Source organism: Ruegeria lacuscaerulensis, assembly GCF_013033355.1.
GTDB classification, from domain to species: domain Bacteria; phylum Pseudomonadota; class Alphaproteobacteria; order Rhodobacterales; family Rhodobacteraceae; genus Ruegeria; species Ruegeria lacuscaerulensis_A.
On record NZ_WQDY01000004.1, the window covers coordinates 281,178 to 337,134 of the forward strand.

57 protein-coding genes and 1 pseudogene (2 of these 58 only partly in view) are annotated in these 55,957 nt (G+C 57.7%); 17 read left to right on the forward strand and 41 right to left on the reverse strand.

What is annotated here, in order from left to right:
- Positions 1-416 carry the 5' portion of an alpha/beta fold hydrolase gene (locus tag GOW48_RS10130; protein WP_331251786.1) on the reverse strand. It extends 391 nt beyond the left edge of the window, so only the first 416 of its 807 coding nucleotides appear in the window; its start codon is at positions 414-416; its stop codon lies beyond the left edge, outside the window.
- Positions 413-1,015 (reverse strand): 2-hydroxychromene-2-carboxylate isomerase, encoded by a 603-nt coding sequence (locus GOW48_RS10135; RefSeq protein WP_170353112.1) that lies wholly within the window; start codon positions 1,013-1,015, stop codon positions 413-415. The genes GOW48_RS10130 and GOW48_RS10135 overlap by 4 nt, the downstream gene beginning before the upstream one ends.
- A gap of 108 nt (positions 1,016-1,123) precedes the next feature.
- On the opposite strand from GOW48_RS10135, the gene GOW48_RS10140 reads away from it, so the two are divergent.
- Positions 1,124-2,143 carry a ribose-phosphate pyrophosphokinase gene (locus GOW48_RS10140; RefSeq protein WP_170753405.1) on the forward strand — a complete coding sequence of 340 codons (1,020 nt, stop codon included), beginning with the start codon at positions 1,124-1,126 and terminating at the stop codon, positions 2,141-2,143.
- 57 nt (positions 2,144-2,200) lie between these two features.
- A complete protein-coding gene (rpiB, locus tag GOW48_RS10145) occupies positions 2,201-2,650 on the forward strand; it encodes a ribose 5-phosphate isomerase B (protein ID WP_170352326.1) in 450 nt (149 codons plus the stop codon).
- Between the two features lie 16 nt (positions 2,651-2,666).
- Here the strand turns inward: rpiB and GOW48_RS10150 are convergent, their stop codons facing one another.
- The 7 genes from GOW48_RS10150 to GOW48_RS10180 form a co-directional block, all read right to left on the reverse strand.
- Complete coding sequence (locus tag GOW48_RS10150; RefSeq protein WP_170352325.1) at positions 2,667-3,017, reverse strand: H-type lectin domain-containing protein; 351 nt, start codon at positions 3,015-3,017, stop codon at positions 2,667-2,669.
- 118 nt (positions 3,018-3,135) lie between these two features.
- On the reverse strand, positions 3,136-3,546 hold the full coding sequence (locus tag GOW48_RS10155; protein ID WP_170753407.1) for a F0F1 ATP synthase subunit epsilon: 411 nt from the start codon (positions 3,544-3,546) through the stop codon (positions 3,136-3,138).
- A 12-nt stretch (positions 3,547-3,558) separates the two neighbouring features.
- Positions 3,559-4,983, reverse strand: a complete 1,425-nt coding sequence (gene atpD, locus GOW48_RS10160; RefSeq protein ID WP_170352323.1) for a F0F1 ATP synthase subunit beta — start codon at positions 4,981-4,983, stop codon at positions 3,559-3,561.
- 20 nt (positions 4,984-5,003) lie between these two features.
- Entirely contained in the window at positions 5,004-5,882 is an 879-nt protein-coding gene (locus GOW48_RS10165) for a F0F1 ATP synthase subunit gamma (protein ID WP_170753410.1), read from the reverse strand.
- Between the two features lie 15 nt (positions 5,883-5,897).
- Complete coding sequence (gene atpA / locus GOW48_RS10170) at positions 5,898-7,436, reverse strand: F0F1 ATP synthase subunit alpha (protein ID WP_170753412.1); 1,539 nt, start codon at positions 7,434-7,436, stop codon at positions 5,898-5,900.
- On the reverse strand, positions 7,437-7,997 hold the full coding sequence (locus tag GOW48_RS10175; protein ID WP_170753414.1) for a F0F1 ATP synthase subunit delta: 561 nt from the start codon (positions 7,995-7,997) through the stop codon (positions 7,437-7,439).
- 312 nt (positions 7,998-8,309) lie between these two features.
- Positions 8,310-9,044, reverse strand: a complete 735-nt coding sequence (locus GOW48_RS10180) for a methyltransferase domain-containing protein (protein WP_170352319.1) — start codon at positions 9,042-9,044, stop codon at positions 8,310-8,312.
- A gap of 62 nt (positions 9,045-9,106) precedes the next feature.
- Between GOW48_RS10180 and gloB the strand changes: the two genes are divergently transcribed.
- Positions 9,107-9,874 (forward strand): hydroxyacylglutathione hydrolase, encoded by a 768-nt coding sequence (gene gloB / locus GOW48_RS10185; RefSeq protein WP_170753416.1) that lies wholly within the window; start codon positions 9,107-9,109, stop codon positions 9,872-9,874.
- A gap of 175 nt (positions 9,875-10,049) precedes the next feature.
- A complete protein-coding gene (clpA, locus tag GOW48_RS10190; RefSeq protein ID WP_170352317.1) occupies positions 10,050-12,374 on the forward strand; it encodes an ATP-dependent Clp protease ATP-binding subunit ClpA in 2,325 nt (774 codons plus the stop codon).
- A gap of 51 nt (positions 12,375-12,425) precedes the next feature.
- Here the strand turns inward: clpA and GOW48_RS10195 are convergent, their stop codons facing one another.
- The 4 genes from GOW48_RS10195 to GOW48_RS10210 all read right to left on the reverse strand — a co-directional run bounded on the left by GOW48_RS10195 (position 12,426) and on the right by GOW48_RS10210 (position 16,639).
- Positions 12,426-13,061 (reverse strand): BUD32 family EKC/KEOPS complex subunit, encoded by a 636-nt coding sequence (locus GOW48_RS10195; RefSeq protein WP_170753418.1) that lies wholly within the window; start codon positions 13,059-13,061, stop codon positions 12,426-12,428.
- Positions 13,062-13,176: 115 nt separating this feature from the next.
- Positions 13,177-14,856, reverse strand: a complete 1,680-nt coding sequence (locus tag GOW48_RS10200) for a peptidoglycan -binding protein (RefSeq protein ID WP_170753420.1) — start codon at positions 14,854-14,856, stop codon at positions 13,177-13,179.
- A 3-nt stretch (positions 14,857-14,859) separates the two neighbouring features.
- On the reverse strand, positions 14,860-16,038 hold the full coding sequence (locus GOW48_RS10205; protein WP_170352315.1) for a biopolymer transporter ExbB: 1,179 nt from the start codon (positions 16,036-16,038) through the stop codon (positions 14,860-14,862).
- Between the two features lie 70 nt (positions 16,039-16,108).
- Complete coding sequence (locus GOW48_RS10210) at positions 16,109-16,639, reverse strand: gamma-glutamylcyclotransferase (RefSeq protein ID WP_170753422.1); 531 nt, start codon at positions 16,637-16,639, stop codon at positions 16,109-16,111.
- Positions 16,640-16,706: 67 nt separating this feature from the next.
- Here GOW48_RS10210 and GOW48_RS10215 point away from each other — a divergent pair, with 67 nt between their 5' ends.
- Together GOW48_RS10215 and GOW48_RS10220 are read left to right on the forward strand one after the other, a co-directional pair.
- Positions 16,707-17,708, forward strand: coding sequence for a DUF2125 domain-containing protein (locus tag GOW48_RS10215; protein ID WP_170753424.1), 1,002 nt, complete (start codon positions 16,707-16,709; stop codon positions 17,706-17,708).
- A 252-nt stretch (positions 17,709-17,960) separates the two neighbouring features.
- Positions 17,961-18,581, forward strand: coding sequence for an FkbM family methyltransferase (locus tag GOW48_RS10220; protein ID WP_170753426.1), 621 nt, complete (start codon positions 17,961-17,963; stop codon positions 18,579-18,581).
- Between the two features lie 6 nt (positions 18,582-18,587).
- On the opposite strand, the gene GOW48_RS10225 is transcribed toward GOW48_RS10220, so the two are convergent.
- The 4 genes from GOW48_RS10225 to GOW48_RS10240 all read right to left on the reverse strand — a co-directional run bounded on the left by GOW48_RS10225 (position 18,588) and on the right by GOW48_RS10240 (position 22,883).
- Complete coding sequence (locus GOW48_RS10225) at positions 18,588-19,403, reverse strand: extensin-like domain-containing protein (protein WP_170753428.1); 816 nt, start codon at positions 19,401-19,403, stop codon at positions 18,588-18,590.
- Entirely contained in the window at positions 19,400-20,320 is a 921-nt protein-coding gene (locus GOW48_RS10230) for a prephenate/arogenate dehydrogenase family protein (RefSeq protein WP_170753430.1), read from the reverse strand. Before GOW48_RS10230 ends, GOW48_RS10225 begins: the two co-directional genes overlap by 4 nt.
- The gene (hisC, locus tag GOW48_RS10235) at positions 20,317-21,402 is read right to left on the reverse strand and encodes a histidinol-phosphate transaminase (protein WP_170753432.1); all 1,086 of its coding nucleotides are present in this window, start codon (positions 21,400-21,402) and stop codon (positions 20,317-20,319) included. The genes GOW48_RS10230 and hisC overlap by 4 nt, the downstream gene beginning before the upstream one ends.
- A 65-nt stretch (positions 21,403-21,467) precedes the next feature.
- A complete protein-coding gene (locus tag GOW48_RS10240) occupies positions 21,468-22,883 on the reverse strand; it encodes an aminotransferase class V-fold PLP-dependent enzyme (protein ID WP_170753434.1) in 1,416 nt (471 codons plus the stop codon).
- Between the two features lie 102 nt (positions 22,884-22,985).
- Here GOW48_RS10240 and GOW48_RS10245 point away from each other — a divergent pair, with 102 nt between their 5' ends.
- Both GOW48_RS10245 and GOW48_RS10250 read left to right on the forward strand, forming a co-directional pair.
- Positions 22,986-23,447, forward strand: coding sequence for an Lrp/AsnC family transcriptional regulator (locus tag GOW48_RS10245; RefSeq protein ID WP_170352307.1), 462 nt, complete (start codon positions 22,986-22,988; stop codon positions 23,445-23,447).
- A 294-nt stretch (positions 23,448-23,741) separates the two neighbouring features.
- Positions 23,742-24,635: a hypothetical protein gene (locus tag GOW48_RS10250; RefSeq protein WP_170753436.1), complete on the forward strand. Its 894-nt coding sequence runs from the start codon at positions 23,742-23,744 to the stop codon at positions 24,633-24,635.
- Positions 24,636-24,723: 88 nt separating this feature from the next.
- On the opposite strand, the gene rpsD is transcribed toward GOW48_RS10250, so the two are convergent.
- The 7 genes from rpsD to GOW48_RS10285 form a co-directional block, all read right to left on the reverse strand.
- A complete protein-coding gene (gene rpsD, locus GOW48_RS10255; RefSeq protein WP_170352305.1) occupies positions 24,724-25,344 on the reverse strand; it encodes a 30S ribosomal protein S4 in 621 nt (206 codons plus the stop codon).
- A gap of 219 nt (positions 25,345-25,563) precedes the next feature.
- The gene (locus tag GOW48_RS10260) at positions 25,564-26,058 is read right to left on the reverse strand and encodes a hypothetical protein (RefSeq protein WP_170753438.1); all 495 of its coding nucleotides are present in this window, start codon (positions 26,056-26,058) and stop codon (positions 25,564-25,566) included.
- Between the two features lie 937 nt (positions 26,059-26,995).
- Positions 26,996-28,012 carry an alpha/beta fold hydrolase gene (locus GOW48_RS10265; protein ID WP_170753440.1) on the reverse strand — a complete coding sequence of 339 codons (1,017 nt, stop codon included), beginning with the start codon at positions 28,010-28,012 and terminating at the stop codon, positions 26,996-26,998.
- 15 nt (positions 28,013-28,027) lie between these two features.
- Entirely contained in the window at positions 28,028-29,467 is a 1,440-nt protein-coding gene (locus tag GOW48_RS10270; RefSeq protein WP_170753442.1) for a glutamine synthetase family protein, read from the reverse strand.
- Between the two features lie 101 nt (positions 29,468-29,568).
- Entirely contained in the window at positions 29,569-29,967 is a 399-nt protein-coding gene (locus GOW48_RS10275; RefSeq protein WP_170352301.1) for a cupin domain-containing protein, read from the reverse strand.
- 4 nt (positions 29,968-29,971) lie between these two features.
- Positions 29,972-30,406, reverse strand: a complete 435-nt coding sequence (gene gloA, locus GOW48_RS10280; protein WP_170352300.1) for a lactoylglutathione lyase — start codon at positions 30,404-30,406, stop codon at positions 29,972-29,974.
- 19 nt (positions 30,407-30,425) lie between these two features.
- Complete coding sequence (locus tag GOW48_RS10285; RefSeq protein WP_170753444.1) at positions 30,426-31,520, reverse strand: aromatic ring-hydroxylating oxygenase subunit alpha; 1,095 nt, start codon at positions 31,518-31,520, stop codon at positions 30,426-30,428.
- A gap of 521 nt (positions 31,521-32,041) precedes the next feature.
- Here GOW48_RS10285 and GOW48_RS10290 point away from each other — a divergent pair.
- The gene (locus tag GOW48_RS10290) at positions 32,042-32,488 is read left to right on the forward strand and encodes an Lrp/AsnC family transcriptional regulator (protein ID WP_170753446.1); all 447 of its coding nucleotides are present in this window, start codon (positions 32,042-32,044) and stop codon (positions 32,486-32,488) included.
- A gap of 368 nt (positions 32,489-32,856) precedes the next feature.
- Here GOW48_RS10290 and GOW48_RS22420 read toward each other — a convergent pair.
- The 9 genes and pseudogenes from GOW48_RS22420 to GOW48_RS10335 all read right to left on the reverse strand — a co-directional run.
- A pseudogene (locus GOW48_RS22420) lies at positions 32,857-33,255 on the reverse strand (transposase); the annotation flags it as partial.
- Between the two features lie 289 nt (positions 33,256-33,544).
- The gene (locus GOW48_RS10300) at positions 33,545-33,943 is read right to left on the reverse strand and encodes a cupin domain-containing protein (RefSeq protein WP_170753450.1); all 399 of its coding nucleotides are present in this window, start codon (positions 33,941-33,943) and stop codon (positions 33,545-33,547) included.
- Between the two features lie 52 nt (positions 33,944-33,995).
- Complete coding sequence (locus GOW48_RS10305) at positions 33,996-34,856, reverse strand: phosphoenolpyruvate hydrolase family protein (protein ID WP_170753452.1); 861 nt, start codon at positions 34,854-34,856, stop codon at positions 33,996-33,998.
- A gap of 1 nt (position 34,857) precedes the next feature.
- Positions 34,858-36,066 carry a Tm-1-like ATP-binding domain-containing protein gene (locus tag GOW48_RS10310; RefSeq protein WP_170753454.1) on the reverse strand — a complete coding sequence of 403 codons (1,209 nt, stop codon included), beginning with the start codon at positions 36,064-36,066 and terminating at the stop codon, positions 34,858-34,860.
- Between the two features lie 11 nt (positions 36,067-36,077).
- Entirely contained in the window at positions 36,078-36,794 is a 717-nt protein-coding gene (locus tag GOW48_RS10315) for an ABC transporter ATP-binding protein (RefSeq protein WP_170352295.1), read from the reverse strand.
- Positions 36,784-37,557, reverse strand: a complete 774-nt coding sequence (locus GOW48_RS10320) for an ABC transporter ATP-binding protein (protein ID WP_170753456.1) — start codon at positions 37,555-37,557, stop codon at positions 36,784-36,786. Before GOW48_RS10320 ends, GOW48_RS10315 begins: the two co-directional genes overlap by 11 nt.
- On the reverse strand, positions 37,548-38,786 hold the full coding sequence (locus GOW48_RS10325) for an ABC transporter substrate-binding protein (RefSeq protein WP_170753458.1): 1,239 nt from the start codon (positions 38,784-38,786) through the stop codon (positions 37,548-37,550). Before GOW48_RS10325 ends, GOW48_RS10320 begins: the two co-directional genes overlap by 10 nt.
- Positions 38,787-38,813: 27 nt before the next feature.
- Complete coding sequence (locus tag GOW48_RS10330; protein ID WP_170753460.1) at positions 38,814-39,782, reverse strand: branched-chain amino acid ABC transporter permease; 969 nt, start codon at positions 39,780-39,782, stop codon at positions 38,814-38,816.
- The gene (locus tag GOW48_RS10335) at positions 39,779-40,645 is read right to left on the reverse strand and encodes a branched-chain amino acid ABC transporter permease (protein ID WP_170753462.1); all 867 of its coding nucleotides are present in this window, start codon (positions 40,643-40,645) and stop codon (positions 39,779-39,781) included. Before GOW48_RS10335 ends, GOW48_RS10330 begins: the two co-directional genes overlap by 4 nt.
- A 150-nt stretch (positions 40,646-40,795) precedes the next feature.
- On the opposite strand from GOW48_RS10335, the gene GOW48_RS10340 reads away from it, so the two are divergent.
- Complete coding sequence (locus tag GOW48_RS10340) at positions 40,796-41,479, forward strand: phosphoenolpyruvate hydrolase family protein (RefSeq protein WP_170753464.1); 684 nt, start codon at positions 40,796-40,798, stop codon at positions 41,477-41,479.
- A complete protein-coding gene (locus GOW48_RS10345; protein WP_170753466.1) occupies positions 41,476-43,197 on the forward strand; it encodes a phosphoenolpyruvate hydrolase family protein in 1,722 nt (573 codons plus the stop codon). The genes GOW48_RS10340 and GOW48_RS10345 overlap by 4 nt, the downstream gene beginning before the upstream one ends.
- Positions 43,198-43,374: 177 nt before the next feature.
- Here the strand turns inward: GOW48_RS10345 and GOW48_RS10350 are convergent, their stop codons facing one another.
- The 4 genes from GOW48_RS10350 to GOW48_RS10365 form a co-directional block, all read right to left on the reverse strand.
- Complete coding sequence (locus GOW48_RS10350; RefSeq protein ID WP_414478915.1) at positions 43,375-43,614, reverse strand: hypothetical protein; 240 nt, start codon at positions 43,612-43,614, stop codon at positions 43,375-43,377.
- A 264-nt stretch (positions 43,615-43,878) separates the two neighbouring features.
- Positions 43,879-44,481, reverse strand: a complete 603-nt coding sequence (locus tag GOW48_RS10355) for an NAD(P)H-dependent oxidoreductase (protein WP_170753468.1) — start codon at positions 44,479-44,481, stop codon at positions 43,879-43,881.
- Positions 44,478-44,999 (reverse strand): nuclear transport factor 2 family protein, encoded by a 522-nt coding sequence (locus GOW48_RS10360; RefSeq protein WP_331251869.1) that lies wholly within the window; start codon positions 44,997-44,999, stop codon positions 44,478-44,480. Before GOW48_RS10360 ends, GOW48_RS10355 begins: the two co-directional genes overlap by 4 nt.
- Complete coding sequence (locus GOW48_RS10365) at positions 44,890-45,384, reverse strand: nuclear transport factor 2 family protein (RefSeq protein WP_170753473.1); 495 nt, start codon at positions 45,382-45,384, stop codon at positions 44,890-44,892. Before GOW48_RS10365 ends, GOW48_RS10360 begins: the two co-directional genes overlap by 110 nt.
- A gap of 141 nt (positions 45,385-45,525) precedes the next feature.
- Here GOW48_RS10365 and GOW48_RS10370 point away from each other — a divergent pair, with 141 nt between their 5' ends.
- The 5 genes from GOW48_RS10370 to GOW48_RS10390 all read left to right on the forward strand — a co-directional run bounded on the left by GOW48_RS10370 (position 45,526) and on the right by GOW48_RS10390 (position 49,703).
- Complete coding sequence (locus GOW48_RS10370; RefSeq protein WP_170753475.1) at positions 45,526-46,422, forward strand: LysR family transcriptional regulator; 897 nt, start codon at positions 45,526-45,528, stop codon at positions 46,420-46,422.
- A gap of 50 nt (positions 46,423-46,472) precedes the next feature.
- Positions 46,473-47,360 carry an AraC family transcriptional regulator gene (locus GOW48_RS10375; RefSeq protein ID WP_170753477.1) on the forward strand — a complete coding sequence of 296 codons (888 nt, stop codon included), beginning with the start codon at positions 46,473-46,475 and terminating at the stop codon, positions 47,358-47,360.
- A gap of 113 nt (positions 47,361-47,473) precedes the next feature.
- Positions 47,474-48,427 carry an alpha/beta hydrolase gene (locus GOW48_RS10380; protein WP_170753479.1) on the forward strand — a complete coding sequence of 318 codons (954 nt, stop codon included), beginning with the start codon at positions 47,474-47,476 and terminating at the stop codon, positions 48,425-48,427.
- Between the two features lie 60 nt (positions 48,428-48,487).
- On the forward strand, positions 48,488-48,997 hold the full coding sequence (locus GOW48_RS10385; RefSeq protein ID WP_170753481.1) for a nuclear transport factor 2 family protein: 510 nt from the start codon (positions 48,488-48,490) through the stop codon (positions 48,995-48,997).
- 10 nt (positions 48,998-49,007) lie between these two features.
- Entirely contained in the window at positions 49,008-49,703 is a 696-nt protein-coding gene (locus GOW48_RS10390) for an SDR family NAD(P)-dependent oxidoreductase (RefSeq protein ID WP_170753483.1), read from the forward strand.
- Between the two features lie 553 nt (positions 49,704-50,256).
- On the opposite strand, the gene GOW48_RS10400 is transcribed toward GOW48_RS10390, so the two are convergent.
- Positions 50,257-52,539, reverse strand: coding sequence for an adenosylcobalamin-dependent ribonucleoside-diphosphate reductase (locus GOW48_RS10400; RefSeq protein ID WP_170753487.1), 2,283 nt, complete (start codon positions 52,537-52,539; stop codon positions 50,257-50,259).
- A gap of 129 nt (positions 52,540-52,668) precedes the next feature.
- Here GOW48_RS10400 and GOW48_RS10405 point away from each other — a divergent pair, with 129 nt between their 5' ends.
- Entirely contained in the window at positions 52,669-53,100 is a 432-nt protein-coding gene (locus GOW48_RS10405; RefSeq protein ID WP_170753489.1) for a DUF1489 family protein, read from the forward strand.
- On the opposite strand, the gene hisG is transcribed toward GOW48_RS10405, so the two are convergent.
- The 3 genes in view from hisG to hisS are tightly spaced (at most 3 nt apart) and all read right to left on the reverse strand, a layout consistent with a single transcriptional unit that may run on beyond the window.
- The gene (gene hisG / locus GOW48_RS10410) at positions 53,097-53,786 is read right to left on the reverse strand and encodes an ATP phosphoribosyltransferase (RefSeq protein WP_170753491.1); all 690 of its coding nucleotides are present in this window, start codon (positions 53,784-53,786) and stop codon (positions 53,097-53,099) included. The genes GOW48_RS10405 and hisG overlap by 4 nt on opposite strands.
- A complete protein-coding gene (locus GOW48_RS10415; RefSeq protein ID WP_170753493.1) occupies positions 53,783-54,871 on the reverse strand; it encodes an ATP phosphoribosyltransferase regulatory subunit in 1,089 nt (362 codons plus the stop codon). Before GOW48_RS10415 ends, hisG begins: the two co-directional genes overlap by 4 nt.
- A gap of 3 nt (positions 54,872-54,874) precedes the next feature.
- A protein-coding gene (hisS, locus tag GOW48_RS10420; protein WP_170753495.1) for a histidine--tRNA ligase crosses the window boundary here: on the reverse strand, positions 54,875-55,957 show its 3' portion. Its footprint extends 405 nt past the window's final position; 1,083 of the gene's 1,488 nt are visible here — the last part of the coding sequence; its start codon lies off the right edge, out of view; the stop codon is at positions 54,875-54,877.

Here is a 55,957-nt window from a genome sequence, read left to right on the forward strand (position 1 = left end):
TTTGCATAAGGTTGCGCCTCTTGGTCATGCTGCGCCAGCAAATCAGGTGCGTCCTGCTTGGCAACGGCAAAGAATACCGGCTCGATCAGAACCGCACTGCGGACCAGATCTGGGTGTTCCATCGCCAGGCGCAGCGCGATCATCGCGCCAAAGGAATGACCGATGACATCCATCGGCTCTGTCAATTGCTCAACAGTCAGTTCGGTCAACAAATCGAACAGATCGCCCTGTTCGTTCCAATCGGGGCTCTTACCGTGTGAGGGCATATCGGGCGCGATAAATGTCGCGTCATCCCCCAACACGCCCACCAACCCTGCCCACGCCCCAGAGTGAGCAATCGTGCAATGCAGGGCCAGCACTTTGCGCTCGCCCTGCCCCAAGGTTCTGACGTGAACCGACGGCATCAGATCCTTCACCCTTTCATCTCGCTCAGGTGACGGTCCAGGTCCTCTAGCCGATCCTGTCCCCAGAACCGTTGACCATCCTCGGTGATATAGAACGGCGCCCCGAACGCGCCTTTGTCTACGGCCTCCTCAAGATTGGCGGCATAGGTATCGGCCCCGACCAGCAAGCCGCTATCGGCCAGAGAGGGATCGAACCCTGCGGAAGACAGGCATTCACGGATCACTTCGTCCTGCGCGACGTCTTTTTCTTCGGCCCAGCAGGCGCGAAGAATGGAATGAACCAGCTGTCCGACATCACCCGAGCCGTCCTTGGCGGCGGCTATCACAGCGTAAGAGGACGGTGCCATATTCGTGGGCCAATGAGCAGGTTTCAGGTTGAACTCCATCCCCAGATTCTTGGCTTGCCGCTGCAGTTCCTGCGCCCGGTATTCGATGCGCGAAATGTGCCGGTCCTTCGGTGGAGTTCCCCCGGTGCGTCCGAACAGCGCCATGATATCCAGCGGTTTGTAGTTGATCGTAGCGCCGTGCTTTGCCGCGACCTCCTCAAGCCGGGTTCCGGCCAAGTAGGTGAAGGGCGAAATTGTCGCAAAATAGTAGTCAATGGTGGCCATGTTCACTTTCTCCGCTGCGTTATCTTTGCGAGACGGTAAGGCCATGCTAAGCGGTGTCAACATCACGAATCTGTCACATTAGCCTTTGCTGCCCGGGGACCTCAGCCGATGCCGACACTCAACGAACCCAAGCTGATCGCTGGGAACGCCAATCTTCCGCTTGCCCAGACCATTGCCCGCCGCATGAGCCTGTATCGCGGCGTTGACCAGGGATTGGTTGACGCACGGGTCGAACGCTTTAACGACGGCGAGATTTTCGTCGAAGTGTTCGAGAATGTGCGCGGCGAGGATATGTTCATCGTCCAGCCCACCTCAAACCCAGCCAATGACAACCTGATGGAGCTGCTGATCATCGCCGACGCCCTGCGCCGTTCTTCCGCTCAGCGGATCACTGCCGTGATCCCCTATTTCGGCTACGCCCGTCAGGACCGTCGAACCAAGGCGCGGACGCCGATCTCGGCCAAACTGGTTGCCAACATGCTGACCGGCGCCGGGATCGAGCGGGTTCTGACCATGGACCTGCACGCCGCGCAGATTCAGGGGTTCTTTGATATCCCGGTGGACAACCTCTATGCCTCGCCGATCTTTGCGCTGGATGTGAAAAACCAGTTCAAGGACCAGATGGATGAGATCATGGTGGTCTCGCCCGATGTGGGCGGCGTGGCCCGCGCGCGCGAGTTGGCCAAACGGATCGAAGCGCCGCTGTCGATCGTCGACAAACGCCGCGAAAAGGCGGGTGAAGTGGCCGAAATGACTGTCATCGGCGACGTCAAAGACAAGATCTGCCTAATCGTGGACGACATGTGCGATACCGCCGGAACCCTTTGCAAGGCGGCGCAGGTGCTGCTGGACAACGGCGCGAAAGAAGTCCATTCCTACATCACCCACGGCGTCATGAGCGGCCCTGCAGTGGAACGTGTGACAAACTCAGTCATGAAGTCTCTGGTTCTGACCGACACGATCCAACCCACCAAAGAGGTCGCCAAAGCCAAGAATATCCGGATCGTGCCGACCGCGCCGATCTTTACACAGGCAATCCTGAACATCTGGAACGGCACCTCGGTATCGTCCTTGTTCGAGGACAAGACCCTGACCCCGATCTACGAATCCATGTACCACATGGACTGATTGACAAGGGTGGCGCGGCCACCCTTTTCGTACCAACCCAACAGGCAGGAGCGTCCCGTGACAGCCGCAAAACGTATTGTTCTTTCCAGCGACCATGCCGCCATCGATCTGCGTCAGGCCGTCGCCAAGCATGTCGCTGACCTCGGATGGGAGGTCGTGGACATCGGGCCGAAGACACCCGAGAGCACGCACTATCCAATCCACGGCAAAGCCGCAGCCGAGGCCGTCGCATCCGGCGATTGTCAGCTGGGCATTATTCTATGTGGCACCGGACAGGGCATCATGATGGCGGCAAACAAAGTGCCCGGCATACGCTGCGGCGTGTGTTCTGACGCATTCTCGGCCCGGATGATCCGTCAGCACAATGACGCCAACATGCTGTCCATCGGCGCGCGTGTTGTCGGTGAAGGGCAAGCGCTGGACATTGTCGCCGCGTTCCTTGGTGCCGAGTTCGAAGGTGGCCGTCACGCGACCCGCGTCGGAATGATCGAAGCATCAACTGACTGACCCTTGAACACGGGCATCAGGAGATGTCCCAATCATCCTCATGCGCAACCTCGCCGATCGCGGTCCACGTCACCCTAATCCGTGCGATTCGCGTGTCTGACCAAGTGCGGAACACTGCGTCAAATCCTTCGTTCGTAGTGTTTTCGGCCTTCACTTCGGCCCGCAACGCCGAGGTTGTGTCCACATCCCATAGGGATATACCGATCTGAACAACCGGCGCAGATCGGAACGGCTGGCGAAACGTCACAGCCGAGCGTCTCTCGCGCGTACCGTTGCCGGTCCACATGTCACCGCCGTTGGAAAATTCGGAAAACACCACGGTCTCGCCTTGGTCGATACCAATAGGATGGGTTCGAAACGTCTTCATTTTATTGTCTGTTCTTTATCAATTCCCGAAATCTAATTCGGCTTCATGATGAAATCACGACAAAAAAACGGCCCTACTGTCGCAGGGCCGTTTCTAATGATCCATTTGCAACAAGCCGTTACAGGCTCATATGCGTCCCAAGCGCTTCCATGTCGGCCAGCAGCTTGGCTGCATCGTCTACGATCGACTGATCGTCGCCAGACTTTGCGGCCTCGTGCGAAGCGCGGGCTTCCGCGATCAGGTCGTCCAGATGCGACCGGGTCACTTCGGCAACCGGGATAGCCTTTTCAGCCAGAACCGACAGGCCGTCGCCGTTGATCTGGGCAAACCCGCCGGTGACCAGGTATTCGCTGGCTCCTGCAGGTGCCTCAACCTTCAGCAGACCGGGGCGCAGCGTCGTGATGGTGGGGGCATGATCGGGCATCGCCGTCATGTCCCCATCCGCGCCGGGAAGCTGGACCGCGGTGGCCTCAAGCGAAGCAAGGCTCCGCTCGGGGCTGACGAGGTCGAATTGCATCGTGTTTGCCATCAGGGATACTCCTTAGGCGGCTTCTGCGGCCATCTTTTCCGCTTTGGCGATCACTTCGTCGATGCCGCCAACCATCAGGAAGGCCGCTTCGGGCAGGTGATCGTATTCGCCAGCGACAACAGCTTTGAACGACGCGATGGTCACGTCCAGAGGAACCTGAACGCCCGGCGAGCCGGTGAAAACCTGTGCAACGTCGAACGGCTGCGACATGAAGCGTTCGATCTTACGGGCACGGGCCACGGTCAGTTTGTCTTCTTCCGACAGTTCGTCCATGCCGAGGATGGCGATGATGTCCTGAAGCGACTTGTAGCGCTGGAGGATCTGCTGAACGTCGGTCGCAACCGCGTAGTGCTCTTCACCCACAATCGCGGGGTCCAGCAGACGCGAGGACGAGTCGAGCGGGTCAACAGCCGGGTAGATACCCTTTTCCGAGATCGCACGGTTCAGAACGGTGGTTGCGTCCAAGTGAGCAAACGATGTTGCCGGCGCGGGGTCGGTCAAGTCGTCCGCGGGAACGTAGATGGCCTGCACCGAGGTGATCGAGCCCGACTTGGTCGAGGTGATGCGTTCTTGCAGGGCGCCCATGTCGGTGGCCAGCGTCGGCTGGTAGCCCACCGCCGAAGGAATACGACCCAGCAGAGCCGAAACCTCGGAACCCGCCTGCGTAAAGCGGAAGATGTTGTCGACGAAGAACAGAACGTCGGTACCGGACTGGTCGCGGAACTGCTCGGCCAGTGTCAGGCCGGTCAGAGCAACACGCGCACGCGCTCCCGGAGGTTCGTTCATCTGACCGTAGACCAGGGCCACCTGCGATTCCGACAGGTTGTCTGGCTTGATGACGTTCGATTCGATCATTTCGTGATACAGGTCGTTGCCTTCACGGGTCCGTTCACCAACGCCCGCGAACACCGAGAAGCCCGAGTGCACTTTTGCGATGTTGTTGATCAGTTCCATGATCAGAACGGTTTTACCAACGCCGGCACCGCCGAACAGGCCGATCTTACCGCCTTTGGCGTAGGGGGCCAGCAGGTCCACAACCTTGATGCCGGTCACAAGGATTTCCGACTCGGTCGACTGTTCCGCGAACTCGGGCGCGGGCTGGTGGATCGCGCGGGCCTCGGTTGCTTCAACCGGGCCTTTTTCGTCGATCGGCTCGCCGACCACGTTCAGGATGCGGCCCAGGGTGGCGTTGCCAACCGGAACCGAGATCGGTGCGCCGGTGTCGGTCACAACCTCGCCGCGGACCAGACCTTCGGTCGCGTCCATCGCAATGGTGCGGACGGTGTTTTCGCCCAGGTGCTGAGCAACTTCCAACACCAGGCGCTTGCCGTTGTTGGTGGTTTCCAGCGCGTTCAGAATTTCAGGCAGTGCGTCATCGAACTGGACGTCGACGACGGCCCCGATGATCTGTGTGACTTTGCCTTTTGCATTCGCCATGTTTCGTCTCCGGTATGTCTCTACAGCGCTTCGGCGCCGGAAATAATTTCAATCAGCTCGTTGGTGATCACGGCCTGACGCGAGCGGTTGAACTGGATCGTCAGCTTGTCGATCATTTCACCCGCGTTGCGTGTCGCGTTGTCCATTGCGGACATCCGTGCACCCTGTTCAGACGCTCCGTTTTCGAGCAGAGCCGAGAAGATCGCGGTCGCAACCCCCTTGGGCAGCAGGTCGGCCAGAATGGCCTCTTCGCTGGGCTCATAGTCGAAAATGGCACCGCTGTCGTCACCTGCCGCGTCGTCTTCGAACGAGGCGGGAATGATTTGCTGTGCCGTCGGGATCTGGGTCACGACGTTGACGAACTTCGAGTAGAAGATCGTGGCAACATCGAACTCAGCCCCGTCAAAGCGGGACAGGATGTCCTTGGCGATGTCCTGCGCGTTGGCATAGCCAATGCGCTTGACCTCGCTCAGGTCGACATGTCCAACGAACGCATCGCCCAAATCGCGCTTGAGCGCGTCGCGGCCTTTCTTGCCGACGGTCAAAACCTTGACCGTCTTGCCTTTGCCGCGCAGCTCTTCCGCCTTTTGGCGGGCCAGCTTGGCGATGTTCGAGTTGAAGCCGCCGCACAGGCCGCGTTCAGCTGTCATCACGACCAGCAGATGCACATCCTCACTGCCCGTACCACGGAGCAGCTTGGGGGCGCTGTCGCTGCCCCCGACCGACGCCGCCAGCCCCGCCATCACGGCATTGAACCGCTCGGCATAGGGGCGCGAGGCTTCGGCAGATTCTTGGGCGCGGCGCAGTTTTGCAGCCGCGACCATCTGCATGGCCTTGGTGATCTTGCGGGTCGATTTGACCGACTCGATCCTGTTTTTAAGGTCCTTAAGATTTGGCATATGCCCGCCTCTCCCTTAAGCGAAGGTTGCGGCGTACTCGTCCAGCGCAGCCTTGATCTTGTCGGAAGCCTCGCCCTTGATCTTGGGATCTTCGTCTGTGATCCACTTAAGCAGGTCGGCGTGCTTGCCGCGCAGGTGCGCCAGCAGACCGGCCTCATAGCGGCCAACATCCGAGACGTTGATCTTGTCGAGGTAACCGTTGGTGCCCGCGAAGATGACACAGACGATTTCCGCGTTGGTCAGCGGCGAATACTGCGGCTGTTTCATCAGCTCGGTCAGGCGCGCGCCACGGTTCAGCAGCTGCTGGGTCGCGGCGTCGAGGTCCGAACCAAACTGCGCAAACGCAGCCATTTCGCGGTACTGAGCCAGTTCCAGTTTAACCGGACCAGCAACCGATTTCATCGCGTTGGTCTGAGCCGACGAGCCCACACGCGAAACCGACAGACCGGTGTTCACAGCAGGACGGATGCCCTGGTAGAACAATTCGGTTTCCAGGAAGATCTGACCGTCGGTGATCGAAATCACGTTGGTCGGAATAAAGGCCGAAACGTCACCACCTTGCGTTTCGATAACTGGCAGAGCGGTCAGCGAGCCAGCACCGAAGTCTTCGTTCAGCTTCGCCGAACGTTCCAGCAGGCGCGAGTGGAGGTAGAAAACGTCACCCGGATAGGCTTCACGTCCGGGCGGACGACGCAGCAGCAGGGACATCTGACGATAGGACACAGCCTGTTTCGACAGGTCATCATAGATGATCAGCGCATGACGGCCGTTGTCGCGGAAGTATTCGGCCATCGCGGTCGCCGAGTAAGGCGCCAGGAACTGCATCGGCGCCGGGTCGGACGCGGTTGCGGCCACAACGATCGAGTATTCAATCGCGCCGGATTCTTCCAGCTTCTTCACCAGCTGTGCAACGGTCGAACGCTTCTGACCAACAGCCACGTAGATGCAGTACAGTTTCTTCGACTCGTCGTCGCCTGCTGCGTCGTTGTAGACTTTCTGGTTCAGGATGGTGTCCAGAGCAACGGCGGTTTTACCGGTCTGACGGTCACCAATGATCAGCTCACGCTGGCCACGGCCGATCGGGATCATCGCGTCAACCGATTTCAGGCCGGTTGCCATCGGCTCGTGCACCGATTTACGCGGGATGATGCCGGGGGCTTTGACGTCTGCAACGCCACGCTTGGAAGCGTTGATGGGGCCTTTGCCGTCCAGCGGATTGCCCAGTCCGTCAACAACACGGCCCAGAAGTTCGTCACCGATCGGAACGTCCACGATCGAGTTGGTGCGCTTAACGGTGTCACCTTCTTTGATGTCACGGTCAGAACCGAAGATAACGACACCGACGTTGTCGCTTTCCAAGTTCAGGGCCATGCCCATGATGCCACCGGGGAATTCGACCATCTCACCGGCTTGCACATTGTCCAGGCCGTATACACGGGCAATCCCGTCACCGACGCTCAGCACGCGGCCGATTTCGGCCACTTCTGCTTCCTGACCAAAGTTCTTGATCTGGTCCTTCAGGATTGCAGAAATCTCTGCAGCTTGGATTCCCATTTATCCGACCTCTTTCATTGCATTCTGTAGGGAGTTCAGCTTCGAACGGATCGAGCTATCGATCATCTTCGAGCCCACTTTAACGACAAGACCGCCGATGAGGCTTTCATCAACGGTCGCATTTATTGTCACGGTCTTGCCCACACGCTCGGACAGCGTTTTGGACAGTTTTTCCAGTTGTGTCTTGGTCAGCGCCTTGGCCGAGGCGACATCGGCGGTCACTTCGCCACGCTCTTCGGCCAGCATGTCGCGCAGAACCTGCACCAGCTGCGGCACGACAAACAGGCGGCGTTTTTGCGCCATCAGACCCAGCGTATTACGCAGTATCGCGTTCAGGCCCATCTTGTCAGCGATTGCTGTAATGGCACCTTCCTGTTCGGCGCGCGAAACCAGAGGCGAAGCGATCAGGTTACGCAGTTCGGCGCTGTCGCCCAATGCTGCTGCCAGATCGTTAATTCCGGTCTCCAGACCTGCGAGGTCTTTATTCTCTTTCGCGATCTCGAAAATCGCAGTGGCATAGCGCTCGGCAATGCCTGTGGAAATCGAAGCTGGTTCGGACACGTCCACCCTTCCGATATTTGAGGCCCCGAATTCGCGTTGCGGCAGCTACCCCGGGGGCGTGAAGAAACCCCGGCCATACGGTCGGGGATCAAAATCACCGGGGATGTAGCAGAGCCGAACCCAGCTCGCAACATATTATCACGAGGGCAGCCTTATCCACAAAATGTTTGATTTCATGGAGTTACGCAGGGTGCGACCCTTTTGTCCGGTTGGAAGGGACTAAAAATGTTACGAAAGTGTAGGTTTTTGCGATTCCTGTGACCATTTTCCCGCATTTTCTTCGCGTGGCGGAGTTCCAAAAGTGGACAAAAGTTAGGCGGGCTTCAGCAAACCGTCCAACGCCTTGATCGGCCGACGTACAGGATCCTTTGTGACGCTGCCGCTTGGAGGCCGGATGTGTTTAGTTGCTTCGACCATCAAGACGCCTCCGGCCATGACCGTGGGAATCCGCTGACCCGTCTTTTCAATCAAACTGCCCGACTTGAGCCAAAATCGGCGGAATGACGGCGGCAGATACAATGCTGAACAATGGCTTTCCGGTTCAAAATGATGCGCCCGAAGCTGGTTTTCTAACTGCGTCGCTGAATAAGGGCGTCCAAAGCCAAACGGCGTCCGGTCCGTTCGCGACCACAACCCCGCGCGGTTGGGCACAATAAAGAACGCGCGCCCTCCGGGGCCCAGAACCCGCCAACATTCATTTAACAGCTCGCTCGGCCGTTGCGAGGTCTCAAGCCCGTGCATCACCACCAGCTTGTCCACATGCCCGGTCTCAATCGGCCACATCGTCTCTTCCGTCAGGACCGAGACATTGGGCATCCCTGCGGGCCACGGCATCACGCCTTGCGGTCCAGGCATCAGCCCGATCACCCGCCGGGCATCCGCCAGATAGGGACGCAGCAAGGGTACGGCAAAGCCAAACCCGGCGACCGTCTGGCCCTTGGCTTCGGGCCATTGCGCGATCAACCGACCCCGGATCGCCGCCTGCGCCGCACGCCCCAATGTGCTGCGGTAGTAGAAATTCCTAAGATCCTGCACATCAAGATGCATTGCGGACACCCGGTCAATCGGCTTAGCTTCGGCGCAGTCTAGCAACGAAAGGGCAAAAGGCCATGCCTCTTGAGATCGTCACCATCCCATGTCTCAGCGATAACTACGCTTTTCTGGCGCATGACGCCGCAAGCGGCAACACCGCATTGATCGACGCGCCAGAGGCTGCCCCCATTCTGGCCCAGCTGGACCAGCGCGGCTGGAAACTCAGCCACGTGTTACTGACACATCACCACTTTGACCATGTGGACGGGTTGCCCGGCATTCTGGAAAAGCATCCCGCCAAAGTCATAGGGGCCGCTGCGGACGCGCACCGCTTACCGCCATTGGATCAACAAGTCAGCGATGGCGATACGTTTGAGCTGGGCGGAGAGACGGTGCAAGTGCTGGATGTCTCGGGCCATACAGTTGGACACATCGCATTCTATATGCCGCAAAGCGCCGTTGTATTTACCGCCGACAGTTTGATGGCTTTGGGATGTGGTCGCCTGTTTGAAGGAACCGCCCCGCAGATGTGGGACTCATTATCCAAGCTGGCCGCTTTGCCCGACGATACTCTGGTTTGTTCGGGTCACGAATATACGCAATCCAACGCCAAATTCGCTCTGACCGTCGACCCAGACAATGCCGCGCTGCGCGAACGCGCAACGGATATCGACCGCACCCGTGCCGCTGGCGAACCTACGGTGCCGTCAAGTTTGGCGCTGGAAAAGGCCACAAATCCGTTTCTGCGCGCCGCTGATCCGGCGATTCAAGCGCATTTAGGGATGTCGGGCGCTGAACCCGCTGCGGTATTTGCAGAAATTCGGGCTAGAAAAGACAGGTTTTGATGCCTATTTCACCCGCTTCACGGCCACGGTCACAATAAATGTGACTGTCAAGTGAAAGAAAACCCTTGAAGCCGGGCCATGATCAACCAAACTCTAATAGTATGAGGACACGGTTGGGATGGGGATCCGGCCTAAAGCCCGCGCCCCTTCCGACCCAAGACAGAGGAGCACCCGCGTGCCTTCATTCTCGAGCACATTAGAACAAGCCATTCACGCGGCCCTTGCGGCTGCGAACGAACGGCGACACGAATTCGCCACGCTAGAGCATCTGCTGCTGGCGCTGCTGGAAGAACCGGACGCGATCCGAGTTATGAAAGCCTGCAGCGTCGATCTGGATGAGCTGCGCAGCACTCTGGTCGAATTCATCGACGAAGACCTGTCTAATCTGGTTACGGATATCGACGGGTCCGAGGCTGTGCCAACGGCCGCTTTCCAACGCGTGATCCAGCGCGCCGCCATCCACGTTCAAAGCTCGGGCCGGACCGAGGTCACGGGCGCAAACGTGCTGGTTGCGATCTTTGCTGAACGCGAAAGCAACGCGGCCTATTTCCTGCAAGAACAGGACATGACACGGTATGACGCGGTGAATTTCATCGCACATGGCGTCGCCAAAGACCCAGCTTACGGCGAAAGCCGATCGGTCTCGGGCGCGGATCAGGTCGAGGACGAAACGCAACCCTCTGCTGGCGAAGGTGAGCAGAAGGAAAGCGCACTTGGCAAATACTGCGTTGATCTGAACACCAAATCCCGTGCAGGGGATGTAGATCCGCTGATTGGTCGCGCGGATGAGGTTGAACGTTGCATTCAAGTGCTTTGCCGTCGCCGCAAGAATAACCCGCTGTTGGTGGGTGATCCGGGCGTGGGGAAAACCGCTATCGCCGAAGGTTTGGCCCATAAAATCGTCGTGGGCGAAGCGCCCGATGTGCTGTCCGAAACCACGATTTATTCGCTGGATATGGGCGCTTTGCTGGCGGGCACGCGTTATCGCGGTGATTTCGAGGAGCGACTGAAAGCAGTCGTAACCGAATTGGAAGAGCATCCCGATGCCGTGCTGTTCATCGACGAGATTCACACGGTCATCGGCGCAGGAGCCACTTCGGGCGGCGCAATGGATGCGTCGAACCTTCTGAAACCTGCCCTACAGGGCGGTAAACTGCGCACGATGGGTTCGACCACCTACAAAGAGTTCCGGCAGCATTTCGAAAAGGACCGCGCGCTTAGCCGCCGGTTCCAGAAGATCGACGTGAATGAGCCTTCGGTCGAGGACAGCGTGAAAATCCTGCGCGGCCTTAAACCGTATTTTGAAGAGCATCACGCGATCAAATACACTGCGGACGCGATCAAAACGGCGGTGGAACTGTCGGCGCGCTACATCAATGACCGCAAACTGCCTGACAAGGCTATCGACGTGATTGACGAGGCCGGTGCAGCTCAGCATTTGGTCGCGGAAAGCAAGCGTCGCAAAACCATCGGCGTGAAAGAGATTGAGGCCGTGGTCGCCAAGATCGCGCGCATCCCGCCCAAGAACGTCACCAAGGACGATGCCGAGGTTCTGAAAGACCTTGAGACCTCGCTGAAACGGGTGGTGTTCGGTCAGGACGATGCCATTGTCGCGCTGTCCAGCGCGATCAAACTGGCGCGCGCGGGCCTTCGTGAACCTGAAAAGCCCATCGGTAATTACTTGTTCGCAGGTCCGACCGGTGTGGGTAAAACCGAAGTGGCGAAACAGCTGGCAGATACGCTGGGTGTAGAACTGCTGCGTTTCGACATGTCTGAATACATGGAGAAACACGCCGTTTCTCGTCTGATCGGTGCGCCTCCGGGCTATGTCGGGTTCGATCAGGGCGGTCTTCTGACTGACGGGGTTGACCAGCATCCGCATTGCGTGCTGCTGCTGGATGAGATCGAGAAAGCGCATCCGGACGTCTTTAACATCCTGTTGCAGGTTATGGATCATGGTGAGCTGACGGACCACAACGGCCGCACGGTGAATTTCCGCAACGTTGTGCTGATCATGACCTCGAACGCTGGCGCTCAGGAGCAAGCCAAGGCCGCGATCGGCTTTGGACGCGACCGTCGCGAAGGCGAAGATACCGCTGCGATTGAACGGACCTTCACACCGGAATTCCGCAACCGTCTGGACGCGGTGATTTCGTTCGCGCCGCTGCCGAAAGAGGTCATCCTTCAAGTTGTCGAGAAATTCGTGCTGCAGCTTGAGGCACAGTTGATGGACCGCAATGTGACCTTTGACCTGACACCCAAGGCCGCCGAATGGTTGGCGGACAAAGGGTATGACGACAAGATGGGTGCGCGCCCGCTGGGCCGCGTCATTCAGGAACACATCAAGAAGCCTTTGGCCGAGGAGCTGCTATTTGGCAAGCTGGCCAAGGGCGGCGTGGTCCGCGTTTCGGTCAAGAAAGGCGATCTGAACCTGGAAATTCTGGGCCCCGATCAGCCCCGCATACCGGGCGACAAACCACCCTTGCTCACAGCTGACTGATCGATGAGAAAAGAAAAACCCGCCGAATACGGCGGGTTTTTCATTGCACCGTTATCTCGTTTGATCCCAGAGCGGAGCGAAATACGGCTTCGACCTCTTCCTGCGAGCCAAGCGATACGCTGACAAAAACGAACGGGCAAAACGTAAGCCTTCGCCGCCTTGAGAAAGGGCCGACAAAAGCGCGATGCCAATATCTCGGGCTTTTCTAATCGATCCGGCCTGGCTTGGATCGAAATATTCGAAGTCAATAAAGCGTATTCTGCGCCCGTCCCAGCACATGTCCCGAAATGCGGGGCGCCCATGCGCCAGATCCGCTGCATGCAAACGCGCGAGTGCTTGCCCGGCCGCAATGCAGGCTGCCAATTTCTCCACTTTGGCTACAAGCGGGTCGCCGCATAAGGCGCTCAAACTATGCCCTGCGTCTTCGACTACAAAATAGCTGTCACTTTCCAGAAGAACCGCCGGAACTGGAACTCCGCAACTGCGCAGGAAGCGATGCGATCGCCGGTCCCTATCAAAAGCTTGCCCGGGCAACCCCTTCACAACCCAAAGGTGTGGATCCGAACGCTCGATCCGTTTGAGCCAAACCGCGGCCCCGCAGCGCATTTCGCACCTTGTAACACGACGGTAAGGAGCACTTAGTGCGCTATCAACAATATAGCGAAGTTCCGAAACGCCTGCTTTCACGATCCCTACCCGTTCAACCTAGGGTACATAATATAGGGATGCGCGTGGCCTTTTCCATGCGACTACGCCGCTATTTTAGTGTAGGTGCAGACCGTCTCAAATCAGAGATACACAATCAGCGTTCGGTCAGTTTCAGCTCGATCCGGCGGTTCTGGGCGCGGGCTTCTGGCGTGTCCGCCGGGTTTACAGGCTGAAACTCACCAAACCCGTTGGCCGCCAGGCGGTTCGGTGGGATACCCAGCGCTTCGACCATGTACAGCACGACCGACAACGCGCGGCCCTGGCTAAGTTCCCAGTTATCGCGATAACGACCTGATCCTGCCAACGGGACGTTGTCGGTATGACCATCGACCCGGATAACCCAGTTCAGCCCTTCTGGGATCTCGGCTGCCACGGTCCGCAGGATGTTGGCAACCTTTGCGACCTCAAGCTGGCCTGCGGGGGACAGGACGGCCGAGCCGGTATCAAACAAAACCTCGGACGAAAACACAAAGCGGTCGCCTTCGATCCGAACACCCTCCTGATCCCCCAAAACATCCCGGAGTCGGCCGAAGAATTCCGAGCGATAGCGCTGCAAATCCTCAGCCTGAGCAGCCAGTTCTTCGTTCTGACCCGACAGCTTTTCGGCTTCGGCTTCCAACCGGACGCGCTCAGCCTCTTCCAGAAGGCGGCGGCGCCGCTCTTCCGAGGCCGCACGGGCAAGTGCAGCGTTCAGATCCTGCCCCAACGTCTGAATGCGGATGTCGGAGGCAGCGTTTCGCTCTTCGTAGTCGTCCAGCAAGGCTTGCAAACCGCCCAGCTGATTACGGAGGGCGGCCATCTGCTGATTCAGCAGCGCGGTTTGGCGCTGCGCTTTTGCGGAAACCGCCTGTTCTGCCGAGATCGCTTCGCGCGCGACGGCCAGCAGCGCAGCTCTTTCCTCTGCTAGCGTGCGCTGCTCCTGCGCCTCGGTCTGGGCCTGCGTGCGCGCAGCCAAGGCAGCTTCAAGCTGGGCTTGCAACTCCTCAGTATTCAACTCGCCGAACTGACGCTCCAACTCTGCTTTGGCAACTTGCGCCGCCGCAAGAAGGGTAAGCGTATCCTCGGCCTCTTTCCTTTGCGCCTCTAGCGCAAGCGTCATGGCCGTCAGTTCCGCATCCGCATCCTGAAGCCGGTTTCGCAGGTTTTCTGCCGCTGCTGCCTCGGCCAATCGGGCGATTTCTTCTGCGCTTAGCTGCTCTTCGAGCTCGGAAATCAATGCCTCTTGGGCCGTGCCGCTTTGTTCGAGATCAGCAACAAGTGCCTCAAGCGCCTCACGGCGCGCGGCCGCCAGACGCGCGGCCTCGGCCTGTGCGTCAATTTCCGAACGGCTTTGGGCAAGGGCAAGGTTCAACGCTTCTTGTTCGGTCAACAGGCTCTCACGTTCCGACTCCAGCGACGCGATGGCCCAGCGCGCGCGTTCCTGATCTGCAAGAAGCGCAGCGACCTGATCTTCAAAATTAGTGAGACGCAACTGAGCATCAACAAGTTCGCCTTCGACTTGGGACAAGGTCGAATTCAAAGCTCCCAACCGCGCCTCAAGCCGACTGTTCTCACGCTCTTCCAAACCCAGCGCGTTGGCCAACGCGGCAACCTCGCCAGACAAGGCAGACAGCTCATCTTCCTGACCCGAGATCGTTTCACGCAGAACGAATTGCACGACCATGAAAATGGTCAGGACAAAGGTCAGCACCATCAACAGCCCAGTGATCGCATCCACGAAGCCTGGCCAGACAGAGCCCTGAAACCGTTGACCTGTGCGGCGAGACAGGGCCATGGGTTATTCTCCGTCCGGAGTGGTGCGAACGGCGCCCCGTGGCAAGGTCAAAGCCTTGACCAACAGTTCAATATCTTTGCGCAGTTCGCTCATGCTTTCCTGGCGACCTGCCGAGATTTCTTCGAGAATACGAAGTAACTGAACATCCATGGACCGCAGGCGCATACGGCTTTCGGCGTCGATCCCGTCGCCAGTGCCTTGCTCGCGCATGTGGTCCAACAAGGCATCCTGTCCCAGAGCAACGCGTTCCAGCGCGGCTGTGACCCCTTCGGCCTCGGACTGGCGCATGTTCATTTCACCTATCGAACTGACCAGCTGATTCAGGTTGGCGGACACCGATGCGCGGTCGGCCTCTTGCGCTTCGAAAAGATCCTGCAACGCATTCATCTGTTCCGACATTGCATCCAGAACAGGGGTAAGAACCGCCAGTTCAGCCCCACCTTCATCACCAGAAGCGAACCCGACTCGGGTGATTGACGACAGCCACTCTTCCAACTCGCGGTAGAACCGGCTTTGCCCGTGACCTGCAAACAGTTCAAGCAGGCCGACGATCAACGATCCGGCCAAACCCAAAAGCGATGACCCAAAGGCCACGCCCATACCCTGCAGCTGCGCCTCGAGCCCGACCATAAGGCGGTTGAAGACAGCCAACCCTTCTTCCCCTTCTTGGGGGTTTAGGCTGCGGATCGTGTCAACGATGGCCGGAACAGTTGTCGCCAGACCAAAGAAAGTGCCAAGCAGACCCAGGTAAATCAGAACATTGGTGATGTAACGCGTGATCTCGCGTTCTTCTTCAACCCGTTCTGCTACCGAATCCAGAATGGACCGGGTCGAGCTAGAGCTGATCTGAGACCGCGCTCCACGTTCCCGCAGCAGCGACGCCAGAGGGGCCAAGAGCTGCGGGGTCCGAGCGTCTTCGCGTACAACGCCACCGACGAAGGCTTCGATCCAACGAACCGAGCCGATCAGCTGTGTCACCTGATAAAAACAGGCCAATACGCCGATGCCAAATACCAGCAGGATGAACCCGTTCAGGTAAGGGTTGGCGTAGAAAACAGGCAGAACATAGGGCAGAGCCATAAAAACTCCGCCACCCGCCAGTGCAATCGCAACCAACATCGTTACGATCTGACGAATGGGTTGCGAGAAATGCGGTCTCGCGCTTTGATGTGCCTGCGCCATGCGCGTGGTTCCCGGTCTTTAGCTGCTCTGAGGATAAATCTAGCGAAAATCCGCCGGTTACGCCAAGGGTTTATGCGGTAATGTCACGCACGCGTTGCGCCAACCACTCAAGATCGGAATCGCGCAGGCCAATCTCGGCCAGATGTTCGGCAGTGTTATAGAGGTATTCAGTGTTTGGCCCCCGACCACCAACGGCGTGTGCGATGATCTGGGCCTGCTCTTCCAAAGGCATTCCCCCGCAATACTGCACATGGTCTTTTTCGATCACGTAAGTGACCGCATTGACCGTGTTACCGGTTTCCAAATGCACATCCAGCATCTTTTCGACATAGGCGGAAGATATCAACTCGCGCTCTCGCAGCTCCTGTAAGGTGCGATCTTCGTGGCCCGGCTGGACCGCAAGAGCCAACCCTTTGCACTGTGCGTCGTCTTGTTCATCCAGCGCCAGAACAAGGCCCGGCTCATCCTCTGTACCGCGATGGTGAATCGAACTCATGCAAAATGAGCGTGCGTAGCCGATCAAAGTCGCGCGTTCACTGCGGGCCACAGGAAAGCCGGGATTCCACAACAGCGACCCATATCCGAAAACCCACATCGTCATAACTCTGGTCCTTGCCCGTTTGCGCCTATAAACATCAAATTTGAGGTGGGAAAAAGGGCCAACTGCCATGCGCGGGCTGATACGAGTCATCATTGTCATAACTGTGATCTGGAGCGCTTACTGGTTCGTCGCGGGCATCGGCTTGCGAAACGCGATCACGACCTGGTTCGACACGCAGCAAGAACAGGGCTGGCAAGCCGAGTTCGCTGAGGTCACAACAGCCGGATACCCGTTGAACCACGTAACACGCCTGAGCAGTCCCGCGCTTGCCGACCCGGTCAACGGCACCGCCTGGAGCGCCGATTGGATTCAGTTCCAAAGCCCCGCAATCTGGCCCGGCAGACAGGTTTTGCGTTTTGCCGACACGCCGCAACGGCTGTCCTATTTTGATCAGACATCGACCATTCAAGCCGCTGATATGCAAGCTGAGCTACAGCTTCAGCCCGGTGTTGCGCTGGTCCTGGAAAAGATGGCCCTGACAGCCGGAGCATGGTCAGTCGCCGACAATTCCGAGGCTCTGGCCGGAGGCGAAACCCTGGCGCTTGTAATGGAGCAGACTGAGACGCCCGAAACATACATGATCAGCGCTCGCATTGATGCCTTCATGCCCGGGGATGAGTTGCGCGCGCTAATGCGATCAGCCACCACACTGCCGCAGACCTTCGAAACGCTCGAGTTGGACATGCGTGCAACATTCGACAAACCCTGGGACCGGTCCGCGCTGGAACTGAGCAGGCCGCAACCCGTGAACATTGAACTCCGTCTGGCCGAGATGAAATGGGGCGCGCTGCGCTTGTTCGCTGTCGGAGAGTTGGACGTTGACCCCCAAGGCATCCCCACCGGCGAAATCGCGGTCAAGGCAGAAAACTGGCGCGATATGATTGCCATGGCCAATGCAGCAGGCGCCCTGCCCGATCAGGCGGTTGATCCGGTAACCCGTGCCTTAAACTTCATGGCGGGCCTAGGCGGCAACCCCGACGCACTGGACTTGCAGCTTAATTTCCGCGACGGCTTTGTCGCGCTCGGCCCCTTGCCAATCGGGCCTGCACCGCGTCTGATCCTACGCTAACAACTTCTGCTTTAAATCTGTCCAAGGGGCATCGAATATGGGTCTGAAAACCGCGTTGTCCAACAAACTGTCCCGCTGGGCGCTGAAAAGGTTCGACACGCCATCTTGCGCGATCTCTGGAAAGACGATGTCTTTTTTTTTCGCCAGATGCAGGATCACTGCCTGATCTACTACCCACATGACGTCATAGGAGGACAGATCACCTAAGGCGGTGAATACGGCCGTGGGGTTCTAAGTGCGCTTTCAAACTACTTGAAACAGGAAGGCGCTGCGCTGAGCGCTGGTGCGGTTCTGGAAATTGGCGCAAATATCGGAACGCATACTGTCTATTTCTTCCGTGACCTTGAATGCACGCACGTCATTGCGTTGGAGCCTGATCCACAAAACTATGACCTGCTGACGCGGAACGTAAAACTCTACAATCTGGGCGCCCGCGTCACGCACCTCCAATTGGGTGCATCCAGCACCTCTGGCCGATTGCCTTTTGTTTCGAACGGAATGAATAGGGGCGGATCAAGGATTGGCGATCACTCCGATGAAGCGATAGTAGTTGATATCACCACGGTTGACCGCTTGTTTGAACAGTACAGTGAGCCTTTCAAAGATCTTTCCTTGATATGGATTGATGTCGAAGGGCACGAGCTTGAAGTGCTGGAAGGGGCATTGAAGACGCTACAAACCTGTCGCCCGACAGTGTTCCTCGAATATACCCCTTCAGAGTCGTCTGCTCACAATAAAAAACTGCGTGACCTTCTGTTCGATCACTATGAACACGTCATCGATTTTGGCCGCCAACCTACACCACTAACGGCGCAATCGTTCGACGCAATACAGGGCCAGACGGACCTTCTGGCGTTCGACAAAAGAAAATAAGCTCGGTCAGCGGCAGTAAGGCCCACGCCGGTGCCGGGCCGTGTCCAGATGGAAATGGTCGCGGTGGTACCGATCCGAATTCGGACCAAGCACTGTTCCAAACGGCCCACACGCGTTGCGCCAGATCTTGGTCAATTGCTTTTTTGAAGGGTTCTTGCGCCATCCGTTCAAAACCGTCACCACCTCACCATCGGCCATCTTGAAACCTGAGATATCAATCGCGCGCCCCTTGCCGTGTTCCGAGATTTTTGCACCCGTGCGATTGTTCCGCGTCCGGCAAGCGTAGTGCGCGGCAACTTGCAGCTCGACCACGGGTCCGCGGCGCCGGAACGTCGGCTTGACGGATTTGTCCACCCATTCATTCAAAGCGATTGCCGTGCCGCAATCCATCGTAGAAGGTCTGCTAAGCGCAACCCCCGATACCGACGTGACTTGCACGGCATCCTTGATCCCACAGGCTTTGATCCTACCCGGAACCTTGCCAACGGCCTTGCCCTGAATCGCAATATCACCACAGACCGAGCCTTTGCGCAGCTTGCGCTTTTTGAACAACGCCTGTTGTTCGACCGCCTTGGGCCGCTTGTAAGGCATCAACGATGTATCCGGTCCAAGCGACGGCAAATCCAGTGGTCGCGCAGCGGTAGCGATAACCTGAGCGGATTCCGGACGCATGGCAGGGCGCAATCTGGTCGGCTGCGCATAGGCTAAAACAATACTTTCTGCAGGGCGCGAAAGGGGGACCAGGGACTGATCCAAAGGCGCCGCAGAAGCCTTCGTGGCGCTGAGCGCAAGCAATCCGATCCACAATACCTTAAGCGTCATGAGGTTGTCTTTCCTCGCCCAAAGTCCGGCGCATCAGTATCCTGGCCAGCGTCGATAATCCCACGACGGATCGCCCGAGTGCGGGTGAAATAGTCGAAAAGCTGCTCTCCATCGCCGGTTCGGATGGCGCGTTGCAGGGCGAATAACTCCTCGGTAAAACGTCCAAGGATTTCCAGCGTCGCGTCTTTATTGGTTAGAAAAACGTCGCGCCACATGGTCGGATCCGAGGCCGCGATGCGCGTGAAATCCCGAAAACCTGCGGCCGAGTACTTAATGACCTCGCTATCCGTCACCCGACGCAGATCATCGGCCACACCAACCATAGTATAAGCGATCAGGTGCGGCGCATGAGACGTCACCGCCAACACCAAATCGTGGTGATCGGCATCCATCTCATCGACATTGGCGCCCATGCCCTCCCACAAGGCGCGCAACCGCGCCACAGCGTCAGGGTCAGACCCCTTGACCGGCACCAGCAGGTTCCAACGATTGTCGAACAGTTCAGCAAAACCGGATTCGGGCCCGGAATGCTCGGTCCCGGCCAACGGGTGGGCAGGAATGAAATGCACGCCATCAGGAATATGGGGCGATACCGCCTCGATCACATGTCGTTTCACCGAGCCTACATCCGACACGGTCGCCCCCGGCTTCAGAACAGGCACGATGTCTGCAGCAACTGCCCCCATCGCACCAACCGGCACACAAAGAACGACAAGATCGGCGCCCTTGGCCGCCTCTTGCGCTGAATCGCAAACCCGATCGCACAGGCCTATCTTCCGCGCGATTTCGCGCGTCTCGGCAGACCGCGCATACCCCGTCACTTCGCCAGCAAGCCCGGCGCGTTTGATCGCCCAGAACATGGATGAAGCAATCAGGCCCAACCCGATCAAGGCAACACGATCGTAAACCTGGCTCATGCTGCGCCCTCTTTGAATGCGGTGATAGCTTCAACGACCCGGCGACACGCGTCTTCATCGCCGACTGTGATGCGCAGCGCATTTGGCAAGTTGTATCCCGCCACACGCCGCACGATCAAACCTTGGGTTTTCAGATAGTCATCGCAAGCCTCAGCCTCGGCCTGATCGGTGAACCGGGCGAGGATGAAATTGGTGCAGGACGCATCCGAAGGCACGCCGATCTTGGCCAGTTCGTCGGACAACCACACCCGCAGGCGCGCGTTTTCGGCCTGACAGTGAGACAGGAACTCTTCGTCCTTAACCGCAGCTTCGGCCGCCGCCAAAGCGGTCAGTGATAAGTTAAACGGCTGCCGCACTCGGTTGAGCACATCAATGATCGACTGCGCGGCATAGCCCCAGCCGACGCGCATCCCACCCAGACCGTACACTTTCGAGAACGTCCGAGTCATGATCACATTGTCGAACCGATCCACGATGGACGCCCCGCCATCAAAATCATCGACGAACTCGGCATAGGCCCCGTCGATCACCATCAGGCAACTGTCGGGCAGAGCCTCGGCCAGCCGCACAAGCTCACTTTCAGGGATCATGGTCGAGGTCGGGTTGCCCGGATTGGTTACGAACACGATCCGTGTCTGACCGGTCACGGCAGCAAGGATGTTGTCAACGTCGACGTGGCGATCCTTTTCGGGAACCATCACAGGTGTCGCGCCAGCCATCCGCGCGATGATCGGATACATGGAAAACCCGTGCTCGGTATAGATGACCTCATCCCCCGGCCCGGCATAGGCTTGGGCGACGAATTGCAGCACCTCGTCGCTACCCACACCGCAGATGATCCGTGCCGGGTCCAGCCCGTGGCGCGCACCGATTGCGTCGCGCAGAGGAGCGTGGTCCGTACTGGGATAGCGATGCAGGGTGGCAGCACTGTCGCGCACGGCTTCGATCGCCTTAGGACTTGGACCAAAGGGGTTTTCGTTGGAACTAAGCTTGATCACATGCGCAACCCCCGCCACATGCGACTGACCGCCCTGATAAAGCGCGATGTCCATAATGCCGGGTTGCGGGGTAATCTTGGTCATAAGAGGCTCCGTTGATTGGAGCCCCTCATACCTGTCTCAACGCGTTGAGAAAAGCGGCAATTCCGTCACGCCGCTTTGAAGCGGGCCGTCGCCGGGTCGGCGCTGTAGAACGGGGCAAACTCTGACGTGCGCCGCGACAGATCATTGACGCTGTCGATGATGAAGCGAACCGTATCCTCGCTCATCAAATACGAGAAATTCAGACGTACCCAGCCGGGCTTTTTCAGCTCTTCCCCAGCGGACAGCGCCGCGTGTAGTTCATCCGATGCCGACTGGTCAATTCCCAAAAGACGGTGCGCATACGGTCCAGCACACGCGCAGCCACCACGCGCTTGTATTCCATAGATATCACTCAACATCCGCGTGAAAAGTTGCTGGTGTACCGGATTCCCCGCGTTATCTCGCACCAGGAAAGAATAGATAGGCAACCGGTGCGCGTCTTCGGAACCCAGAAGCGTCAGGTTAGGATTATTCCCCCAACCTGCGATCGCCATACGGTTATAGCGCGCCTCGCGCTCGGCGATCTCATCTTCTCCAACCGCGTCCTTGACGATAAAGGCCAAAGCCGCGCGGATATCACCAATGACGTTCGGCGTTCCGGCCTCCTCTCGCGTTGCAAGATCGGTGCTGTAGTCATGCCGCCATGGCGAGACAAAGCTGACAGTCCCACCGCCCGGCCAACTTGGACTGCGGCGCGTCACCATATTCTGGTTAACAACCAACACACCCGAGGCCCCCGGCCCGCCCGGAAACTTGTGCGGAGAGACCACAATTGCATCCTTGCACGTATCGCCCTGCCCCATGCTCATCGGCAGATAGGGTCCGCCTCCGGCGTAGTCCCATACGGCAAGCGCGCCATGCGCTTTGAGAATCCGTGTCACCGGATCAGGGTCGGTGATAATGCCTGTTACATTGGAGGCGGCCGAAAACGACCCGATGATCAGATCCGACGCGGCATGGTCGTACAGAATACGTTCTAGCACTTCCAGATCGACACCACCGCCCGGCGCTTCGGGAATTTCAATCACCCGCGCCTTGCTTTCGCGCCATGGCAGGATGTTCGAGTGATGCTCGTACGGCCCCAACAACACAACCGGCCGGTCTGCCTCGTTCACTCCCATCAGGCTGACCAGCCGGTTGAGGCCCGCGGTGGCGCCGGATCCGGTAAAGATCACCGCATCCTCTTCCTTGGCGCCAACGACACGGGCAATCTCGGCCCGCGCCTCGCGGCGCAGGCGGGTCATGTAAGACCCACAATAGGAGGCTTCGGTGTGACTGTTGGCATAAAACGGCAACACATGCCCGGCCACAAAATCCTCGACTTGCCGCAATGCGCGGCCCGACGCGACATAGTCCGCATACACAAGCGGCACGTCCCCGTTCAGACCCGGGATCATAACGTTCTCTCCAATCAATCCGCCTCGCAGGGTCGAGATGCATTTGGCGGATTGGATGGTCGAGCGGAAATGGGACAGGGTCATAGATCAGGCTCCTTGTTGTGCCATCAATATGATTGGTATTTGATCAATAAACTTCACAAATTTTTGGATTTATTCATCTAATATTGTGTCATATGATTAATAATGATGAAGAATTTAGATCAGATTGATCAAGGCATTCTACGCGAACTACAGAAAGATGCCACGCTGTCCCAGCGAGAGCTGGCCGATCGCGTCGGACTGTCCCAAAACGCGTGTTGGCGGCGCTTGAAAGCGTTGAACGAAAGCGGTGTCATCATTGGCTCGACAGCACGGATCGCCCGAGAAAAACTGGGCCTAAGCCTTGTGGTGTTTGTTATGTTGCGCACCCGGCATCATTCAGCAGACTGGCTGCAAGCATTTCGCAGTCACGTACTTACAATTCCGGAAGTTGTAGATTTTCATCGTATTGGAGGGGACTACGACTATCAGCTGAAAGTCGTAACCCAAGACATGGCGTCCTACGACAAGGTTTATCAGCGCCTGATCGAAAAGGTCGAGCTGGACAGTGTCACGTCCTATTTCGCTATGGAAGCGATTGCCGAGGGACGGCCGTTACCGATCTAGGGCCGCAGACTATTCGCTTTAAAAAAGCAACTTTCGCGGCAGATTCGACGCATTAAAAGCAGTCAAATTAGGTAAAAAACTCATTTTCTTGAGAATGTCACAAACTCGTGTATGATACTGGTGTTTCAGGACCAAAAGATAAAAGCGAGAATTCGCACTGGGAATTGGGGGCGATTTCCTAAAGGCTAGAACCTCTTGGGCGTATGCCGCGCGTGGGTGGACATTAAGGCTGTTTGCCTTTTTGTCCTTTAGCTTCTGCGTGTGGTTTTGTTTTGGTTAAATGTGGAGGGGGCCATGCCCAAGAATAGTAACCCTAATTCTATGGCGACGATCACGTCGTCCACCAAGACTCGGACAATCGACTTTGAAAGTGATGACGACGGCCTGTTGCTGGCTGGTGATACCGGAGATCAATTTGTTTTTGCCGATTTCACAGTAACGGGTGTTTCAAACTCTCCGTCAGGGATTTCAAACGAAGCCATGATTTTTGACAGCGCCAATCCAACTGGTGGCGACACTGACTTGGCGACAGTCTCTCAGGGGAATCTTTTGATCGTTTCCGAAGACGGGGATTCCTCGGATCCTGACGACGAAGCAGGCGGCGGAACGCTGACGTTTGACTTCAACACACCAGTGAACCTGACCAGTATCGCATTGGTCGATGCGTTCGAAGGTGGTGCGCAATTCGAAGCCTTTGATAGCGAGGGGAACTCGCTTGGGGTCATCGTCATTGCGGCCGAAGGCGACGGCTCTGACGGTAAAGTCGGCACTGTTGATCTTAGCCAATTCGAAGATGTATCGCAGCTTGTGGTCACTTTTGACGAAAGCGGTGCCGTCGACGACCTGATGTATGAGATCGAACAGTGTATTACTGTCGACAAGGACATCTCTAACATTGTCCTTTACCTCGATTGCGAGGGCGACGTCATCAAGTTCAAGATCGACGATTTTGGCGATGGTGTTAACGAAATTACTGTCGCAGAGCTGGAGCAATATCTCGACAAGACCGACTTTGGTGATTGCGACATACTCGGCCTTACAATCAAAGCGGGTAACAACGGCGGCGAGTTCGGGCCAGGTGAAGGTGAATACATCGACGTAATTACCGATGACACTTTTGACACCGGCACTTCTGCCAAGGCAGACGTCGAAGTATCCGCTGCCGATTTCTTCATGCACATCGTTTGATAGCGGACACGTTCTGAACAAGAATTGTGTAGGAAACAAAAAAGGCCGCGGAGATCGCGGCCTTTTTTATTAACTGTATCGGCGAGGATTAGTTCTTCGCGTAGAATTCGACGACCAGGTTCGGTTCCATCATGACCGGGTAAGGTACATCGCTCAGACCCGGGGCGCGCACGAAGGTCGCGGTCATTTTCGAATGGTCGGCGTCGATGTAGTCGGGAACATCACGCTCGGCCAGTGCAACAGCTTCCAGAACAACAGCCAGTTGTTTGGACTTGTCGCGCACTTCGATAACGTCGCCTTCTTTGACGCGGTAGCTGGGGATGTTGACCCGCTTGCCGTTCACTTTGACATGGCCGTGGTTCACGAACTGACGTGCGGCAAACACGGTCGGCACGAATTTGGCGCGGTATACAACGGCGTCCAAACGACGCTCGAGCAGGCCGATCAGGTTTTCACCGGTGTCGCCCTTAACACGCTCGGCTTCGGCGTAGATGCGGCGGAACTGCTTTTCGGTCAGGTCGCCGTAGTAGCCCTTCAGTTTCTGCTTGGCGCGCAGCTGCAGACCGAAGTCCGACAATTTGCCCTTCCGGCGTTGGCCGTGCTGGCCGGGGCCGTATTCACGACGGTTAACCGGGGATTTCGGACGACCCCAGATGTTTTCGCCCATCCGGCGGTCGATTTTGTGCTTGGCAGACGTGCGTTTCGTCACGGCTGATCTCCTTCTTTGTGGTCGAAGGCGTTCCCCCGCCAAGGGAGCAGACGCCTACTATGAAGGGCGTTGTCCTCTTGAGGTTTCCCCCATGACAGGCATCCCCTTGCGGGGGCCACCAACACCAATGAAGCCGCGCTTATATCCCCAGCTCAGGCAGAGTCAACACGTGGAGCATGAGAAGATGTGATTTTTCGGACGCAAAAACTGCGATGTCGCTCAGTCCATTGCCTGAGCAGCATTCACCGCTGGCAAACGCGGGACTGGGTGAATGTCAGAAGCCATGCTGGGTCGCGTCGGAAATGCAATAACGGTATCCGCTGTACCCGTGGCATGATCATTGGCAACTCTGATCTCGATCACCTCGTCGACCCAGAATTCTTGTTCACGCATAGGCAATCCATTTTCGAACACAAGAACCGGATCGCCGAGGGTGCCGACGCTGTGCAATAAAGCTGAATACTGTTGCGCACCATTTGTCAGAACAATTACGCCTAACGCGTCACCATCCAGCTCTTGTTCAGAGATAAAGTGATCCGGCAGCCGAGCACGCAAGCCCTTCGCGGTGTCTGTGAACTCTTCAACGCAGAGAATATGTCCCCGCCACGACCACACTGCCCCTACAGCCATGAACGACAATGGCGCCCCTTCAAGACCATCCAATTCTGTTTGCGCCCACGAAATGGCCACACGACCGCTTTGTCCGGTTCTCATCTTTACCGCCTGCACTTAGAAACAAATCACTGCTCACGTGGACGTTCTTATCAGCCATAATTCGGGCAGAAAAGAGACGTTAATGTAACGTTCATAAAGTTGTTGCTATTGAGAATCATAATTTCGGATCTGCTGAGAAACTATCCCGCTGGCAAACTCTAAATTGTTGTCAAATCCAGCATCAGTGTGCCGCCCGAGAATGCTTCAGAAGCAGGCTATGATGAAGCGGAGATTTGGTTTCGTTCCTCCAACTAACCCTCGCGGAGAAGCTGCTCGCCTAAGTGTAGCTGGATGCAAACCGTATTGCTTTGCCAACGAAGGCACAGAATGGAAGCGCCGGGTGTCGCTGACAACATTCAGTTTAATATTCATTTCGCCTTTTGTCTGATCATCAGCCGCCCGCATACACCCTTTTCGATGCACAAGCTGGTCGCTGTGCCTTTAGGTAGGTAGAATTGAAAATAACAGTCCAATTTGCACAGTGATATTCGAAAAAGCCTACCATCATTCGGGCAAAGACACCCTTATCTCGGCCGCTTTCAGCCGTTGAAAAGTGCTTCCTGAGCTTGCACGGCCCCAATGTAGCTGTGTTACCATTCAACTCTGCGGCCCGTTTTTTGCGGAAGCTCTGCACCCCCACAAGCCGTTTGGATTTTGCAGTCATCTTTCGCCTAGATCCGCGAGGACGTGCAATGCCTGAAATTTGTGTTTTGGTTTCTGATTACTGTAGTTGTCTTCTGTCCGATGCCTGTGCACGCGAAATCCGAAACCTCTACAAGCTTGCAAGTGTTGTGCGGCACCGCAGTAGAACTGGGGCTGAAACCCGAAGACCGACTGAAAGAAACAAGAACCTCTGTAGTGGATCGCAGCGATCCCAACGTTTGGCGCTTTGCCGGGATGTGTCGCAAACCTTTGGAACAACCGGTGCCAGCGCGCTCTATTCGCCTAGCAATTCACGAATGTTGGCGTCCAACTGCGCTGTGAAGCCTGCATCATTTCCTGGGTTAGCGGCGCAATGGCCCCAAGGCGAATGGTAGGGACGGAATATGGCATTCGGCATGAGGCTGGCCTCGATTTCATTGTCCTCTGGTGGAAAATAGAGATCCTGCGTGCAAGGCATCAAAATGGCACGAGCGTTGATGGCACCCAATGCCAATTTGTAATCCCCGTTGTAAAGCGGTCCGGTAGAGACATCGCCAGCTTGCCAAGTCGCCAGCTTGGCCAACAGATCGTTGGCGTCCCAGCCCAGTACATGATCTTGCTCCCAATCCCGCAACAACTCCTCAATGGTTTGAAAGCCAAGTTGCCGATAAAGCCCTTCGCGAAAAAAGGTCTGAGAAAAAGCCCATCCTGCATAGACTCGACCGAATGCCTTCAGCCCCGCTTCGGGCGGATTGACATAGTTACCGCCATTCCAATTTTGATCCGCGCAAAGGGCCGCCTTGACGCCTTCGAGGAAGACGAAATTATGAGGCGAGGTTTTGGCCGACGCACAGAATGGAAGGATTGCCCGCACCATATCCGGGTATTGCGCCGCCCACTGGTAAGACTGACAACCTGCCATTGACCAACCCGCGACAAGAGCAATTTTTTCGATCCCAAGGTGATCTCGGATCAATCGGTGTTGGGCAGCGATGTTGTCCCACATCTGCACCAGCGGAAAGCGAGGGCCGCTCTGTTGCGCAGGCGCATTCGATGGTGACGACGAACGACCATTGCCAAACAGGTTTGGGCTAATGATTAAATGCCGCGCAGGATCGATCGCCCGCCCTGGGCCAAAGAAACCTTCGTTTCGGGAATTTGTACCGGTGTAAAAGGTCGGCATTATGATGACGTTGTCGCCAGTCTCAGACACCGTGCCATAAGTTTGATAGGCGATCTTGGCCTCTTTCAGTACTTCGCCCGACAAAAGAGGAAGGTCACCCAACTCGTAAATCTGAAATTCGGGTATCATCTCATGCTTCCCGACTTAGTAGAGCCTTAGGTATTCCTGAACTTCCCAGTCGGTGACCGATTGATGATAACGCTCCCACTCATCATTCTTGTATTCCAGGTAGGATTTACGCATCACGGGACCCATCACATGTTCCGCCATAGTGTCGTGCCGCAAAGCCTCAATCGCATTGAAAAGAGTACGCGGCAACCGGCGGATTCCCAGCTCGGAAAGCTCATTTTCAGTTTTCGAATAAAGGTCAAAATCTGTCGGCTTGCCCGGGTCGATCCTGTGCTTGATCCCCATAACAGCGCAACTGAGGTGCATCGCCATTGCCAGATAGACATTCATGGTCATGTCGCACGCGCGATTTTCGATACAATGCCGGCTTTGCGGCAGGCGAAACTGGGACGAGCGATTGTTGAAACCATAAGTAATATTCGTCGGGGCCCAGGTGACCGTGCCGCCTTCAAACCCACCAACACGAGGCACCAACCCGTTATAGGAGTTCACGGTTGGGCAAGTGATAGCCGTGATAGCTTCGGCATGCTGCATCAGTCCGCCAACGGCCCAACGGCTTTCATCGCTCCATTCACCTTCGGGTGTTTCAAAAATGTTTTCACCCGGGCGGCTATCATGTTGCATTGACATGTTGATATGCGCACCAGATCGCCAGTCACCCACTGTCGGTTTCGGCATAAAGGTCACGAACATCCCATGCTTTTTGGCCACCTCTTTCAAAGTGATCCGCAGAAAGGCCAGGCGATCGGACATCTCCAGCATGTTGGTATAGTGAAAATCCAGTTCGAACTGTGAATACGCACCCTCTGCGACCACGTCATGCAGGTTCCAACCCAGACCTTCGATGATGTCGATCATGTCTTTCAGGAACGCCATCGAGTCGATCGAGTATTCAACGTCATATCCAAAAGCCTGGCGGCGTGGTCGGACACCGATTGCAGGGTCGTCGTCAAAGGCCTTTACCGGGTGGCCGGCGTCGTCGTACTTCATCACGATGAACTCAGGTTCGACCCCTGCATAACCGGTGTACCCCTCCAGCGCAGCTTCTTGCATGGCGCGCTTCAGAGCCTGACGCGGGCAAACATTGTAAGGCGCATCTTCCCAATACAGATCAGAGAAAATGATCGCCATCGATGTGTCCCACGGACAGACGTAGACTGCATCGAGATCCGGCACCACCACCTGATCGCTGTCTGCGGGACTGAGTTCGGGTACGTAAGAAATAGAATGCACTGCAAATTGGGGCCCTTTCCCAAGACACAGCGGCTCGAAATCACTCATCGGGACAGGTTTGGTTTTGGGAATACCATGCAAATCGATCCACGCAGCCATCACATACTTGACGCCTGCCTTTTCCAAACGTTGCTGAACTTCAGGGATACGTGGACGGTTCCGCTCTACAGCCTCGTTGAATGACTCATAGTAGATTCGGGCGTTTGCATTGTCCTTGGGCATTTGGCATCCTCCAATCGAATGGCAATCAGACTTAGTTCACCAAGGGCGACCCCGGTGTTGACGCTTGTTTTGCTTGTTCTGTCGTTCAACGCACAAGGCGCTTAACCCGGGACGAAATCGTCTGGGTCGATACCCGGAACTTGTGTAATCCCGGCAAGCTGTTTCCAGTTGTGGGGATAAGCAGCATAGAAGATCACGCATTTGCCATCCGACTCGTATGAGATGTGGTTGTCTTTCGGGACAAACAGCACGTCACCACGGTTGCAGACATAGCTTTCACCGTCGCAGACCAGTCGGAAAGTGCCCTCAAGGCAGTAGATGATCTCGTCACATGTCAAGTCCCAAGGCACCTTGATATTATTGAGTACGTTGATGCCGCCGCACATTGACTTGCTGAACTCGCTGGTCACCATCGGTTTAATGTATGTATCGCTGTCGCCCATCGCGTCGTAGCGTTTCTGAACCAGGTCGAATTTGAAAAGTTGAGGTGTATCACCCATTTGGTCAGCCTTCCTGCGCCAAGTGTTTCAGTATGGATTCGTTCAATTCGACTTTGTAACCGTCAGGATCTTCGCAGAAGGCGATAACCCTCGTGCCATTCTTCATCGGCCCTGGCGGGCGAGTGATGTTTACCCCAGCGGCTGACAGTTGCTCGCAGGCGGCGTAAACATCCGGAGTTTCAATGCAGATATGGCCCCAGCCATTGCCTTTGTCGTAAGGCGTGTCCTGGTCCCAATTGGCGGTTAGCTCCAGTGTGGGAAACTCGGCTTCCGGCCCGTAACCAATGAACGTGTTGGTGAATTTACCTTCGGGATAATCAGTACGCCGCAGCACCTCCATACCCAGAATTCCGCAATAGAAGTCCAGAGACTTTTCCATGTCTGTGACCCGCATCATCGTATGGGCCAGACGAAACCCCTTGGATATAGAGTTGCTCATTGGTCTTGATCCTCCTTATTTAGGCGCCTGCCACGTCACGCTCGATCAAATCCTGAAAGGCGCGCACGCTGTCCTCCCAGGCAGGTGACAACAGGCCCCCATCCTTGGCCACCGGGGACTTTCGGCCCTCGAACATGCGTTCAACCATCTCGTGGTCTTCTTTGTGGACATCCCACCATAGGTTCCTGAGGGCCTCTATTTCCTTGGCGCTCAAGTCTTGGCCTTCCGTAGTGTAAAGCGCTCGGTATTGGCGCATCTTTCCTGGACCGACGGGCACATTGAGATAGACACCCAGCTGATCTGGGAAATAGCGGCCCAAAATGAAGTTGGGATAAAGAGTCAGATACCTTGAGCTAACACCCAAACTGTCCGATGTGCCCAATTCTTCCTCAAGGTCCACCGCGCTACCGATGCAGGTGCCATCGATGATCGTATAGTGATTTTCCAACGGTTGATCGGTAGTTGAGGAATGAACAAACTGAACGTGGTAGGGCTCGATAAAGTTCTCCATTATAAGCTTCCAATTAGTGTCGATCTCACCAAAATCGAGCAGTCCAATGGGCTCCAACTTGCTGTAGTCAATCCCTTCCAATTGGTTGATCAGAGGTGCGGCATAGTCTTCGAAATCAGGAGCATTCCCATCCAGATTGACGAATATCCAGTCGTGCCAGACATAAGTGCGCACGCGTTTTAATTGATGCTCTTTGATGTCAAAACCGTCGAACTCCTGCTTGCCGGTGCCCGCAAAGTGTGGCGCGGCCCGCAGGCGTCCATCCAGATCATAGGCCCAAGCATGATACGGGCAGCGGATTAGCTTCCCGACATTCTTGGGCTTGTCGACCAGTGTCATGCAGCGGTGCAAGCAGACATTGTGAAACACCTGTATGTCATCGTCACGACCGCGTACCGCCAGAAGTGGTAAGTCGGCACAAGTGATGGGAAGTACATCACCTGGGCTGTTCATCTGATGAGCAAACCCGACAAACACCCAATTTTTGGCCAGAACCGTCTGGCATTCCCGCTGCCAGAAATCTTCGCTGCGGTATGCGTCGGCGGTCAGGCCGTGCCGAGGCCCACCAAAAGCAGCCTGCGTGTTCTGCTCGGCTATTGTCATTTGTCCTCCTTTCGATACTGACAGCAGCACCCACTTTTCGAACGGCGTGTGCATGAATTCACAGTTTCCCGCGGGTTGCCTATTTTCAGGCTCTCCCCTGCCGCGTCGGGCTCAGGGCTTGAAATTACGAATACCGCACCACTCACACCTCCGAGCTTCGATATTCGCCGTTAACTTGCAGTGTTGAGCAAGGATCAGAAGGTATCTTGTCAAAAAACGGCATCATGATACGAAATTCGAAATTTTCGCATGACACAGCGACGGGAATCGCAAAATCAAAATGAATCAACAGAAAATCCGGCTATCATTCCGCAATCCTGCGCTGGTCAATTGTGGCGGGGAGATCTGATGTATGTCGTTTTTCACACTTCCCTCCACAGAATTCACCAAAGAGAATTGCGGATATCGATGCTCTTTCGTAATCATGGCTGCGAATACAGCAATCGAGCGTCAAGCCTATGTCAGTCAAAAAGCAATCGAACGCGCGTGCTACTCAGAGCATTCGATCGCCAAATGATGATTTGAACCAGCAGATCATCCGTCTTTTGCAACAGGATGGCCGAATGGCTTTTTCTGAAATTGCACAACAGTTGGATGTGTCGGAAGGAACCATACGCAACAGGGTGAGCGGGCTGCGAGACAACAATATGCTTCGGATTGTCGCGATGTCGGATCCGGTGGCAACAGAATATACTACTGACGCGATGATTGGGTTGAACGTTGCAACCGGCGTGACTCCAAGGCAAGTTGCCGAGCGGCTTGAAAAGAACCCACGCGTTGTCTTTATCCTGTGGGTCGCGGGTCGCTATGACCTAATAATCGAACTGGTTAGCGACGATGATGACGCTTTGAAGGACTTTCTGGAGTTTGATATCCACGCGAGTGACGATATTGCCAATGCCGACGTTATGCCAGGGTTGAAGAATTTCAAGAACCAGTTCCTGCTAAAGCAGAGTCTGCAGGAGTGATCAGCAAGAAGTCGATCGGCAAAACTAACACAGCGAAATAGTCACAAATGTAACTTTTGTTACGTGATCAGAGGCAAACTTAATACCTCGATGACTTGAGCAATCTGTCCTCCTAACTTCGCAATGGAACCCCACGTGCTTCTCGCTTCAATGTGAGCTTCGACTATCCTCCAAGAACTGTCGGATAACGTCTTTTGACGACACACTAGTTCAGTGATTGCCCAGAATTTCGCTAACCTAACTCCGATTACCACCGTATCTTCGTTCGGACGCAAACGGCTTTGATTCACAAATCCTTTGAAGGACAGAGTTTCCCTTTTCCCTGAACAGTTTTTTCCTAGGGCCTCCATCACCCAGACTTCCTACGCTTCTTCGTCGATGCCGATATGTATCTTGCGGCAGCCGCGCTTGCGCGCATTCCACTCACCTTGACCCTCGGTCTTGGTGGCAGCGCTGTCGATGAAGGAGTGCAGCGGGCCGGCCCAACCGCGATACAGAAGGCTCACGTTCGGCGTTCTCTGACGACGACAATGAGTGCTGAAATCCGGCACGTCCTAATCCAGTTCGACCCGCCGCAAAAGGCTCGCGACAAACGCAGTCGTTCGCCGGGGGCAGCGTTCCGAACAACACCTTCAAAGTCAGGCAGGCTTGGAGTACCGCATCTATGATTGGAAAAGGCGTCCGCGCCCACCGCTTGGTGGCCGCACCGACACCATCTGCGGAGCAAATCAGATCGACAGCGATCCGCGCTGCTTCAATGCATCTATGTAAACCGACCAGTTCGTGGTCTTGCACCTCTACGGAGCCCAACTGCTCACGCGCCTTAGCTATCATGCTGGAATTACACAGTGAATCCCTGACGGCGATATGTGTAACAAAGCCTGTCCAGACCCTGAGGACCAAACCGCGCAAACCGGGGCAAGCAACACTGATCTCACCCAAAAGAGAAACCAATCTTCCAGTCGCCACCCAGCGTCTAGGCCAGATTGGCGAATCTAGTGTCTTTGGCTAGCAGGCTTGTGCGAATGCAGCTGACGCTTTGTTTTTTAAACAAATCTAACGCAACCCGTTCCAGGGGGCCTGATCGGCGACATCTTCGATCTCATACCCCATCTCTCCGACGCATGGCCCCAGAATGGCCAATAGAGTCGCGTCGCTGTCGCCGATATTGAACGTCGCGTGGACCACGTCCGCGCCGATGAAAACGGAATCCCCCGGTCCCATTTCACGCTTTTCTTCACCCAGCCATTGCTCGACTTTTCCGGCGACACAATAAATGACCTCTTCCTGGTCAGGGTGCTTGTGAAAGTCGTGACCATGACCAGGCGCAACGCTGACCTCGATCACTGTCAGTTGCCCTGCCCCGGTCGCGGGCGGGTTGCTCATCCACCGCAATTTGCCCCAGTCAAGCACCTCTTGCGGCGTGTCCGCGGACAGCATGAATTTTCCGGTCATCAATGTTCTCCGATGTTTTTCAGTTATGCGATCGCAGCGCAGGTTCAGGTCTTCAAGCGGCCCCTTCCGATCGTACGGCACCACGGGTCAGTCTTCCGAACTCCTTGGTTTGTTCGGTGATTGCGCGTTCAGTCGGCAGGCGCTCCATGGATGACGCACCATAGAAGCCGTGGCAATCGGGGCAGAGGTCAAGGAACTTCTGCGCGTCCTCTGGCTCGGCCAAGGGACCGCCGTGGCAGATAAAGATCAGGTCATCGCGATGGGCACGCGCAGCGGCGGCCCATTCATTGTAAAGCCGCGCGCATTCGGCAATGTCAGGTGCGCTGTCCCCAGCCCCGATGGCGCCACCGGTTGTCAGACCGAAATGCGCCACGATCACATCCGCGCCCGCCTTGGCCATTTCTGCCGCGTTGTCGGCGCTGAACACATAGGGCGTGGTCAGCAGGTCGCGCTCATGCGCCTTGGCGATCATCTCGACTTCCATGTCATAAGACATGCCGGTCGCCTCAAGCTCGCGCCGAAAGCGGCCGTCAATGATGCCGACGGTGGGAAAGTTCTGCACCCCTGCAAAGCCCATCGCGGCCAGATCGTCCAGAAACTTGTCCATGATGCAGAAGGGATCAGTGGCATTCACCCCGGCCAGAACAGGCGTGTTCTTGACCACGGGCAATACCTCGCGCCCCATATCGACGACAATCTCGTTGGCATTGCCGTAAGACATGTAGCCCGCCAGCGATCCGCGCCCGGCCATGCGGTAACGGCCCGAGTTGTAGATGACGATCAGGTCGATGCCGCCGGCCTCTTCGCATTTGGCGGACAGGCCGGTGCCTGCCCCACCGCCGGTGATGACCTTGCCAGCGGCGATCTTTGCCCGCAAGCGGCCGAGGATGTCTGCGCGTCCAGTGACTGCCATATCAGGTATCCTTCTTGGTGTAGATTTCTTTGAAATTGCTGATCGCGGCCTCGGCAAAGGCGGGATCGTTGATGTGCATGTCAAGCTCGACCAGCTGCCGGTTGGGGGTCTGGTTCACCGTGTCACGCAGCGCCTGAAACAGCGCCTCGTTTGCGGCTGGGTCGTGAAAGGCCCCGCCCTCGGTATCCAGCGCCGAGACCCCGCGCAGCGGCAGTAGGAACCGGACCGGGCCGTCACAGGCGTTCAGCTTGTTGCCGATCCACGCGCCGATCTGCGCGCATTCTTCGGGGGTCGAACGCATCAGGGTGACCTGTGCGTTGTGGTGATAGAAGTTTCGGTTCTTGAACTGTGCGGGCACCGAGTCAGGCGCCCAGAAATTTGCCATATCCAGCGCCCCACACGAACCCACATAGGGCAGTTTGCTGCGCGCGATACTGTCCAGTCGCTCCTCACCCGCGCTGAGGAAACCGCCCACGATCAGATCGCAGATTTCGGTGGTGGTGATGTCCAGCACCCCGGCCACGTCGCCCTGATCGACCAGCTGCTCCATCGAGCGGCCACCGCTGCCGGTGGCGTGAAAGACCAGACAGTCAAACTCATCGGACAGACCGTCGGTGATCGCCTGCACCGCCGGGGTTGTCACCCCGAACATCGACAGGACCAGCGCGGGCCGGTCATCGGGGGCTTCGGGCACCGGGTTGGCCATCATCCCCGCCAGCGCGTGCGCCGCGTTGCCCAGCAACCGGCGCGAGACGCGGTTCAACCCCGATACATCCGTCACCGGGTGGAACATGTTCACATCCGACGCACCGACATAGGCCGAGACATCGCCCGACGCGAGCGTCGACACCAGCACCTTGGGCACGCCGATCGGCAGGGCCTGCATGGCAGGCGCGATGATCCCCGACCCGCCCGAGCCGCCCAATCCGATGATGCCGCCCAGATCGTCGCGGCCCAGCACAAAGGCGGTCAGCGCGCGCGACATCTCGGTCACGGCCTGCCCGCGATCATTGACGAACACCGCCGCCGGGCCGTCAGGATGACAGGCCGCGACACTGGCGGCGGTCACGTCCACGCCCGTCTCGCCGCCCTTGGTGCCGACATTGACCAACACGGTTTCCATCCCCGCCGCGTCGATCAGGTCACGCACATAGCGCAGTTCCGGCCCCTTGGTGTCGGCGGTGCCGATCACGTAAGCTCTTTTTGTCATCCTTCCCTCCCTTAGCCCGACTGCCCGGGTTCCAGCCCCAGATGGCGTTTCTGCATCGCCGGGTCGCTTTCCAGCGCTTGCGCCGTCATCCGCTCGACCACTTCTCCGCCAACCATGATGGCCACATCCTGCACGGCGGCCAGGGCCGCGTGCATGTTCTGTTCGACCAGCAACACCGCAATGCCTTCGCCTGCGATCAACTCAATCAGATCAATCACGTCCGAGACGATAGCCGGGGCCAGCCCTTCGGTCGGCTCATCCAGCACCATCAGACGCGGGTTCAGCAGCAGCGCACGACCAATCGCCAGCATTTGTTGTTCACCACCCGACAGCCTGTCACCCAGATTGCGACGGCGTTCTTTCAGGCGCGGGAACGTCTCATAAACCCGATCCATCGACCACGCGCCGCCCTTGCGTTCAACGATCCGCAGATGCTCTTCGACCGTCAAGGACCGGAAGACCCGCCGCCCCTGCGGCACATAGCCGATCCCCATCTGCGCGCGTTTCTCAGGCGGCAGACCGGTCATATCGATGCCGTCGAACCGGATTTCCCCGGCCGAATGCGGATGCAAGCCCATGATCGCATTGCACAGGCTGGTCTTGCCCATCCCGTTGCGCCCCAGAATACCCAGCGGGCGGTCCGAGACGTTCAGACCGACCCCATGCAGCACGTGGCTTGAGCCATAGCGCAGGTCCAGTCCGCGGATTTCCAGCAGGTCAGTGGCCATGGGCGCCTCCGATATAGACGCGATGCACGTCCTCGTTGCGCATGATGTCGTCGGGCGACCCTTCGGCAAGCATCCGCCCGTTATACAGAACCGAGACACTCTCCGAGGTCTGCAGCGCGATATCCATATCGTGTTCGATCAGCACCACGGTCACATCCTTGGGCAGCGACATCAGCAAGGCGCTCAGCTTGGGTCGCTCGGCCGGCGACAACCCCGCCGCCGGTTCGTCCAGCAGCAAAATCTTCGGTTTTTCGGCCAGCGCAATCCCGATCTCAAGCTGTCGCCGCTGCCCGTGGCTCAGTTCCGAGGTCTCGCGGTCCAGCACATCCGCCACGCCTGCCACTTCGGCCAGACGTTCGGCCTCGGCCAGCCGGTCATCGCCCGCCCGCAGCGGCAGCACCTGCCGCCAGCCGCCGCGCACTCCGGCCACGGCCAGAAACAGCGTGTCGCGCACGGTCAGGCCATTGAACAGATGGGCGTGCTGATAGGTGCGGCGCAGCCCGCGTTGAATTCTTTTGTTGATCGGCTCGCGCGTGACGCTGTCGCCAAACAAGGTGATCTGGCCGGTCGTGGCGCTGGTATCCCCGGTCAATACGTTGAACAGGCTGGTCTTGCCCGCCCCGTTTGGCCCGAGGATCGCGCGCCGTTCGCCGGGACGGACGGTCAGGTCGATATCCTGCACCGCCCAGAACCCGCCAAAGCGTTTGCCAATGCCCCGGACCTCCAGGGCATTGGCATTGGTATGTGAGTGGTTTACGGGCACGAGGGGTTGTCCCGGCTGACCGGACCCGAGGCCAGAAACGCCTCTTCGTCCTGTCCCAGCAGTTGATCCACATCACGCACAACCTTGACCACGCGGTTGCCCAGCGTGCCATCGTCACGCTCGTAAACCTCGGTGACAAAGTTGTCGATCACGCCGTTGCGGTTCTTGTCCAGCCGCATGGTGCCGCCGGTGGGGGTGGTAAAGGTCAGATCATTCAGCGCCGCGCGGAATGCCGCCTGATTATCGGACAGGTCGCCATCGACCTCATCCAGCGCCAGCATCGCGGCCTTTGTACTCATGTAATAGTGATGCGCAAAGATCGAAGGGGCCGAGAAGCCATCGGGGAAGGCTTCGGTGTAGCTGGCGGTAAAGGCTTTCCATTCGTCGCCGTCATAATCGCCAACGGTCGGCGTGCCCGCAGGCGCACCCACCAGCAGCTTTTTGAACGGGCCTTTGCTGTCCAGAATGGACTGGTCGATGGTGATCGAGCCGCCGATGATCGGCTTGTCGCCGCCCGCCTGGCTGTATTGCGTCAGGAAGTTGACCGCATCCGCGCCACCCAGCGCCACGAACAGCGCGTCGACATCCTGCGGGATCGAGTAGACGACCGAAGAGTAATCCTTGTTGCCAATCGGCGTCCAGAACTTCTCGGGCACCTTGCCGCCCGCTTCGCAGAACTCGGTCATGAAACCCAGAACCTGCGTGTAGGGAAAGGAATAGTCCTCGGCGATGACGGCTACGGTTTTGTAGCCCATGTCATTAAAGGCGTAGTCGCCAACGCCGACCATCCACTGTGCGCCGTCGCCGCCAAAGCGGTAGAAGTTGTCAGAACTGTCGCGCAGGGTTGTATCCTGTGCCGCGCTCGATCCGTTCAGGAAAGTCACGCCGGGATAGGATTTCGACAGATCGCGCAGGGCCAGACCCTCGGACCCGGACAGCGGGCCGACGATGATGTCCACCCCGTCTTGCTCGATCAGTTTGCGGGCTGCGTTCACGGCGCTGTCGGGGCTGGCGTCGGACGACATGGTGATGACTTCGATTGTGTTGCCGTCGACTTCTCCACCGGTCTCCAGAACCGCCAGTTCCGCACCGCGGATCCCGTCCTGACCCAAGGCGGCAAACGCGCCTTCGAGAATTGAGATCACGCCGATTTTCACTTCCTCAGCAGATGCCGGGACCGCCATTGCGCAAAGCGCGAGCGCGGATGCAGCCATTTTGAGCTTATTCATTTCTTAGGTTCCTCCCTATGAGTGTGCTCAGACAGTTGATTTTTCTTTGACTTCTGGACGGCGCAACCGAGCCACCCAGTCGCTTGCCAATTGTTGCAGCCCCCCCGGGGCCACGATCACGATCAGCAGCAGCACAACGCCGATCAGCGTGTTGAACCGTTCCCGGTCGATCAGGTCGACGGCGAACGTGTCCAGCAGGACAAAGACCACAGCGCCGACAAACGCACCTGCCGGGTGGCGCAGACCGCCGATGACGGCGACGATGAGGATGTCGATGATCGGCCCCAAACCCACCGAAAAGGATGAGATCCGCTCCTGATACCAGACGTTCAGAATGCCCCCTGCCCCGGCGAGCAGACCGGAAAAGGCAAAGGCGGCCACGATGGGTGTTGTGACGGAAATCCCCAGCGCCAGCACCCGCCCCGGCGCATCACGCACCGCCTGAATAGTCAGGCCCAGAGGCGAGCGGACAAAGCCGCTGACCAGCGCCAACGCCAGCACAGCCGTACCCAGCGACAACAGGTATAAAGCCAGCGGATCGCGCAAGCTGAGGCCGCCGATCTCGGGTGCGCGGACACCGGAAAACCCGGTCCAACCGTTAAACAGCGTATAGTTCTGGCGGGTGAAGTAGAAGAACGCCACCCCAATCGCCAACGTGATCATGATGGCATAGATCCCCCGCGACCGGCGCGCGATCAGACCGATCAGCCCCCCGGACACCACGGCAAGCATCAGCGCCAGCGGGATCGAGATCCAGAACGGCAGCTGCACGCCAATCCCCACGCTATTGGGGCCGAAATAGGCGATGGTATAGCCCGCGATCCCGGCCATGGTGGCCTGCGCAAAGGACACGACACCCAGATAGGTGGCCAGAAAGCTCAGGCTCAGCGCCATGATCCCAAGGATCAGCGACCGGGTGGCCACCTGCGTCAGCCAGAAATCGTTTAGCACTAAGGGCAAAGCCAGCAGCGGGATCAAGATCAGCGCGGGTCTCATAGTTCGGCCTTTCCCAGCAGGCCCTGCGGCCGCACCGCCAGCACCAGAACCATGATCGCAAAGGTGAAGACCACGCCGTAAGTGGGCGCATAGGCCAGACCGTATTGCTCGGCCAGTCCGACAAGCAGCGCGCCCAGAGCGGCCCCGCCGATCGATCCCATGCCGCCGACGATCACCACCACCAGCGAGGACAGCAGGAACTGCAGATCCGTACCCGGCGCAATCGACAACGCGCTGGCCGCCACGACGCCTGCCATTCCGGCCAGCATCCCACCCAGCGCGAAGACCAGGACAAAGATGCGGTTGATCGGATACCCCAACGCGCGCAGCATGTCCTGATCATCCACGCCCGCCCGGATCACCGCGCCAAAACGCGTCCGTTGGATCAGAAACCAAAGGGCCAATCCGGTCGCCAAGGCAAACGCCATCAGCGCCAGACGGATATTTGCGTATCCCACCCCCAGCACCGGCAGGCGTTGGCCGCCCGCCAGAGCTTCGGGGAGTTCGACCTGATATGTCAGCCCACCCCAATGCCACAGCATCAAATCCGCCATGATGATCGAGATTGCTATGGAAGCGAGCGTCTGACGCAGTTCATCGCCTTGCATCCACCCCAGCACTCCGGCCTGAACGATGGCCCCGGCCAATGCGGCGGCCAGCCCTCCGCCGACCACGCCCAAGCCCCACGACCCTGTCGCATCGACGATGCTGTAACCGACATAGCCACCCAGCATAAGCAGAGCCCCATGCGCCATGTTTACGGTTCGCATCAACCCGAAGATCAGGCTGAAGCCGCTGGCCGCCAAAAAATAGAGCGCGGCAAGCGTCAACCCGTTCAGGGTGACGATTAAAAATAGTGTCATGATTCCTCCCGTTGACGGAAACCATGACATGAGTTTCGGAAAAGCGGCCAATACCATAAGTGAAAGCACGAAAAAAATAAATGTTTACAATCAATGCCTTATAACTTTTTGATTCACTGAAAACGCACTTCAATAAGAAAAAACCAGAAAATGCTTCTCATTTCCGGCGATTTCTTCCTAAATGACCGCATGATCAAAATGGCACTTACCGGTTCAAGAACCGAAACCCCAGATCAAAGTAACCGGATCTTCTGCCCGGCACTGCGTGGGCTGACCCCTCCGCAGACGGATTTGGCATTTGTGATGCCCCGCATGGATCACAACCGCCAGGTTCGCGAAAATCATCGACAGGGCGACTGGGCTGCTCTTCTCGCTAGCGATCCCTTTGGCTCCGAGGCGACGATGTTCGGGCGATTGCACGAGATCGGGTATCTGGGAGTTACAAACTGGCCGTCATCCATTTTACTGGACGGCACACTTCGGCAATCCATGTCGACGATCCCCGCATCCCCCGAATTCGAATATGATTTCCTCGCCCGGGCGCAGGAGGCCGGTTTTCAGGCGATGGCTTTCTTTCTTTCATTGGATCAGGCCCGGACCGCCCTCAGTGCAGGGTTGACACGGTTGGTGTTACATCCCGGTATCCTTGACGTCAGGAGTGAAGAAAGCGGCGCCATGGTGCTGGGATCTCTCCAGCGTCTGATCGATGCAATCCGGGCCGAGGCCAAGGACGTTTCGATCCTTGCTTACACCTCTGCCTGGCACGAAGATTCGGTTCCGCTTAGCACATTGGCCGTGGACGGTCTGGTCTGGCTGGAGGCGGGCACATCATGAAACACCCCAAAAGCTTCCTGTTTGGTGCGGTTGTTGGTTCAGGGCTGACAGCGAAAGCGGCTGACAAAGCCGGTGCGGATTATCTTCTGGCGCTCAATGCCGGCCGCTTTCGGGTGCAGGGCGCGTCATCGCTGGTCAGCTTCCTGCCGGTACGCGCCGCCAATGACTGGGTTTTTGAATTTGCCGAGCGTGAAATGCTGGGGCGGTGTTCGGCACCTCTTTTCGCGGGTCTTTCCGTAAGTGATCCCAATCAGGATGTCGCCGAGCTGGTTCAGCGCACCCGTGATCTGGGCTTTGCCGGCGTATGCAATTTCCCTTCGACCACCTTGATTGATGGCCGTTTAGGCGCGTTGATCGAACGCGAGGGGCTGGGGCTTGAACGTGAAATCACGTTGGTCGAAGAAGCGGTAAAAGCCGGAATGGAGTCCTTTGTCTACGTTCAGACCAACGCGCAAGCCCGCAGAATGGTTGATGTTGGCGCAACAGCCATTTGCGTGAATATCGGCTTTACCAGCGGCGATACCGGCGTGAACACCCATCTGACGCTGGAAACAGCAGCGGCACAGATTGAGCGTGTGCTGGAAGGTGTTCCAGCGTCGGTCGCCAAACTCTGCCATGGCGGGCCAATCACCTCGCCCGAAGAGGCGTTGGCGATCACTCGGATTTGCGGCGTGCAGGGTTTCGTGGCCGGGTCGACACTGGATCGGTTGCCTGTCGAACAAACGCTCAACGAAGTTACCAAGGGCTTTACGGCTATTCCAAGCTTGTCGCGCATCGCTACCGTCGCCTCAAGCAGCGCGCATGATCTGGTCGGGTCATCCTACACGATGCAGATGATCCGCGAGGAACTGGACGATCTGGCGTATGAAGACATCCCGGTTTTGCTGATCGGCGAAACCGGCACGGGCAAAAGCCGGGCGGCTCAGCGTTTGCACGCGGCTGGTCCCTCGGCCCGACGGCAGCTTGTGGTCGTGGACTGCCCGGCCTTGGACGGGCCGGAAGGTGGCGTTCATTTGCTTGGTAAGGCTGCGGGAACATTTGGCGGAACAAGCAGTCAGCGCGGGGCTTTAGAGCAGGCATCCGGCAGTACCATCGTCTTTGACGAGATCACGGCCCTTGGCCCGGATCATCAGGGCAAAATTCTGAAATTCACCGATGAAAAGATGGTCCAGCGGATCGGGGATCACACGCTGCGCAAAGCAGAGGCCAGGATCATTGCCACGTCATCGCCGGGCCTTTTGGATGCCGTCGAAAACAAAACCTTTCGTCCGGATTTGTATCACCGGATCTCTGGTCACGAAATCACGCTGCCGCCCCTGCGCGAACGCATCGACGATATTCCCGAACTCGCGCTGCATATCGGACGACAGGTGACCAGTGAGACGCCGAAATTCTCGAACGCTGCGCTGCGCCTGATGTTGGAACATGACTGGCCCGGCAACGTCAGAGAGCTGTATTTTGCGGTCCAGCGGGCGGTCCGCAAATCCGATGGCTCCACAATCAGCCTGAAAGATGTTGAATTCCTGCACCGCAAACCCGCCTCAACTTCTGTTCCCCCTGTCCAGGAAACTCTGGTTGGCACACCGGTCTCCGAACGCGACTGGATCGCCGAGGCTCTGGCCCGCAATGGCTTCCGTCGGGCACAAACTGCACAGGAACTGGGAATGACCACCCGCACGCTTTACAACAAGATCAAAAAGCACAGCTTGCAGGGGTAATCTGCACAGTTACCACAAAAGCTAAAAAACCTCACGCCCGCTGATGTCTAGATCGGACGCGGGCATACCAATCCAAAACGGCAAGAAAGGATCAAACGAGAAACCATCGAAACCCGGCGCTTGCTTCACCGCAAAACCGCCGCATAGTCGATCCATCCAGATGCGGCAGATACTCTCTTAGCTCAGGCCGCCATTTATCCCAAAATCCCTGACAAAGGACTCCTCAAGCAAACTGCGAATAGAATGATAGCCAACTAACTGCATACTTCGTGTCATGTGTTTTGAGACGCTATGCGCCAGTAGTATCTTTTCGTCCAGTTTCTTGCACAGTTCCTGAACGCGACTGGCCACATTCACAGCCTGGCCGATGACCGTGAAGCCCAAACGATCAGGGCTGGCGTTGTTGTCGAAGGTCACGCCAGCGAAATCAATGTCGACGACGAACTCGATTGGCTCGTTTCCCTTTTCGGCGTTTGTATCGTTGTGGTCGCACAGGTTGGTCAGGCCGAGTTCTGCCGCCCAAACCGCAAATCTGAACGAGGCTTCCGCCTCGTCATCATTTTAAAAACAGCACGTAGGCCGCCCCCCATAAACTTGAGAACGTCACCGCCTTGTTCTCGGATGGCTGACACGACCACCTCGAAATACTCACCCACCTGCCCGGCGCAGGATGGATCAACCTTAGCTTACCGCCGCTGCCAGTGAGGGGTCGTCTTCCAATTGTTTGAGCAAACGGGCCTGTCTCACCTTGGGATCCAGTTGGGGGTCGCTCAAATAGGCCAACATATGGGGCACGTTCTCGTCGATCTGCTGCTGAGAGGCCACTGCCATCCCGTGGGCCACGAAAGGCCTTAGATAGGTCATTCCGGCCAGGTTCGCCGTCTGTTGGAACGGTTTCAGAAACTCAGCCATCGTAAAGTTGTTGTATCCGCCTGCGTGATAGCTGTGCTCGGGACCTCCGGTCGAAACAAGGATGAGGAACTCACGCCCTTTCAGTTGATCACCGCCCGGCCCATAAGCGAAGCCATAGTTCAGCACCTGATCCATCCAGGCTTTCATTACCGGGGGTGCGGAATACCAGTAGAATGGAAACTGGAACACGATCCGGTAATGGGCCAGCAAGAGGGCCTGTTCGGCTTCGATATCAAAACGCATCTCGCCGCCGCCAATGGCGGTCAGATCACGCGTTGTCACGTTGGTGGCCTCTGAAAGAGCGTCAAACCAAGCGCGGTTGATGCGCGAGTTGTTCAGCTCAGGGTGAGCGGTGAGGACGAGGGTTTTCATGTGTCAGCCTCTTGCAGGAGTTGTGCGGAATAATGGGTGATCAGGGGGCGGCCATCGGATCGTTTTTCAAAGCGCCAGTTTTCGTGAACGCGGGCTTCAATCCGGTCTCCAGCAACGGTCGTGGCGCGAAACAGAACTTCGAACTGTGCCGCATTGGGCTTGATTGCGATCTTGCTAACGTGATGCTCGGTCGGGCGTTGCAAGGTTTCAAGCACGCCACGATACCAAGCACGCACGCGATCATGCCCGGTGAGTGTGGTATCGACATCAAGCATGTCCCAGTCCACGTCTGGGTGGAGGTCAGGCAGGAACGCGTCGATCGGATCCAGCCTGTCGAACCGGGCAAACCAGTCGGCGATAAAACCGCGGATTTCGGGGAAATCGGTAATTTGAATACCTGTCGATGGTTTACTTGGCCAGTTGCTCAGGGACCGGAGCCAGCGAGTATTGGGACCAGAAAAACGTGTTTGCCGCATCCTGATCGGCGGACAGGTTGGTTGCCTCGACGATCTTGCCATTCTCGATCCGGTAGACGAGCGCCCAGGTCGTATCGACATTCGGTTTGCCGTCGGCGTTCGACCAGCCGCGGTGGATATCAACCACATGGGTTTCGTCGGCCCCGAAATAGATGGGTTCTGCCTGAAAACCAGCGGCACCCAGTTGTTCAAAAAAAGCCAATACCTCGTCCCGACCGGTCTTGGTTCCAGACAGGGGGTGACGGCCCGGGATGTGCCATTTGACGTTCTCGTCCATCACAGCTGCAATGCCGTCCAGATCACTGGCGCCATAGGCGGCGAAAAAGTCCTGTACAACCTTGATATTTTCTTCGGGGGATGCGGCCATGGCGGTCTCTCCTGTGATCAGAGCAGCGGAGAAGGCAGCAACTTTGGTCAGAGTGTTCATCTTGTGTCCTCCTGAATTCGTGGTGACAGCCTGTTGGGCTGCGGTGAGACGAAGATAATAATCCCGGCATGACGTGATAATTCACCCTGTTGGCACTTCTTTCATGTATAAGATCAAATAATAGCTCTGTTCGGGGTCTCCATGCGCCTGCCACTCGCCACGCTTGAAATCTTTACCGCCATCGCGCGTCACGGATCGCTACGTGCTGCGGCCGAGGCGCTGGGTATCAAGCCATCGACCGTTAGCCATCAATTGAGAGCACTGGAAGAGCAGCTGGGCACTGCGCTGTTCATTCGGACAACGCGATCCATCAGCCTGACCGAAGCCGGGCGCGCCCTGATCCGCGGTGCGGGGCCGGCCTTTGATCAACTCTCGGAAGCCGTCGAAAGCGCGCGCAGCACCGGTCACGCCGCGCGGGGCACGTTGAAGCTGGCGATGCCGGAATTTGCCTATCACCTCTATGTCGGTCCGATCCTCAAGAGTTTTTGCGCCGCATATCCCGAGATCGAACTGGAACTGTCGCTGACGGATGCACTGTCAGACATACTTGGCGAGGAGCTGCATGCCGGATTTCGTCTGGGGGATCGTGTGGCGCAGGACATGGTGGCGGTGCGGTTGACGCCGCCGCTTCCGGTGGTTGTCGTCGCCAGCCCGGACTACCTGGCGGCTCGGGGCACCCCGGAAACGCCGCGTGATCTGCTGGGGCATACCTGTATCCGCTACAGGTTCCAATCCTCGGGCCAGATTGCGCCATGGAGTTTTCAATCGAGTGAGGGAGGGTATGACGTCGATGTGCAGGGCAATCTGATCGCAAACGCCCTTCCAGCCTCCGTCGATCTGGCCAAACGAGGGCTGGGCCTCGCCTATACATTCAAGGCCTATGTCGACCCCCAGATCTCTGCAGGAGAGTTGCAACCGGTTCTGGACGACCACTTGGGCCCCACCCCCGGTATTTTCATGTATTTCCCGCGCGAGTATAAATCCATGATGCCCCTGAGGCTGTTCATCGACCACATAAAGCGCCAGCAAAGCGTTTGACCCTGTGCGCGCAGACCCCACATATCGAATATTGCCAGCCGGAACCGTCCTTGCCCCTAAGATACGCTGATATCTACCCTTCAGAACCGCTGCTGAACAGTGATGCGATGCAGCGCCCTTCGGCGGCTGGTTTGATGTCAGTGCGGTATTTTCGGGCCGAACCTGATCGGATGCCGGAGGAAGTTTTTGCAGAACACCACGTCCTTCTGAATCTGCAGGAAAAGGGGCATCGTGTTCAAAACTGGCGGGACGGCACGCTGCGGGATTTCACCTTTTGCAAGGACGAGGTCATCGTGACCCCGGCAGGCATACGGTCGGGGTGGCGGTGGTACGGGCAGTCCGACGTGATCGTGATTACTCTGCATCCGGACAAGGTCCAGCGCTTTGCGCAGTCTGAACTCGGTATGCTTCTGGCACCGGAGCAGTTTCACGACCAGCCGCAGTTTTCTGATCCTGACCTTTGTGCTGCGGGCGTCATCCTGCGCGACGCGCTTGCGACCGACGACATGTCCTCGGCGGTGATGTTCGAAGCCATGAGCCGGGTTTTTCTGGTCAAACTGCTGCAGAAATACGGCAAACGCCGCGCCGAAGAGGTTGAGCTGTCCTCGCGCTTTACCTCGCAGCACTATCAACGGGTGCTATCCTATGTACAGGATCGTTTGGACCAAACGATCACCGTCGATCAATTGGCGTCTGAGGCGGGCATGAGCCCTTCGCATTTCGCGCGGGTTTTCAAGGAAACGCTGGGCTCGACCCCCATGCAATATGTTATGGCCTACCGGGTCGAACAGGCGATGAAAATGATCGAGGACCCTGCGCGCCCACTGGGGGATATCGCTTTGGCCTGTGGGTTTTCGGATCAGGCGCATTTCACGCGCAGTTTCAAACAGGTGGTGGGCCAGACCCCGCGCGCGTTCCGCGCAGCGCATACTGTCTGAAGCAGGATCTTTCAAAAACGCGGCAGTCCGGTGCAAGTTTCCCTGCCACCGGCGGCGTATCTCATATGTCACCGGGCTTGAGCCCATCCAGACAGATTTTGGGAGATACCGCTATGAAGACACTCACTCTGACAACTGCCGCAGCGCTGATGGCATCAACAGCCGCCGTTGCTCAGGTAGAAACCCGCACAGTCACGTTCGAGAACGAAGGCGCTACCCTGTCCGGCACGCTGTACCTGCCGGAAGAGCGTGGATCTGAACCGCTGCCCACAGTAGTCGTAACCGGGGCCTGGACCTCGGTTCAGGAACAGATGCCTGCGAACTATGCCCGCGAGATGGCCGAGCGCGGCTTTGCTGCCTTCACCTTTGATTTCCGCGGCTGGGGCAAATCGGGTGATCTGCCGAACAACGTGCGCTTTGTCGAAAGCCCAGAGGCGAAGACATCGGATATTAAAGCAGCGATCGCATTCGTCGCGACCCTGCCCGAGGTGGACGCCGATCACATCAACGGCCTGGGGATCTGCGCCTCGGCCGGGTACATGGTCGATGCAGTCTCTGGCAATCCGCTGGTTCAGCGGCTGGGTCTGGTTGCACCTTGGTTGCAGAACGCCCAGATCGTTGAGGCGGTTTATGGCGGTGCAGAAGGTGTCGCAGGGCTGATCGAGGTGTCTCACGCTGCCGAGGCCGCTGGCGGCCAGATCATTCCTGCCGCAGGCCCAGAGGGTGCCGAGGGCGTGCTGATGCCAATCGGCGGATACTACTATGAGGCCGACCGTGGCGGGATCCCCGAATATGACGACAAGTGGAACAATGCGGGCTGGGAAGGCTGGCTGACCTATCATCCCGCCGACAATCCGCAGCGTTTGGACAAGCCGCTGGCCATTGTGCACTCGGAAAGCGCGGCGATCCCACAGGGCGTGCAGACCTTCCTTGCCGGTTTCGCAGGAGAGGCGACCGCGCAATGGCTGGAGGATGTGACGCAGTTCGACTTCTACGACAACCCCGAGGATGTCACTCGCGCGGCTGATACCGTCGCTGACCACTTTCGCGCCGGTTCAAGCAACTAATCCCTGTCTGGACGCCGAGCAATTGTTCGGCGTCCACCCACATCTATTTGGAGCATCCTCATGCGTAGAAAACTCACATCGACCCTTGCGGCCGTTTCTATGATCGGAACCGCAGCTTTTGCCGAGCAGCAAGCCGATATCTCGACCACCATTACCGACATCGCGGCAGGCGCTGACCGCCACGACTGGACCCGTGTACGCGGCGCGTTTGACGATACCGTCACGACGGATTACACCAGCCTCTGGGGCGGAGACGCGGTCACGCAACCCGCCGACGCGCTTGTGGCGGACTGGTCCGCCTTTCTGCCCGGTTTCGACGCGACGCACCATATGGTGACCAATCACACCGTCACCTCCCTGTCCGATATATCCGCCACGGCGCAGGCGGATTTCACCGCAACCCATCGTCTTGATGACGCCTTGTGGGTGCTGGGTGGCCGCTATGACTATGAGCTTGAGAAATCAGACGATCGATGGGTTGTCACATCAATGACCATGACTGCAATCTGGGAATCTGGTGACCGTGGGCTTGTGGCTCTTGCCGGCCAGCGCGCCGCTGAAGCGAATTGAAGGAAGGACCATGACCAGCCAGCGCATCGCACTCGTGACCGGCGCCAATCGCGGTATCGGCAAAGAAGTCTCACGGCAATTGGCCCATGACTATGGGATGAAGGTTCTGATCGGTGCACGCGATCTGGCAAAAGGGCAAGCTGCTGCGGATGAAATCGGATATGGGGCGGAAGCCTTGCAACTGGATGTCTCTAGTCCGGACTCTGTCGCGGCTGCCTTCTTCTTGATGGTTGAATCGGTCTACGGCCGCCTTGATGTCTTGGTGAACAATGCGGGCGTGGACTATGACACCGACCAAGAGGTCCACCTCGCCGATCTTGACCGGGTGCGTCAAGCGTTTGATACGAACCTTTTCGGCCCTTGGGATACCACGATTGCGGCGGTACCACTGTTAAAACGAGGAACAGATGCCCGGATCGTCAACGTGTCCTCTGGTGCGGGATCGCTGACCAGCATGTCCGCCGGAACGCCCGGCTATGGTGTGTCCAAAGCGGCTCTGAACGCGCTGACCGTCAAGACCGCAGCCGCATTGAAACCTCATGGCATTCTCGTCAACGCCGTTTGCCCCGGTTGGGTCGCCACAGTTATGGGCGGCGGTGGACGGCCGGTTTCCGAGGGCGCAAAAGGTGTTGTCTGGGCTGCGACCTTGCCGAAATATGGCCCGACCGGTGGGTTCTTTCGCGACGGCGTCGCAATCAATTGGTAGGTTCAGCCCGGTGTCATGAAATCAATCAGCTTCCTGACCCGCGCTGGCAACAGGCGGCGGTTGGGATAGACGGCGAACAAATCCCGCGTCAAAGGTGTGGCACCTGTGACCTGCAGCTAGTGCAACTCACGGTCTACCATGTCCAAAGGCAACATCGCGACACCCAAATTACGGCGAGCTGCCTGCGCGATGACATTAAGGTCGGTTAGACTGTACGCGGTATGCATTGGGTGCAAAGTTTCCCCGCTTTCAAGAACCCAGGGCTAACCAGCCGTTAGGTCGGACGAAGCAAGAAAGTCATATCTGGATACCGGCCCGTCCACCCCTTCGCGCCCGGACGAAGCCCAAACCGGCGCAAAAAATGCGTCTTTGCGCACGCCAGCTTTGTGCGGAGCGCGCGCCAAGGCGCAGATATTCCGCAAAACAACCCGGTTTCGTTGAAGTTGCCACTGCATCAAATGCGGTGGCAAAGTTTTGACGATCAAAGTTGCAGTTTTAGCTAGTTAGATTGCAAACAGACGCTGGTTTTCGCGGTTCCACAGCAGTCTAAATTTCATCCGCACTTAGAGTGGCCGCAACTGCGGCAGGTCATGCAGCCTTCGATCATTGCCATGTCGAACTGCCCGCAGGACGGGCACGCTTTGCCACGCGGAGCATCCATATTGACGACCTGCGCCTGCGGATCTGATTTCAGCCCCATGCCCTCGCCTTCAAGGAAACCGATATTGATCAGGTGCTGCTCGATCACGCCGCCAATCGCAGCAAGTATCGAAGGGATGTACTTGCCTTTAACCCACGCACCGCCGCGTGGATCAAAGACGGCTTTCAGCTCTTCGACCACAAAGGACACATCTCCTCCACGACGGAACACGGCCGAGATCATCCGCGTAAGCGCCAGCGTCCAGGCGTAATGCTCCATGTTCTTCGAGTTGATGAACACCTCAAACGGACGGCGACGGCCACCAATGACGATATCGTTGATCGTCAGATAAATCGCGTGTTCGCTATCGGGCCATTTCAACTTGTAAGTCGATCCCTCCAGCGATTGCGGGCGGTCCAGTGGTTCGGACATATAGACAACCTCGCCGCCATCCACCTGATGCGGGGCATCGGCGCTTTCGCCGGGGGCTTTGTCGGCGCTTTCGGACACGGTCAGGACCGAGACGGTCACGTCATTCGGGCGATAGGTCGTGCAGCCTTTGCAGCCCTGATCCCAGGCCTGCATGTAAACGTCTTTGAAGGCGTCAAAGCTGATATCTTCGGGACAGTTGATCGTCTTGGAAATCGAACTGTCGATCCACTTTTGCGCGGCGGCCTGCATCTTAACGTGATCAGACGGGGAAAGTGTCTGCGCGTTCACGAAATAGTCGGGCAAGGCGACATCGCCGAACTTGTCGCGCCACATCTGCACGGCATAGTCCACTACCTCTTCCTCGGTGCGCGAGCCATCCTTTTGAAGCACCTTGCGCGTGTAGGCGTAGGCAAAGACCGGCTCGATCCCCGACGACACGTTCCCTGCATAGAGCGAAATCGTCCCAGTCGGCGCGATCGAGGTCAGCAGGGCGTTGCGGATACCGTGTTCGCGGATCGCGTCACGCACATCTTCATCCATTTGCTGCATGGTGCCGCTGGCCAGGTATTTCTCAGCGTCAAACAGCGGGAAAGCGCCCTTCTCCTTCGCCAAATCGACCGAGGCCAGATAAGCGGCGCGGGCGATCGCGTGCAACCAGCGTTCGGTCTGACGCGCCGCTTCGTCGGACCCATAGCGCAAACCCAACATCAACAGCGCATCGGCCAGCCCGGTCACTCCCAAGCCGATGCGGCGTTTGTCCTGCGCTTCGGCTTCCTGCTCAGCCAGCGGAAATTTCGAGGCATCCACCACATTGTCCATCATGCGCACAGCGGTCGCGACCAACTCTTGCAAGGCGGCCTCATCCAGATGCGCCGCATCCCCGAACGGGTCCGCCACCAGTCGCGCCAGATTGATCGAACCCAACAGGCACGCACCATAAGGCGGCAAGGGCTGCTCGCCACACGGGTTCGTCGCGGCGATGGTTTCCACATAGCTCAGGTTGTTGGCCTTATTAATGCGGTCGATGAAGATCACACCCGGCTCGGCATAGTCATAGGTGGCCTGCATGATCTTGTTCCACAGATCACGCGCCTGAACTGTGTGATAAACCTTGTCACCAAAGACCAGTTCCCACGGGCCATCGGCCTTGACGGCCTCCATGAACGGATCCGTCACCAGAACCGACATGTTGAACATGCGCAGGCGCGCGGGGTCAGATTTCGCTGTGATGAACTGCTCGATGTCGGGGTGGTCGCAGCGCATGGTCGCCATCATCGCCCCACGACGCGAGCCTGCGGACATGATCGTCCGGCACATCGCGTCCCACACATCCATGAAGGAAAGCGGGCCAGAAGCATCCGCCGCCACGCCTTTTACATCCGCCCCCCGCGGGCGGATGGTCGAGAAATCGTAACCGATCCCCCCACCCTGCTGCATGGTCAGCGCGGCCTCTTTCAGCATGTCGAAAATACCGCCCATGCTGTCGGGCACGGTGCCCATGACGAAACAGTTGAACAGAGTCACCTGACGCGCTGTACCTGCACCCGCAGTGATGCGACCAGCGGGCAGATATTTAAAATCTTCCAGCGCTGCGTAGAACTTATCTTCCCAATGGGCCGCGTCATCCTCGACCCGCGCCAGATCGCGGGCTATGCGTCGCCAGCTATCCTCGACCGTCTGGTCGATGGGCGTGCCATCCGCTTCTTTAAAGCGGTATTTCATGTCCCAGATCTGCTCGGCGATGGGGGCGGCAAAGCGGCTCATTGGTGATTCCCTGTTTTGAAAGAGGTATCCAGATTACCGCAATTCACATCCAAACCACAACACCTTGATGACGCCGCATAGCGAGCTACAATATAAAGGTGGGCCTTGGGACGACTCTGTGGGAAAGCTGTGGATAAGTACGTAAACCTCATCAAACTGTCCGTCGGATCGGAAAGCGTTGATACGCTGATGGCGTGGCAGGACAGTCGCAGACCGCTTTACGAGGACGGCTGCCCGCGCCATGTCACCCGCATGTGGCCCAAGCGCGAGGCCGAGATTCTGAATGGCGGATCAATCTATTGGGTGATCAAGGGCGTAATCCAATGCCGTCAGCTCATCCTGCGTCTGGATGAGGTGCGCGGCGAAGACGGCATTCGCCGCTGCGCCATCGTGCTGGACCCGCAGGTCCATCGCACCCAGACGGCGCTCAAACGCCCATTCCAAGGCTGGCGCTATCTCAAACCCGAGGACACCCCCGCCGACCTGCCGGAAGGGCGGGAACAGGACGATGCCTTGCCCGACGATCTGAATCGCGCGCTTGCCGAGATCGGCGTGCTTTAACGCAGGCGATCCAGCAATGCGTTCAGAGTGGCCTTTGTCTCGGGGTCACATTTCGCCACCCGACTGCGCCACAGGGTCGCCTGCGATTGCAGGATCAGCCCGTCGGTCAGGATTTTGAGGTGGTTCGCTCGCAGCGTCTCGCCGGTAGATGTGATATCGGCAATCGCCTCGGCGGTCTCATTCATCACCGTGCCCTCGGTCGCGCCCTGACTATCGACCAGAGTGTAATCGGCCACGCCCGCATCGGTCAGGAACTCGCGCACCAGCCGGTGATACTTGGTGGCAATCCGCAACCGGTGGCCGTGGGTTTTGCGAAACGCCGCTGCCGCCGCGTCCAGATCATCCAGCGTGTCTACATCAACCCAGCAAGCAGGTGTCGCGATGATCAGGTCGGCCTTACCGAACCCAAGCTGCGAGATCTCCTCGACCTGTTGTTCCCAGCGGGGCAGCTTTTCATGCACCAGATCAATGCCGGTGACACCCAGATGAATGCGCCCGGCGGCCAGTTCGCGCGGGATTTCCCCAGCAGACAGCAGGATCAGAGAGACCCCGTCGATGCCCTCGACCTTACCCGCATATTCCCGGTCCGATCCGCTGCGCGACAGAGTGATGCCGCGCTTTTCGAACCAACCAAAGGTCTTGTCCATCAACCGGCCCTTCGAGGGCACGCCCAGTTTCAGGCTCATCGCGCGTCCTCCTCGATCTCAAGCATCAGGTCGGGGCGGATGACACCGCCCACCGCCGGAATTTCGGCCCCGTTCCCCAACTGCCGCGTCAGCGCGTCATAGCGCCCTCCGGTTGCGATTGGGGGCAGATCAGGGCGGCCTTCGGCATAAAAGCCAAAGACAAACCCGTCATAATATTCCATCGAGGTGCGGCCATAGGCGGCCTCGAAATCCAGACGTTCCACATCCACGCCACGGGCCTGCAGTGAGGCAATCCGCGCTTCAAGCCGGTCCAGCGCCGGAGTGATCTGCGGCAAATCCACCGCCACGTCGCGCAGCTGTTCCAACGCAAAGGGCATGGTCTCACGCACGTTCAGCAAGGTTTCCAGCCCAACCAGTTCATTGTCGGAGATGGGCGGTGTGTCGCGATCTTCGCGCAGGGCAGCGATCCGCGCTTCGATCTCGGAGGCACGGCGCTTGCCGATCATTGGGATGTCCGGATCCAGCGGGTTTTCCGCATCCAACAAGCTGTCGCGCCCCTCGGGGCCCGGTTTGCGCCCAGCAAATCGGTCCAGCAGCACCCGGAATCGACGAGGTCGCCACAGATGCCGCATCAGCGCCGCCTTGCGCCGGTCTGTGGTCTTAAGGCCCTCGACAGCGGCAGTCAGGATGCCGATATCCCCGGTCGCCGCGCGCAAAGGCAGCCCTCGCAATTGCAGCGCAAGCAGCGAGAAGACTTCTGCATCCGCGCCTGCGGGATCATTGCGGTCGAATACTTCGTATCCGACCTGAATGTATTCATTCGAGCGATCCGGGTCATGTTCTTGCCGACGGAAGACCTCGCCGGAATAGGTATAGCGCGCGGGCTCGGCCCCGTCGGACATATGCATCTGCACCACGGGCAGGGTGAAATCCGGGCGCAGCATCTGCTCGCCCCGTAGCGCGTCCGAGGTCACGTAGGCGCGCGCGCGGATATCCTCGCCATAAAGGTCCAGCAGCGTGTCAGCCGGTTGCAACAGCGGAGGGTCCACGACCTGTGCGCCTGCGGCCTCGAACCTCACGCGCATCATTGCGGCGCGGGCTTGTATCTGGGAACGGTTGGGCATGGGTCAGTCCTGACTTTCCAGAATGTCGCGCACCTTGGCGACCAGATCGCCGCGCGGCACTTCGAACTGGCTGGGGCGTTCTTTCCATTCCTCAAGCGTGGCGCTTTCGGCGATCTTGGCCCCAAGGATCAGGTCCTTGATCTGCACGATCCCACTGGCCTTTTCATCGCCCCCTTCGATCACCGCGATGGGAGAGTTCCGCTTGTCTGCGTATTTCAGCTGATTGCCAAAGTTCTTGGGGTTACCCAGATAGACCTCGGCCCGGATGCCTGCATTGCGCAGTTCGGCCACCATCGCCTGATAATCGGCCATGCGGTCGCGGTCCATTACGGTCACAACCACGGGACCAGTCGCCTGCGCGGCAATCCGGCCCTTTTCGCGCAGGGCGGCCAGCAACCGGTCAACTCCAATGGACACGCCAGTCGCAGGAACTTCCTGCCCGGTAAACCGCTTGACCAAGTCGTCATAGCGGCCGCCGCCCGAAACCGATCCGAACTGCCGCTTACGGCCTTTCTCATCGAAAATCTCAAAGGTCAGCTCGGCCTCATAAACCGGGCCGGTATAGTACCCGAGGCCCCGCACGACCGAGGGGTCGATCTCAATCCGGTCCGAGCCATAGCCGCCCGCATCAAGCAGAGCGCCGATCTGTTCCAACTCGGCAATCCCATCCGCGCCGATCTTGCTGTCGCCCACGGCAGCACGCAGGTTTGCCAGTGTACCGGCGGTATCCGCAGCCTTCGAGGTCAGGAAGGCAATCACTGGCTCGGCCTGATCGTCGCTGAGGCCCACACCGTCGATGAACGCGCCCGAGGCATCCAGTCGGCCTTTGGTCAGCAGCTCGCGCACACCGGCTTCACCTACTTTGTCGAACTTGTCGATGGTGCGCAGAACATTGTCGCGGGCGGCGGCATCTTCGCCCAGACCCATCGCCTCCAGCACGCCGTTCAGAACCTTGCGGTTATTCACCCGCACCAGATAGTCGCCGCGAGGGATACCGACGGTTTCCAGCGTGTCCGACAGCATCGCGCAGATCTCGGCATCTGCAGCCATCGAGGCTGTGCCCACCGTATCCGCATCGCATTGATA

What these genes read in the sequence shown, in the direction of transcription:
- GOW48_RS10135 (WP_170353112.1), bottom strand. Translation starts at nt 1,015, where the DNA reads ATGGCCACCATTGACTACTATTTTGCGACAATTTCGCCCTTCACCTAC.
- GOW48_RS10140 (WP_170753405.1), top strand. Translation starts at nt 1,124, where the DNA reads ATGCCGACACTCAACGAACCCAAGCTGATCGCTGGGAACGCCAATCTT.
- GOW48_RS10150 (WP_170352325.1), bottom strand. Translation starts at nt 3,017, where the DNA reads ATGAAGACGTTTCGAACCCATCCTATTGGTATCGACCAAGGCGAGACC.
- GOW48_RS10155 (WP_170753407.1), bottom strand. Translation starts at nt 3,546, where the DNA reads ATGGCAAACACGATGCAATTCGACCTCGTCAGCCCCGAGCGGAGCCTT.
- atpD (WP_170352323.1), bottom strand. Translation starts at nt 4,983, where the DNA reads ATGGCGAATGCAAAAGGCAAAGTCACACAGATCATCGGGGCCGTCGTC.
- GOW48_RS10165 (WP_170753410.1), bottom strand. Translation starts at nt 5,882, where the DNA reads ATGCCAAATCTTAAGGACCTTAAAAACAGGATCGAGTCGGTCAAATCG.
- atpA (WP_170753412.1), bottom strand. Translation starts at nt 7,436, where the DNA reads ATGGGAATCCAAGCTGCAGAGATTTCTGCAATCCTGAAGGACCAGATC.
- GOW48_RS10180 (WP_170352319.1), bottom strand. Translation starts at nt 9,044, where the DNA reads ATGCATCTTGATGTGCAGGATCTTAGGAATTTCTACTACCGCAGCACA.
- gloB (WP_170753416.1), top strand. Translation starts at nt 9,107, where the DNA reads ATGCCTCTTGAGATCGTCACCATCCCATGTCTCAGCGATAACTACGCT.
- GOW48_RS10200 (WP_170753420.1), bottom strand. Translation starts at nt 14,856, where the DNA reads ATGGCCCTGTCTCGCCGCACAGGTCAACGGTTTCAGGGCTCTGTCTGG.
- GOW48_RS10205 (WP_170352315.1), bottom strand. Translation starts at nt 16,038, where the DNA reads ATGGCGCAGGCACATCAAAGCGCGAGACCGCATTTCTCGCAACCCATT.
- GOW48_RS10210 (WP_170753422.1), bottom strand. Translation starts at nt 16,639, where the DNA reads ATGACGATGTGGGTTTTCGGATATGGGTCGCTGTTGTGGAATCCCGGC.
- GOW48_RS10215 (WP_170753424.1), top strand. Translation starts at nt 16,707, where the DNA reads ATGCGCGGGCTGATACGAGTCATCATTGTCATAACTGTGATCTGGAGC.
- GOW48_RS10225 (WP_170753428.1), bottom strand. Translation starts at nt 19,403, where the DNA reads ATGACGCTTAAGGTATTGTGGATCGGATTGCTTGCGCTCAGCGCCACG.
- GOW48_RS10230 (WP_170753430.1), bottom strand. Translation starts at nt 20,320, where the DNA reads ATGAGCCAGGTTTACGATCGTGTTGCCTTGATCGGGTTGGGCCTGATT.
- hisC (WP_170753432.1), bottom strand. Translation starts at nt 21,402, where the DNA reads ATGACCAAGATTACCCCGCAACCCGGCATTATGGACATCGCGCTTTAT.
- GOW48_RS10240 (WP_170753434.1), bottom strand. Translation starts at nt 22,883, where the DNA reads ATGACCCTGTCCCATTTCCGCTCGACCATCCAATCCGCCAAATGCATC.
- GOW48_RS10245 (WP_170352307.1), top strand. Translation starts at nt 22,986, where the DNA reads ATGATGAAGAATTTAGATCAGATTGATCAAGGCATTCTACGCGAACTA.
- GOW48_RS10250 (WP_170753436.1), top strand. Translation starts at nt 23,742, where the DNA reads ATGCCCAAGAATAGTAACCCTAATTCTATGGCGACGATCACGTCGTCC.
- GOW48_RS10260 (WP_170753438.1), bottom strand. Translation starts at nt 26,058, where the DNA reads ATGAGAACCGGACAAAGCGGTCGTGTGGCCATTTCGTGGGCGCAAACA.
- GOW48_RS10265 (WP_170753440.1), bottom strand. Translation starts at nt 28,012, where the DNA reads ATGATACCCGAATTTCAGATTTACGAGTTGGGTGACCTTCCTCTTTTG.
- GOW48_RS10270 (WP_170753442.1), bottom strand. Translation starts at nt 29,467, where the DNA reads ATGCCCAAGGACAATGCAAACGCCCGAATCTACTATGAGTCATTCAAC.
- GOW48_RS10275 (WP_170352301.1), bottom strand. Translation starts at nt 29,967, where the DNA reads ATGGGTGATACACCTCAACTTTTCAAATTCGACCTGGTTCAGAAACGC.
- gloA (WP_170352300.1), bottom strand. Translation starts at nt 30,406, where the DNA reads ATGAGCAACTCTATATCCAAGGGGTTTCGTCTGGCCCATACGATGATG.
- GOW48_RS10285 (WP_170753444.1), bottom strand. Translation starts at nt 31,520, where the DNA reads ATGACAATAGCCGAGCAGAACACGCAGGCTGCTTTTGGTGGGCCTCGG.
- GOW48_RS10300 (WP_170753450.1), bottom strand. Translation starts at nt 33,943, where the DNA reads ATGACCGGAAAATTCATGCTGTCCGCGGACACGCCGCAAGAGGTGCTT.
- GOW48_RS10305 (WP_170753452.1), bottom strand. Translation starts at nt 34,856, where the DNA reads ATGGCAGTCACTGGACGCGCAGACATCCTCGGCCGCTTGCGGGCAAAG.
- GOW48_RS10310 (WP_170753454.1), bottom strand. Translation starts at nt 36,066, where the DNA reads ATGACAAAAAGAGCTTACGTGATCGGCACCGCCGACACCAAGGGGCCG.
- GOW48_RS10315 (WP_170352295.1), bottom strand. Translation starts at nt 36,794, where the DNA reads ATGGCCACTGACCTGCTGGAAATCCGCGGACTGGACCTGCGCTATGGC.
- GOW48_RS10325 (WP_170753458.1), bottom strand. Translation starts at nt 38,786, where the DNA reads ATGAATAAGCTCAAAATGGCTGCATCCGCGCTCGCGCTTTGCGCAATG.
- GOW48_RS10330 (WP_170753460.1), bottom strand. Translation starts at nt 39,782, where the DNA reads ATGAGACCCGCGCTGATCTTGATCCCGCTGCTGGCTTTGCCCTTAGTG.
- GOW48_RS10335 (WP_170753462.1), bottom strand. Translation starts at nt 40,645, where the DNA reads ATGACACTATTTTTAATCGTCACCCTGAACGGGTTGACGCTTGCCGCG.
- GOW48_RS10340 (WP_170753464.1), top strand. Translation starts at nt 40,796, where the DNA reads ATGCTTCTCATTTCCGGCGATTTCTTCCTAAATGACCGCATGATCAAA.
- GOW48_RS10345 (WP_170753466.1), top strand. Translation starts at nt 41,476, where the DNA reads ATGAAACACCCCAAAAGCTTCCTGTTTGGTGCGGTTGTTGGTTCAGGG.
- GOW48_RS10355 (WP_170753468.1), bottom strand. Translation starts at nt 44,481, where the DNA reads ATGAAAACCCTCGTCCTCACCGCTCACCCTGAGCTGAACAACTCGCGC.
- GOW48_RS10360 (WP_331251869.1), bottom strand. Translation starts at nt 44,999, where the DNA reads ATGGCAAGATCGTCGAGGCAACCAACCTGTCCGCCGATCAGGATGCGG.
- GOW48_RS10365 (WP_170753473.1), bottom strand. Translation starts at nt 45,384, where the DNA reads ATGAACACTCTGACCAAAGTTGCTGCCTTCTCCGCTGCTCTGATCACA.
- GOW48_RS10370 (WP_170753475.1), top strand. Translation starts at nt 45,526, where the DNA reads ATGCGCCTGCCACTCGCCACGCTTGAAATCTTTACCGCCATCGCGCGT.
- GOW48_RS10380 (WP_170753479.1), top strand. Translation starts at nt 47,474, where the DNA reads ATGAAGACACTCACTCTGACAACTGCCGCAGCGCTGATGGCATCAACA.
- GOW48_RS10385 (WP_170753481.1), top strand. Translation starts at nt 48,488, where the DNA reads ATGCGTAGAAAACTCACATCGACCCTTGCGGCCGTTTCTATGATCGGA.
- GOW48_RS10390 (WP_170753483.1), top strand. Translation starts at nt 49,008, where the DNA reads ATGACCAGCCAGCGCATCGCACTCGTGACCGGCGCCAATCGCGGTATC.
- GOW48_RS10400 (WP_170753487.1), bottom strand. Translation starts at nt 52,539, where the DNA reads ATGAGCCGCTTTGCCGCCCCCATCGCCGAGCAGATCTGGGACATGAAA.
- hisG (WP_170753491.1), bottom strand. Translation starts at nt 53,786, where the DNA reads ATGAGCCTGAAACTGGGCGTGCCCTCGAAGGGCCGGTTGATGGACAAG.
- GOW48_RS10415 (WP_170753493.1), bottom strand. Translation starts at nt 54,871, where the DNA reads ATGCCCAACCGTTCCCAGATACAAGCCCGCGCCGCAATGATGCGCGTG.